The organism is Ekhidna sp. (assembly GCF_965228795.1).
Lineage (GTDB): Bacteria > Bacteroidota > Bacteroidia > Cytophagales > Cyclobacteriaceae > Ekhidna.
The window spans coordinates 3,897,844-3,955,514 of sequence record NZ_OZ245839.1 but is presented as its reverse complement, the minus strand read 5'-3'; the positions used below and the strand labels follow the sequence as shown (position 1 = coordinate 3,955,514).

51 protein-coding genes and 1 tRNA gene (2 of these 52 only partly in view) are annotated in these 57,671 nt (G+C 39.3%); 28 read left to right on the top strand and 24 right to left on the bottom strand.

The features are described 5' to 3' along the window. The 3 genes in view from ACQK2H_RS17815 to ACQK2H_RS17805 are tightly spaced (at most 35 nt apart) and all read left to right on the top strand, a layout consistent with a single transcriptional unit that may run on beyond the window. Positions 1-280 carry the 3' portion of a sterol desaturase family protein gene (locus ACQK2H_RS17815; RefSeq protein WP_425392733.1) on the top strand. 539 nt of this gene lie to the left of the window's left edge, so 280 of the gene's 819 nt are visible here — the last part of the coding sequence; its start codon lies off the left edge, out of view; the stop codon is at positions 278-280. A gap of 35 nt (positions 281-315) precedes the next feature. Then, on the top strand, positions 316-549 hold the full coding sequence (locus tag ACQK2H_RS17810) for a ribbon-helix-helix domain-containing protein (protein WP_425392732.1): 234 nt from the start codon (positions 316-318) through the stop codon (positions 547-549). Next, positions 549-953: a type II toxin-antitoxin system VapC family toxin gene (locus ACQK2H_RS17805; protein ID WP_425392731.1), complete on the top strand. Its 405-nt coding sequence runs from the start codon at positions 549-551 to the stop codon at positions 951-953. Before ACQK2H_RS17810 ends, ACQK2H_RS17805 begins: the two co-directional genes overlap by 1 nt. A gap of 7 nt (positions 954-960) precedes the next feature. Here ACQK2H_RS17805 and ACQK2H_RS17800 read toward each other — a convergent pair whose 3' ends face one another. The 9 genes from ACQK2H_RS17800 to ACQK2H_RS17760 all read right to left on the bottom strand — a co-directional run bounded on the left by ACQK2H_RS17800 (position 961) and on the right by ACQK2H_RS17760 (position 11,529). Further along, positions 961-3,615: an ABC transporter permease gene (locus ACQK2H_RS17800; protein ID WP_425392730.1), complete on the bottom strand. Its 2,655-nt coding sequence runs from the start codon at positions 3,613-3,615 to the stop codon at positions 961-963. After that, positions 3,602-3,934: a PadR family transcriptional regulator gene (locus tag ACQK2H_RS17795; protein WP_425392729.1), complete on the bottom strand. Its 333-nt coding sequence runs from the start codon at positions 3,932-3,934 to the stop codon at positions 3,602-3,604. Before ACQK2H_RS17795 ends, ACQK2H_RS17800 begins: the two co-directional genes overlap by 14 nt. 115 nt (positions 3,935-4,049) lie before the next feature. After that, positions 4,050-4,649 (bottom strand): porin family protein, encoded by a 600-nt coding sequence (locus ACQK2H_RS17790; protein ID WP_425392728.1) that lies wholly within the window; start codon positions 4,647-4,649, stop codon positions 4,050-4,052. 91 nt (positions 4,650-4,740) lie between these two features. Beyond that, on the bottom strand, positions 4,741-5,646 hold the full coding sequence (locus ACQK2H_RS17785; RefSeq protein WP_425392727.1) for a hypothetical protein: 906 nt from the start codon (positions 5,644-5,646) through the stop codon (positions 4,741-4,743). 198 nt (positions 5,647-5,844) lie between these two features. Beyond that, positions 5,845-6,348 (bottom strand): hypothetical protein, encoded by a 504-nt coding sequence (locus ACQK2H_RS17780; RefSeq protein ID WP_425392726.1) that lies wholly within the window; start codon positions 6,346-6,348, stop codon positions 5,845-5,847. A gap of 122 nt (positions 6,349-6,470) precedes the next feature. Further along, entirely contained in the window at positions 6,471-7,829 is a 1,359-nt protein-coding gene (locus tag ACQK2H_RS17775; protein WP_425392725.1) for a sigma-54-dependent transcriptional regulator, read from the bottom strand. Then, the gene (locus ACQK2H_RS17770) at positions 7,829-10,222 is read right to left on the bottom strand and encodes an ATP-binding protein (RefSeq protein WP_425392724.1); all 2,394 of its coding nucleotides are present in this window, start codon (positions 10,220-10,222) and stop codon (positions 7,829-7,831) included. Before ACQK2H_RS17770 ends, ACQK2H_RS17775 begins: the two co-directional genes overlap by 1 nt. 84 nt (positions 10,223-10,306) lie before the next feature. Then, positions 10,307-11,218 carry a DUF4382 domain-containing protein gene (locus tag ACQK2H_RS17765; RefSeq protein ID WP_425392723.1) on the bottom strand — a complete coding sequence of 304 codons (912 nt, stop codon included), beginning with the start codon at positions 11,216-11,218 and terminating at the stop codon, positions 10,307-10,309. A gap of 239 nt (positions 11,219-11,457) precedes the next feature. Next, positions 11,458-11,529, bottom strand: a tRNA-Arg gene (locus tag ACQK2H_RS17760). Positions 11,530-11,654: 125 nt separating this feature from the next. Here ACQK2H_RS17760 and ACQK2H_RS17755 point away from each other — a divergent pair. Continuing rightward, positions 11,655-12,539, top strand: coding sequence for a mechanosensitive ion channel family protein (locus ACQK2H_RS17755; RefSeq protein ID WP_425392722.1), 885 nt, complete (start codon positions 11,655-11,657; stop codon positions 12,537-12,539). Here the strand turns inward: ACQK2H_RS17755 and ACQK2H_RS17750 are convergent. Together ACQK2H_RS17750 and hflX are read right to left on the bottom strand one after the other, a co-directional pair. Beyond that, entirely contained in the window at positions 12,536-12,724 is a 189-nt protein-coding gene (locus ACQK2H_RS17750; RefSeq protein ID WP_425392721.1) for a hypothetical protein, read from the bottom strand. The two genes, ACQK2H_RS17755 and ACQK2H_RS17750, sit on opposite strands and share 4 nt — an antisense overlap. 93 nt (positions 12,725-12,817) lie before the next feature. Beyond that, complete coding sequence (hflX, locus tag ACQK2H_RS17745; protein ID WP_425392720.1) at positions 12,818-13,942, bottom strand: GTPase HflX; 1,125 nt, start codon at positions 13,940-13,942, stop codon at positions 12,818-12,820. A 65-nt stretch (positions 13,943-14,007) separates the two neighbouring features. On the opposite strand from hflX, the gene ACQK2H_RS17740 reads away from it, so the two are divergent. From ACQK2H_RS17740 to ACQK2H_RS17715, 6 genes are all read left to right on the top strand, one after another. Then, positions 14,008-15,117, top strand: a complete 1,110-nt coding sequence (locus ACQK2H_RS17740) for a glycosyltransferase family 4 protein (RefSeq protein ID WP_425392719.1) — start codon at positions 14,008-14,010, stop codon at positions 15,115-15,117. A 108-nt stretch (positions 15,118-15,225) separates the two neighbouring features. After that, complete coding sequence (locus ACQK2H_RS17735) at positions 15,226-15,909, top strand: polysaccharide biosynthesis/export family protein (RefSeq protein WP_425392718.1); 684 nt, start codon at positions 15,226-15,228, stop codon at positions 15,907-15,909. Beyond that, positions 15,909-18,287 carry a GumC family protein gene (locus tag ACQK2H_RS17730; RefSeq protein WP_425392717.1) on the top strand — a complete coding sequence of 793 codons (2,379 nt, stop codon included), beginning with the start codon at positions 15,909-15,911 and terminating at the stop codon, positions 18,285-18,287. Before ACQK2H_RS17735 ends, ACQK2H_RS17730 begins: the two co-directional genes overlap by 1 nt. Continuing rightward, positions 18,287-19,006 (top strand): tyrosine-protein phosphatase, encoded by a 720-nt coding sequence (locus ACQK2H_RS17725; RefSeq protein ID WP_425392716.1) that lies wholly within the window; start codon positions 18,287-18,289, stop codon positions 19,004-19,006. Before ACQK2H_RS17730 ends, ACQK2H_RS17725 begins: the two co-directional genes overlap by 1 nt. A 96-nt stretch (positions 19,007-19,102) precedes the next feature. Then, positions 19,103-20,506: a tetratricopeptide repeat protein gene (locus ACQK2H_RS17720; protein ID WP_425392715.1), complete on the top strand. Its 1,404-nt coding sequence runs from the start codon at positions 19,103-19,105 to the stop codon at positions 20,504-20,506. A 67-nt stretch (positions 20,507-20,573) separates the two neighbouring features. Beyond that, positions 20,574-21,329, top strand: coding sequence for a phosphosulfolactate synthase (locus ACQK2H_RS17715; protein WP_425392714.1), 756 nt, complete (start codon positions 20,574-20,576; stop codon positions 21,327-21,329). Here ACQK2H_RS17715 and ACQK2H_RS17710 read toward each other — a convergent pair whose 3' ends face one another. Continuing rightward, positions 21,330-21,944 (bottom strand): hypothetical protein, encoded by a 615-nt coding sequence (locus tag ACQK2H_RS17710; protein ID WP_425392713.1) that lies wholly within the window; start codon positions 21,942-21,944, stop codon positions 21,330-21,332. Positions 21,945-22,052: 108 nt separating this feature from the next. Between ACQK2H_RS17710 and ACQK2H_RS17705 the strand changes: the two genes are divergently transcribed. The 5 genes from ACQK2H_RS17705 (at position 22,053) to ACQK2H_RS17685 (ending at position 28,245) form a co-directional block, all read left to right on the top strand. Beyond that, a complete protein-coding gene (locus ACQK2H_RS17705; protein ID WP_425392712.1) occupies positions 22,053-22,931 on the top strand; it encodes a DUF368 domain-containing protein in 879 nt (292 codons plus the stop codon). Between the two features lie 51 nt (positions 22,932-22,982). Beyond that, a complete protein-coding gene (locus ACQK2H_RS17700; protein ID WP_425392711.1) occupies positions 22,983-23,720 on the top strand; it encodes a shikimate dehydrogenase family protein in 738 nt (245 codons plus the stop codon). 3 nt (positions 23,721-23,723) lie between these two features. Continuing rightward, positions 23,724-25,745: an excinuclease ABC subunit UvrB gene (gene uvrB, locus ACQK2H_RS17695; protein ID WP_425392710.1), complete on the top strand. Its 2,022-nt coding sequence runs from the start codon at positions 23,724-23,726 to the stop codon at positions 25,743-25,745. Positions 25,746-25,846: 101 nt separating this feature from the next. Beyond that, positions 25,847-26,815 (top strand): ketoacyl-ACP synthase III, encoded by a 969-nt coding sequence (locus ACQK2H_RS17690; protein ID WP_425392709.1) that lies wholly within the window; start codon positions 25,847-25,849, stop codon positions 26,813-26,815. Positions 26,816-26,991: 176 nt separating this feature from the next. Continuing rightward, positions 26,992-28,245: a hypothetical protein gene (locus ACQK2H_RS17685; RefSeq protein ID WP_425392708.1), complete on the top strand. Its 1,254-nt coding sequence runs from the start codon at positions 26,992-26,994 to the stop codon at positions 28,243-28,245. Positions 28,246-28,254: 9 nt separating this feature from the next. Here the strand turns inward: ACQK2H_RS17685 and ACQK2H_RS17680 are convergent, their stop codons facing one another. Continuing rightward, positions 28,255-30,369: a ComEC/Rec2 family competence protein gene (locus ACQK2H_RS17680; protein WP_425392707.1), complete on the bottom strand. Its 2,115-nt coding sequence runs from the start codon at positions 30,367-30,369 to the stop codon at positions 28,255-28,257. Positions 30,370-30,652: 283 nt separating this feature from the next. On the opposite strand from ACQK2H_RS17680, the gene ACQK2H_RS17675 reads away from it, so the two are divergent. Continuing rightward, complete coding sequence (locus ACQK2H_RS17675) at positions 30,653-31,522, top strand: TlpA family protein disulfide reductase (RefSeq protein WP_425392706.1); 870 nt, start codon at positions 30,653-30,655, stop codon at positions 31,520-31,522. A 22-nt stretch (positions 31,523-31,544) separates the two neighbouring features. Here ACQK2H_RS17675 and ACQK2H_RS17670 read toward each other — a convergent pair whose 3' ends face one another. Continuing rightward, entirely contained in the window at positions 31,545-31,979 is a 435-nt protein-coding gene (locus tag ACQK2H_RS17670; protein ID WP_425392705.1) for a GNAT family N-acetyltransferase, read from the bottom strand. After that, positions 31,951-32,913, bottom strand: a complete 963-nt coding sequence (locus ACQK2H_RS17665) for a PhoH family protein (protein WP_425392704.1) — start codon at positions 32,911-32,913, stop codon at positions 31,951-31,953. The genes ACQK2H_RS17670 and ACQK2H_RS17665 overlap by 29 nt, the downstream gene beginning before the upstream one ends. Before the next feature lie 166 nt (positions 32,914-33,079). On the opposite strand from ACQK2H_RS17665, the gene ACQK2H_RS17660 reads away from it, so the two are divergent. Both ACQK2H_RS17660 and ACQK2H_RS17655 read left to right on the top strand, forming a co-directional pair. Further along, positions 33,080-33,856 (top strand): SAM hydrolase/SAM-dependent halogenase family protein, encoded by a 777-nt coding sequence (locus ACQK2H_RS17660; RefSeq protein WP_425392703.1) that lies wholly within the window; start codon positions 33,080-33,082, stop codon positions 33,854-33,856. Between the two features lie 3 nt (positions 33,857-33,859). Then, a complete protein-coding gene (locus ACQK2H_RS17655; RefSeq protein ID WP_425392702.1) occupies positions 33,860-34,144 on the top strand; it encodes a putative quinol monooxygenase in 285 nt (94 codons plus the stop codon). Positions 34,145-34,450: 306 nt separating this feature from the next. Here ACQK2H_RS17655 and ACQK2H_RS17650 read toward each other — a convergent pair whose 3' ends face one another. After that, the gene (locus tag ACQK2H_RS17650) at positions 34,451-36,886 is read right to left on the bottom strand and encodes a PspC domain-containing protein (RefSeq protein WP_425392701.1); all 2,436 of its coding nucleotides are present in this window, start codon (positions 36,884-36,886) and stop codon (positions 34,451-34,453) included. A 48-nt stretch (positions 36,887-36,934) separates the two neighbouring features. Then, positions 36,935-37,282: a PadR family transcriptional regulator gene (locus ACQK2H_RS17645; RefSeq protein ID WP_425392700.1), complete on the bottom strand. Its 348-nt coding sequence runs from the start codon at positions 37,280-37,282 to the stop codon at positions 36,935-36,937. Positions 37,283-37,588: 306 nt separating this feature from the next. Between ACQK2H_RS17645 and ACQK2H_RS17640 the strand changes: the two genes are divergently transcribed. The 3 genes from ACQK2H_RS17640 to ACQK2H_RS17630 are packed head-to-tail and all read left to right on the top strand — an operon-like array spanning position 37,589 to position 44,335. Then, entirely contained in the window at positions 37,589-38,683 is a 1,095-nt protein-coding gene (locus ACQK2H_RS17640; RefSeq protein ID WP_425392699.1) for a PorV/PorQ family protein, read from the top strand. Continuing rightward, positions 38,670-43,634, top strand: coding sequence for a C25 family cysteine peptidase (locus ACQK2H_RS17635; RefSeq protein ID WP_425392698.1), 4,965 nt, complete (start codon positions 38,670-38,672; stop codon positions 43,632-43,634). Before ACQK2H_RS17640 ends, ACQK2H_RS17635 begins: the two co-directional genes overlap by 14 nt. 5 nt (positions 43,635-43,639) lie before the next feature. Further along, on the top strand, positions 43,640-44,335 hold the full coding sequence (locus ACQK2H_RS17630) for a phosphatase PAP2 family protein (RefSeq protein ID WP_425392697.1): 696 nt from the start codon (positions 43,640-43,642) through the stop codon (positions 44,333-44,335). Here the strand turns inward: ACQK2H_RS17630 and ACQK2H_RS17625 are convergent. Beyond that, positions 44,330-45,790 (bottom strand): helix-turn-helix domain-containing protein, encoded by a 1,461-nt coding sequence (locus ACQK2H_RS17625; protein WP_425392696.1) that lies wholly within the window; start codon positions 45,788-45,790, stop codon positions 44,330-44,332. The genes ACQK2H_RS17630 and ACQK2H_RS17625 overlap by 6 nt on opposite strands. A gap of 104 nt (positions 45,791-45,894) precedes the next feature. Here ACQK2H_RS17625 and ACQK2H_RS17620 point away from each other — a divergent pair, with 104 nt between their 5' ends. Together ACQK2H_RS17620 and ACQK2H_RS17615 are read left to right on the top strand one after the other, a co-directional pair. After that, a complete protein-coding gene (locus ACQK2H_RS17620; RefSeq protein WP_425392695.1) occupies positions 45,895-47,781 on the top strand; it encodes a malate synthase in 1,887 nt (628 codons plus the stop codon). A gap of 11 nt (positions 47,782-47,792) precedes the next feature. After that, a complete protein-coding gene (locus tag ACQK2H_RS17615; RefSeq protein ID WP_425392694.1) occupies positions 47,793-50,069 on the top strand; it encodes an isocitrate lyase/phosphoenolpyruvate mutase family protein in 2,277 nt (758 codons plus the stop codon). A 51-nt stretch (positions 50,070-50,120) separates the two neighbouring features. Here ACQK2H_RS17615 and ACQK2H_RS17610 read toward each other — a convergent pair whose 3' ends face one another. From ACQK2H_RS17610 to ACQK2H_RS17600, 3 genes are read right to left on the bottom strand one after another with little or no spacing between them, the layout of a single operon-like run. Beyond that, positions 50,121-50,417 carry an SCP2 sterol-binding domain-containing protein gene (locus ACQK2H_RS17610; RefSeq protein ID WP_425392693.1) on the bottom strand — a complete coding sequence of 99 codons (297 nt, stop codon included), beginning with the start codon at positions 50,415-50,417 and terminating at the stop codon, positions 50,121-50,123. A gap of 3 nt (positions 50,418-50,420) precedes the next feature. Next, positions 50,421-51,485, bottom strand: coding sequence for a glutaminyl-peptide cyclotransferase (locus ACQK2H_RS17605; protein WP_425392692.1), 1,065 nt, complete (start codon positions 51,483-51,485; stop codon positions 50,421-50,423). 22 nt (positions 51,486-51,507) lie between these two features. After that, positions 51,508-52,764, bottom strand: a complete 1,257-nt coding sequence (locus tag ACQK2H_RS17600; RefSeq protein WP_425392691.1) for a cation:proton antiporter — start codon at positions 52,762-52,764, stop codon at positions 51,508-51,510. A gap of 269 nt (positions 52,765-53,033) precedes the next feature. On the opposite strand from ACQK2H_RS17600, the gene ACQK2H_RS17595 reads away from it, so the two are divergent. The 5 genes from ACQK2H_RS17595 to ACQK2H_RS17575 are packed head-to-tail and all read left to right on the top strand — an operon-like array spanning position 53,034 to position 56,273. Continuing rightward, positions 53,034-53,558, top strand: a complete 525-nt coding sequence (locus tag ACQK2H_RS17595; protein ID WP_425392690.1) for a DinB family protein — start codon at positions 53,034-53,036, stop codon at positions 53,556-53,558. Next, complete coding sequence (locus tag ACQK2H_RS17590) at positions 53,558-54,184, top strand: ABC transporter ATP-binding protein (RefSeq protein WP_425392689.1); 627 nt, start codon at positions 53,558-53,560, stop codon at positions 54,182-54,184. Before ACQK2H_RS17595 ends, ACQK2H_RS17590 begins: the two co-directional genes overlap by 1 nt. After that, entirely contained in the window at positions 54,181-55,425 is a 1,245-nt protein-coding gene (locus ACQK2H_RS17585; RefSeq protein ID WP_425392688.1) for an ABC transporter permease, read from the top strand. Before ACQK2H_RS17590 ends, ACQK2H_RS17585 begins: the two co-directional genes overlap by 4 nt. A gap of 2 nt (positions 55,426-55,427) precedes the next feature. Then, on the top strand, positions 55,428-55,865 hold the full coding sequence (locus ACQK2H_RS17580; protein WP_425392687.1) for a hypothetical protein: 438 nt from the start codon (positions 55,428-55,430) through the stop codon (positions 55,863-55,865). A 3-nt stretch (positions 55,866-55,868) separates the two neighbouring features. Then, a complete protein-coding gene (locus ACQK2H_RS17575; RefSeq protein ID WP_425392686.1) occupies positions 55,869-56,273 on the top strand; it encodes a hypothetical protein in 405 nt (134 codons plus the stop codon). Here ACQK2H_RS17575 and ACQK2H_RS17570 read toward each other — a convergent pair. The 3 genes in view from ACQK2H_RS17570 to ACQK2H_RS17560 are tightly spaced (each overlapping or abutting the next) and all read right to left on the bottom strand, a layout consistent with a single transcriptional unit that may run on beyond the window. Further along, positions 56,270-56,719, bottom strand: coding sequence for a c-type cytochrome (locus tag ACQK2H_RS17570; protein ID WP_425392685.1), 450 nt, complete (start codon positions 56,717-56,719; stop codon positions 56,270-56,272). The genes ACQK2H_RS17575 and ACQK2H_RS17570 overlap by 4 nt on opposite strands. Next, positions 56,709-57,335, bottom strand: a complete 627-nt coding sequence (locus tag ACQK2H_RS17565; RefSeq protein WP_425392684.1) for an SCO family protein — start codon at positions 57,333-57,335, stop codon at positions 56,709-56,711. Before ACQK2H_RS17565 ends, ACQK2H_RS17570 begins: the two co-directional genes overlap by 11 nt. Next, positions 57,335-57,671, bottom strand: partial view of a CopD family protein gene (locus tag ACQK2H_RS17560; protein WP_425392683.1) — the 3' portion only. Its footprint extends 197 nt past the window's final position; 337 of the gene's 534 nt are visible here — the last part of the coding sequence; its start codon lies beyond the right edge, outside the window — the gene reads right to left on this strand; the stop codon is at positions 57,335-57,337. The genes ACQK2H_RS17565 and ACQK2H_RS17560 overlap by 1 nt, the downstream gene beginning before the upstream one ends.

Genomic DNA, 57,671 nt, shown 5'->3' with positions numbered 1-57,671 from the left:
TCATGCAAATATCAGCTTGCCGAAATGGTTAGATAAAGCATTGAGTTACATTATCATTACTCCAAACACGCATAAATTCCACCATCATTTTGAACGTCCATGGACGGATACCAATTTTGGTAATGTGCTTTCTATCTGGGATCGAATGTTTGGGACCTTCACCTACGACGATCCATCTAAAATCAAATACGGCCTGGATGTGACTGACCCCACCAAGGATGAAAACATCAAGTACCAGCTTGGATTGCCCTTCAATAAGTCGATCAAGACGGATTACTAGTTATGTATTATATTATAACATAATATATTTGTGGTATGAATATGTCCATTTACTTACCGAATAAGTTAAAAGAGCAATTCGAAGCGTATGTTCAAAGCAAAGGAATTTCCAGAAGTGCTGCTTTTAGAAAAGCTATTGAACTTCTTTTAAAGCAAGATAAGAAGACATCCTGGGGAAGTTGGATGGATAAATTCGAAGGAGATGGTACCATTGAACCGTTTGAAAAATCCAGAGGTGATTTAAAAGCTCCAAATCCAGACATTTTTTGATGAGCTATCTTTTGGATACATGTGTCGTCAGTGACTTTGTAAAAGGTGATAATGCTACATTAGAAAAATTAAGGTCTGTTTCTCCAATTCAAGTAAAAATATCTTCAGTAACTGCTTATGAGCTATTCTATGGGTTGTCTAAGAATGCAACTCTTAAGAAAGGTATCAAAGAGGCAGTATTAGGGTTTGTAAGTGATGTGGAGATTCTTCCGTTCAGAACCGAGGAGTCTCAGGTCGCAGCGAAAATTCGAGCGAATCTTGAGCGCGAAGGAAATCCAATAGGGCCGTATGATGTTTTAATTGCCTCCACGGCATTGGAAAATAAGTTAACGCTGGTAACATCTAATATCAGCGAATTTCAAAGAATTCCATTGTTAAAAATGGAAAACTGGAGAGAAAGCTAGCCTTCTCTCACTCATACTTTAATGTCTCCACCGGATTAATGGCTGATGCTTTCATCGCATGATAAGCAATGGTAGCTATTGAGATAATAAAAGTAACCAAGCCAGCGAGAATGAATGGCCAAAGTGCGATGTTTACCCTAAATGCAAATCCATTGAGCCACTGATTTACCAAATAGTAGGATAGGGGGATCGCAATCACGAATGCAATGCCAATCAAAAGCATAAATTCCTTGGATAAGAGCATAAGAATTTGAGAAGTATTGATGCCCAGTACTTTCCTCACACCAATCTCTTTGGTTCGCTGTTCAACACTGAAAGTGGCTAACCCGAAAAGTCCAAGACAAGCTACCAGAATGGCTAACATAGAAAAGATCAATGTAACACTACTTAACTTTTGCTCTGACTTGTATGAATCATTGAGTGTGTCATCCAAAAAGAAAAAGTCAAATGGGCGCTCTGGTAATACAGAGACCCATGCATTTTCTAAATCTGAAATGGCGGCCTGCATTTGCTTACCTTCAATTTTTACTGCTACGTATTTAATGAAAAGATTGAATGCTCCAGGATGAGTATTTAAGGTGATTACAAGCGGAGCAATCGGGTGGTGTTTGGAGGCAAAGTTGTAGTCTTCCACTACACCAATCACCTGTCCTTTCAGTTCACCTCGGTAGTTAAATCTCTTTCCTACTGCAGCCTCCGGACTTTCCCATCCCATACTTTTCACAAACGTTTCATTAACCACCAAAGCGAGGGAATCATCTGTTTGAATGGTTTGATCGTACGTTCTCCCTGCTGCTAACGGAATATTCATAGTCTCAACAAAATCATGTCGTACATTGAATCTTGGAAAAGGTTTTGATTTGTCCATGCCCTCAAATGTGTAATTACCCACCTGGAATTTTGCACCTACAATTTCTTCCACTGCGGTCATGGATTTAATATGAGGGCTCTGTAAGGCAGCAGTTTTGAAATTTTCATAATGATTTCCCATTGGTGACTGGATCACTGGTACCATTACAATATTTTCATCATCAAAACCGGCATCCTTGTTCTGTAGGAAATTGAGTTGACTTAGGACAATCAGCGTACCGATAATTAGCATGATTGAGATGGCAAACTGTGTTGTAACTAGTAGCCTTCTGAAGTTCAGTCCACTGGTTTTTAGATGATTGTTTTTAAGAACAGATACTGTCTTAAAGGAGGAGAGAACAAATGCAGGATAAAACCCTGATAAAAGCCCAATGCTCAGTCCGGCTCCTATTAAACCAAAAAGAAATATAGGCTCCAGTAAAATAGCTAGCGAAACAGTCTTCTCTGTCAACTGATTAAAGCCCGGAAGCACCAATGCAACAATGGCAACTGCTACTAAAAGTGAGAAAAATGTAAGAAGTACGGATTCGAATATGAATTGATTGATCAGCTGTGATTTCGCACTTCCAAGTGATTTTCTGACTCCCACTTCCTTAGCCCTTTTATTAGCTCTGGCTGTGCTGAGGTTGATGAAATTAATGGAAGCAATGATTAGGACGATTATTGCTACTAGCCCGAAAATATAGACGTTTTTGATATCGCTATTCGCTGTGATTTCATAATCCAGTTTGCTATGAAGATGAATATCTTCAAGCGGCTGTAATTCAAGTGTGATGTCGTCTTTGACAAAATCGGGGAAATATTTCTGAACGAAATCCGGAAACTGGGCCAGGAGGTCTTCTTTGCTCGTGTTTTCTTCCAATACGATGTACGTCCAGCAAGGATTCCAATACCAGGTGGTAGGATAACCACCTCCAAATGATGACTTCAGGCTGGAAAATGAGATGATAAAATCAAACTTAAAATGAGCGTTGGTAGGGGTGTCCTCAAGTACTCCGGTTACTTGCAGGTTTTGATTTCCCTGAAACTCCAAAACCTTGCCTATTGGGTCTTCATCCTCAAAGTATTTTTTCACCATCGAGCGCGTAATCAGTATTGAGTTGGGTTCGTTCAGAGCTGTTTCTTTGTCTCCCGCCATCAATTCAAAATCAAAGACATCAAATAGCGTAGAATCTGCAAAAAAGATGTTGGATTCATTAAAACCCTTATCAGCTGTCTTATTTGCCAATGCAAGTGAAGGAGATTGAAAGTTAAAGAACCGAACAACCTGTTCTACCTGTCTTCCATAATCAAGCTTCAACGCAGGTCCTGTAGGGAACGGGAGGCTGGCTGAATGCTCGCCCACACCTTCACTTTCAAATTTTTCTAGTACCCGGTAGGTTCGATGCGATTTCGAATGGAAGGTATCGTAGCTTAGTTCATCATAGATGTAGAAGCAAATGAGCATGCAACATGCCAGGCCTATGGCAAGTCCGCACACATTCAGAAAGGAATATACTTTTTGCTTCACAAACGTTCTGTAAGTGATTTTAAAGTAGTTTTTGAACATGGCAATTTGAGTTGAGTTTTGACTTCTTTTTTTGAAAACAAATGGACGGCAAAGGCCCAGAGTATCGAGAATGAAGAAAAAATCTGCTTTCCATTTCTTCATTTTTTTTATCCGCTCTTCATACAGTTCATGCACATCGCCACGTAAGATTTCCAAGTGGTCATCGTGACAAAACCAGCACAGAAATTGATCTGCCCACCGAGGAGGCTGATGCTTTGTATCATTGTAGTTAGTCCGCGGCATAATTGATCTGTGGCAGTGTATGATACAATGAGGATCTTAGCTCATAAGACTGATCAAGCGCTTTTCTACCAAAGGCAGTGATTTCATAAAATCGTTTTCTTCTCCCACCTCTTTCTGCTGTGGCTCCACCTTCGTGAGATTTTATAAATCCTTTCTTCTCCAATCTGTTTAGGGCAGAGTGCATTGCTCCAATGCTGGGTTTGCGATTCGTTTTTTCCTTTAATTCATTTTTAATGGAAATACTGTACGCGTTTTGATGTAGTGACCCCACCACCAGTAGTACCAGCTCTTCAAATTCTCCTAGCTGTGTATGCTTCATGTGGGAATAATACGGAGTTGGAATGAATTAGTTTCCTAATCGTATAACATATTAAAAAAATAGAAAGCCTACCCCACAACGAGGGTAGGCTTCTATAATGAGGGATAATTTGTTTTTAGAAGTCCAGTGCTACGTAAAGCTGGAATACGGAGTTCTTAGCGTTATTAGCCGCTTCTCCTGCAAACGAACCTGACTTTCCTATCTCTCTTAGGCCATAGTTATATCTTAATCCGATCTGACTTGCGTCAAAATCAATGGCAGCACCTCCCGAAAGACCGTAATCAAATGTGTTAAAATCATCTCGATCTAACTGAGCCACGCCATTAACATCACCATTAGAGTCAACGTCTTTGACATTTACGCCTACCAAAAATCCGACATATGGACCAATGTGTAGGTTAAAATCTCCTACATGACCAACAAATAATATTGGCATTTCCAGGTAGTTTAAGTTGTACTTATACTTTCCACTACCAAGTGCACCATCATAAATAATTTCAGCACCTTTATTGGAGTATGCTAGTTCGGCCTGAAAAGACTCATTCGCTGATTGATGCCATAAACCTAGATTGAGACCTATTTTCATGTTTTCGTCACTTACATCATCGACATATAGGTTAGCGAAGTTCGCACCACCTTTTATACCGCTTCGTTGTGCCATGAGTAGGCCTGATGTAATAAATAATACGCTTAATAATATTGCTTTAGTTTTCATGTCTTCCTTGATTTAAATCTTTGAAAATCATTATAAAATAAGGGCCCACTGGAGCGTGGACCCTTGGAGTCACCACAACCCATAACTGATCCTAGCTTTTCACAGCTACAACCAGGTATTTTGAAATTCCCCAGAATTTTTCTGGGTTTTTGATGTCAATATATTTTACTACTTCACCTTCTTTTACAATTTCATATGAGTCAGAAGGGTGGTCGGTGATTAAATCAACTTTTTCAGCATCAACTATCAGTCGATTGGTTGTTCTGATATCGATTTCACTAAACTTATCTTTAGCAGCATCCGGATCCAGTTCGTTTATTTTACCGAACCAGAGGAATCCACCTTCTTTATTGACAAGTCCATCTGCTACAAGTGACTTTTCGGTTCCAATTGCAAAAAAGGCTTTATTCAATTCTTCTTGCTGCATATTGATTTTTCTCATTTGCGTATCAAGCTCATTTTCCTGAGAATCCACCTGGTACTCAAGAGATTTAAGATCTGCAGTCATTTCAGAAATAACCACATCTTTTTCTTTCAATTCCTCTCGAAGGGAAGCGATTGACTGCTTACGGTCTTCAAGTTCTTTAGAAAGCTGATTAACACGACTTTTGAATGAGCTCAGATTGATATTCGCATTGTCTAGCTTGGCCACCAATCGTGATACCGTTTCATTGGTTTGCAAGATTAGACTATCAATTAAGCTCATATCCTTGACCATTTGCTTTTTGTCTGCAGCAGTAAAATCATTGGTATTGCTAACGTCAGAAAGAATATTTTCTCGCTGCTTTATTTTTTCAATTTTGCTTTCTACACCATACATGATGTCAATGATTTCATTATAAGCAGAGTCACGTCGCTGCAACTCTTCTTCCAGTTGTACAGATTGTACAACCAATTCTTTTTTCTCTTCTTGCATAGACGTAAATGCCACTACAAGTCCTGCTGTGATTACTAAACCAATCACAACGGCTAAGATGTTTTTGTTTCTATTTTTCATAATGGTATATTATAAATGTTCACTTGATTAACTATTGATTTTATCCATCTTTTAAATCGCTCTATCCCTAGGCTTAAAGAGATGCTATCTTCATTATTGTTGCCATGCCTGTTGATGTGTGCGACTATCAGAACAGCCGCACCAAAAAGGACATAGGCTATAGCGATAAATTCGATGATAAATTCCATCACCACTTTTTTAGAATGTTACTTTAATTCCTAAACCGGGATCCAATGCAATGAATGCATCTCCATCGGTAGCAACTTCAAAAAACGGCTTGAAGTCTAGGCTCATAGCGATAGGCACTTCTTGAATTTTGTATTCTATTCCGAATATGCCATCAATTCCCAGACCCAACTCTGATGTTTCACGACGGTAAAGGCCATCATTGCGAATCACGTCAGATTGGGTGGCTACATGACCACCGATACCATAGTACCAGTTCAATCCAGGCTCAGAAAATGCCGGAGCATAACGCTCTACTAATACTGTTGCAGAGAAGGCGTTTGGATAAAATCCTACTATACCTTCAATTGCTTTGCTAGGTTCTGTAAAGTGTTTGATTGTTAATCCTGATGTCCCAAGACCTCTTACACCAATTGCCGTTTTGTAAGTGGTGCCGGTTTTAAGTTGTTGACCGGTTGCTGGCAAAGTGATAATGGCACTCAGTAAAAAAATTGATAGTATTTTCAATGATTTCATAGTCGTCCTTGCTTTTTTGACTATGAAAGATCAAGTGATGTGCCTCAATTGTAACTAATTGATAATCAATTATTTAAAAAAATATACCATCAATTAATTTTCTCGATTTGAGAAAATATATCTTACTGAGAGGATTCTTTTTCTTCTTTGAGGAGTCTGTAGATGGTTGACTGCCCAATGTCCAATTTGTCTGCGACAAGCTTTATGTCATCATCATACTTTTTCAGATATGAGTGAATGATGCGCATTTGATATTCGCGCATGCTCATTTCTTCTGTCAGAATATCTGATAACACATCTTTCTGCGCGAATGTGATGTCATCCGGAGTGATTTCTTCTCCATCAGCCATTACCATGGAAAGCTCGACGATTGATTTCAGTTCTCTAATATTCCCTGGGAAAGGGTAATTCATGAGTTTCTGAAGTGCTTCCTTGCTAAATGACTTGAGCTCTTGATCATTTTCGTTCGCAAACGCGTTTGCAAAGTGTTTGGCTAATATTATTACATCTTTATCGCGTTCTCTAAGTGGTGGTAGTTCGATTGGCAATCCAAATAACCGATAATATAGATCCTCTCTAAAGTTACCGTTCTTCACCTCTTGTTGCAGATTTCTATGTGTGGCCACAATGACTCTACAATTTATTTTTATTGTAGCGGATCCGCCAACTCGTGTAATTTCTCTCTCCTGTAAAGCTCTCAAGAGTTTCGCCTGAAGTGAAATTTCCATTTCTCCAATTTCATCCAGGAATAGCGTTCCTCCCTGAGCTTGTTCAAACTTTCCAATGTGCTTACCTGTAGCTCCGGTAAACGATCCCTTTTCATGACCGAACAGTTCACTTTCTACCAAATCCTTAGGAATGGCACTCATGTTCACAGGTACGAAGGGTTTTGTCTTTTGCTTTCCGTTGTAATGAATGGATTTGGCAACTACTTCTTTTCCGGTACCGGTTTCTCCGGTGATCATTACCGTTATGTTGGTTTGAATTGCCTTCTCAATGAGTTTGAATACACGTTTTATTCTCGCACTCTGACCAATGATGTTTGATTGGAATTCATACTTCTTCTCTACTTCTTCCTGAAGCGATGCTACGCGTGCCTCTAGTTTTTTGTTTTTACCGAGCTTGTTAAGTACGTGAACCAATCGATCTCTGATATCATCCGTTTTTGTGAGATAATCGTAAGCTCCTTTTTTTAGTAAATCGATGGCCGTTTCAATATCTTGCTGTTCAGAAATAATGATAATCTCAATCGATGGGTCGACCGCTTTGATTTTATCAAAAAGTTCAGTTCCGGAGTAATCAGGTAAGCGAAAATCCAGCGTGACTAGCTGTGGTTTCTCTTTTAGTTCTTTGAGCATTGATTCACCGTCAGAAAAAGCCTTCACTGTGTGGTCCGGATTTAGGCTAAGTGTATGAACTAAAAGCTTCCTGTACCATTCGTCATCCTCAACGACGAATATTTTGAATGACTGCTCGGACATTACTTTTTGTTTTTTTGTAAATGTAATTGAAGTGCTTGAACGAGTTCCTCAGTAGTACTTTTGATTTTTTCGTATTCTTCTAATGAAAGGGGCTGGCCTTCACGTGATTTTAGTTCATACTCTTTTAGTAGTGCTACCACCTGGTCTGCCTTTAGATGTCTTGCAGGAGCTATGATTTTGTGCAGGACTTCCCCGGCATCTTCCCATTTTTCATCAGAATATGCACCCTCCAGCATTCTTAAGTTTTCTCGTGTGCTGGAAATGAAGGTTTCGATCATATCATTAACAAAAGCATCATCTCCCATTCGTTTTAGCCCAGCAAGGTTGTAGGTAGCTTCGATATTATTTGCTATACCTTCATTTTTAGGATTTTCTATCTTCTGACTTTCCTTCATTAACCTTATTAATTCATCTGTTTCAAATGGTTTTCTCAGCACCTGGGTTATTCCTGCACTTTGTGCCAATTTCATGTCCTGATCTGAAACTGTTGCGGTTAAACCAATGATGGGTGTTGATTCGTTGATCATGTTAGGTTTCCGGATTTTTTCTGCAACCTCCGGACCGTTTAAATGTGGCATTCTGAAATCCATTAGCACTAAATCGTATCGTTGTTCCACTAAGAGGTCATAAGCCTCTTTTCCGTCCACAGCAATATCATACGTTACTTCATGTTGCTTAAAAATAGCCTCCAGGAGTTTTCTGTTAAACTCTTCGTCATCGGCAATTAGCACGTGCATTTTAAGCTGTGATTGCACATTTTTTACTTCTGTGTTTTTTACCTCTTCTTTGTCGCTAGCAACCTTATAAGGTAGTGTAACTGTAAATGTACTTCCTTCTCCTTCTGTGCTTTCCAGCGTGATTTTGCCTCGATGAATGGTAACTAATTTTTTGGTGATTGATAGGCCAAGTCCTGTACCTTTTCTTCTATCCTCACGATTTACTTGTTCAAACTCATTAAATATTTGCTTTTTTCTTTCGAGCGGTATACCTACGCCTGTATCACTTATTTCAAAGCAGATCTGTACTCCCTTTTTCGTTTGCTTTTCCTTTCTAACACGTATTGCTACTCTGCCTTTATCCGTAAATTTTATAGCGTTGAAAATCAGGTTTAGGAGGATTTGACGAAGACGATATGGATCACCATAAACGATTTCCGGTAGGTTTTCAGCTGTGTATGCTAAATCCAAATTCTTTTCTTCGGCCTTGTCCTCCAGGAGCTTAATTGTGTCATTTAGAAGCTCATCAATACTGAATGGTTTTTCTTCAAGTTTGATTTTTCCACTTTGCAGTTTAGAAAAGTCCAAAACATCATTAAGAATGTGTGTTAAATGCTCTGTTGATTTATCAATGATTTGAAGGTATTCTTTTTGATCACTGTCGAGATTCGACTTAAGTAAAAGTTTTGCAAACCCGCCAATGGCATTCATAGGCGTACGAATTTCGTGGCTCATATTTGCCAGAAACTGTTCTTTTTCTTTAGCAAGTTTTAGGGCGTTTTTCCTGGAGGTGTTTAGCACTTCCTGATGTTTTTTGGTTCTTAGAATATAAATAATGAGCACAGTCAATGTTGTCAGTAGAAGTACAGGCAAGACAATACTGAACATCGTCACATACTTATTGGTGTATCGGGCGATTTCTCTGGCATTGGCAGCATGGGCCTTTATTCTATCTAATTCTCTTTTTTCTAGATAGTTGAGTTTATCACTGATTCGGGCTTGAATTTCCTGATGGTCTTGCTGAAGAGAAAATTCTTTCAATTTCTGCACATAGGCTTTTCTTTTGGATTGATTCGCAATAGAGTCCAGTTGACTGTTGATTAGATCCCGGTATTCTGAAGAGCCATAAATATCCACTGTATCTGACTCGATGACTTGCTCTTTTTTACCAAACAAGCTCTGAAGAAATCCACGCTTTTTTCGTAGGATCGTGTCTTCTAATATCCTTTCTGTTTGAACGTCATTTAATTGAAGTTTCAGCGCAGCGATTGACTGATCCATTGTTTCATAATCAAGATCAGCAACCTGAGATAATACCGTTCCTTTATTTAGAACTAAGTTTTGCAAAGAGTCAAGTGTATTGCGGATGGCTGTATCTGTATTTCGCTCAGCCAGTGTATCGATGATGCGAACAGTAGAGGCAATATTTTCTTTAAAATGCTGCATGTGCATTTCTTCATTCGTATACACATAGCGCTCCATTGCATGATCTACTTTTTGAAGCTCTAAATCAATGTTATTTAAGAGGAGGAGGTTTAGATTGGGTTCTACCTCTCGCTCCAGTGCGCCAATGATTTGGTTGAGGTTTCTGTAAGCAAAAAAACCCAGGAGGGATGCACCTATGGTGAGAACCAAAAGTGAGGTTCCTAGAATGTAGGGAAATCTACTTCGCTTCAATGACTTTGTTTTTAACAAAGTTGATAAGAGTTTGTGGTAACTAAAAAAAGGGACCGTTTAGGCCCCTTTAGTCATTAATTTAGATTATTTCAATGCGATGTTAACTATCACAGTAGCATCAGCATCTACACTTATCTTATTGAAAAGTGATCCATCAATCATAAGGTCAGATTCAACTCGACCTAGGAATTCAAGATCCTCATCATCGTCAGTGTTTTCGTAAGATGCTACAATGATTTCATAGTCGCCTTCTTCCATAAATGCCAGGGTATATGAACCATCTTCAGCAACGACTGCAGAGTTTACAGAACCTTCATATCTGGTTTTACCTTCTGCGGGCTCATTTTCTTCTGATGCGCTGAAAGTTCCTTCAGAATATGCATACACAACATACTGTTTACCTGACTCCATAGACCCATTCACAGTTCCTTCAATAGTACCGGTTGTGCTAATGTCTACCAGTCTTGCCTTAGGTCTAAGCTTGTATTCACCATTTCCGGTAACTACTAGTGCTTTTCTAAGGTCTACATCAGCAACTAGTTCTGAAGTAGTATTTGCAGCTACTTCAAAGGTTCCATTTACTTTATAACCTGAAGACGTTCCACTTGGAATTTCCAGTGTCTCTCTTGATCCGTCTTTAAATTCAATGTAAGAATCAGACTCACCTGAAATGATGAATCTCAAGTCTTCATATGTTCCGGCTTCAAGATCACCTTGTCCAAGGAAATAGGTTTCACCGTTTTGATAAGCCATCAAGTTGAAGGACTTTGGTGAGTCAAAAGTCGCTACTGTTCGGGTTTCACCATTTGCAGTAGCTCTCACCTCACTGATGGAAAGATTGACACTGTTTACATTTTCAGCATCAACACGTGCATCAGTCATGGATACGCTGGCTTTACCTTTTGAATCTATCTCAGAGCTGCCATCACTACATGCGAATAGTCCTGTTAATACTAGTATTCCTAAAATTTTCGATGTTATTCTTAGCTTTTTCATAGCGATTAAATTTTAATTCTACATTTATTTCGCTGTGCATAGATGCTAAGCCTGTGCCAATCGGGACTAGTAGGATAAAACCCTCTTTTTAGCAGATAAAACCTCTGTAATTGAAGACAAGTCATTTGGGGTATTTCTCAAAATGAGAAAGTGAATGCAATAATGGGAGGAAATTTTTTTTGAAAAGAATCCCGCCTGTGTCAAAAGTTTAGGAAACTGCTAATCCCTACCCGCCGTAGTGGCCTCTCTAGGAATCGAACCTAGATCTAGAGTTTAGGAAACTCCTATTCTATCCATTGAACTAAGAGGCCAATATTGCCATTAAGGCAGGCGGGTATCCATTGAACTACAGAGACAGATTCCAAAATTATATAATCTAATTCTTTAGCTTAACTAAAGGAATGAAAACAAAGTATCAAGTTAATCCTACCAAGTCATGTTAAATAAAGTTGAAGAAGCATTTCAGAACATTTACCAAAGTATATATGAAAATGCACCAGATATTATTATTGGTATCATTCTATTTATCCTTTTTCTCTTCATTGGTTATGCTATCAAAATGCTGGTTGTAATAAGGTTGAAAAAAAGGTCCAATGATCAACTGCTGGTAAATTTTATAGGCAGAATCGTTTTTTTCACCTTCTTTATTTTTGCCTCTGTTTTATTTCTCAATCAAATTGGGCTCGGTAAAGCTGCCGGTGGCTTATTAGCAGGCGCTGGAGTTTCCGCTATTATCATAGGGTTTGCTTTTAAAGACATTGGAGAAAATTTTCTAGCCGGATTTTTTTTAGCATTCGGTAGGCCGTTTAATATCGGTGATGTTATTGAGGTAAATGGACTAATGGGGAAAGTGAAAGCCTTAAATTTCCGAAATACGCATATTCGAACGTTTGACGGAAAAGACATCTACATTCCCAATGCTATGCTTCTGAAAAATCCACTTCAGAATTATACCGGAGATGGATTGCTTAGATATAATTTCATTGTCGGAGTAGATTACAATGAAGATTTAGCAAAGGTTAGCAAGATCATCCAGGAGGCATTAGCTAAGAATGAGAGGATTCTTCAGGGTGGTGAATTAGCTCCATTTATTCAGCTTGAAGGCTTTGGTACAAATACCATTGATTTCAATGTCTTCTACTGGGTGGATTCGAAGAATTTTTTAGGAGTGATTGCAGAAATACGTACCACAGTGATGCATGGGGTGATTGATAGTCTTAGAGAAGCTGATATTAATTTGCCAGCCAATATTGTTGAGGTAAAAGCCTATGATAAATCATCTCGATTTCCTTTGGAGATTAGTAAAGAAGAAGCCACCTAGTGGTGGCTGCCTTTTAGTCTATCGTTATCGGTCTTGGTACTCTTGATTTTGATTAAATAGAAAAGTGAATTTTTTAATTGTTTAAGATCATCATTGTCAATGATTCCAAGCAACTTTAATAATGCAATAAAAAAAATCGCAATTCCAACACTTATCAAAGTAAGCCCGATTGCAAGTTTTTCCATATTACCTCCTTGTTTTATCTGCTACAATCTCAAAATTCTTTCCAACTTGGAATTTTGATCTCTTAGCCAAAGACTATAAGTCATTTTGTCAGATTAGTAGGTTTCCTGTTGCATATAATGCGGATATATTTTCATATGAACCTTTCTGACTTCTTTAGTGAGTAGTTCTCTTAATTCCGGAATTCCCTTTCCGGATTTGGCACTGATTTGTATAGATGACCCTTTTCCATTTGTAGAAACAGGCTCTTCTAGTTTGTCAATTTTATTGAAGATCTTGATGGTAGTAATTTCTCCGGCCCCTATTTCAGCCAATGTTTCATCCACTACGCTAATGTGATCTTCATGCGAAGGATTCGAGGCGTCAATTACATGAAGCAAAATATCTGCTTCCATTACCTCAGCAAGTGTTGATTTGAATGATTCAATTAAAGAGTGAGGCAGTTTTCGTATAAATCCTACGGTATCGGAAAGAAGAAATGGGATATTATTCAACACGACCTTTCTAACTGTGGAGTCCACAGTCGCAAAAAGTTCATCTTTGGCATAAACCTTTTCTTTGCTCAGAATCTTCATTAGAGTGGATTTTCCTGCATTTGTATAACCAACCAGGGCAACCCTTACGATCCCACTCCTCGATTTTCTTTGTGTGCTCGATTGCTTCTCTATTTTTTCAAGTTTCTTTTTCAGGACATTTATCTGATCTCGAATGATCCTTCTATCGGTTTCGATCTCCTTTTCTCCGGCACCACCACGAGTACCTGTACCTCCTCTTTGTCGTTCCAGGTGTGTCCACATTCGGGTAAGTCTAGGTAGAAGGTATTGAAATCGTGCCAGTTCAACCTGAGTTTTTGCCTGGGCAGTTTTAGCTCTTTTTAGAAAAATATCAAGTATCAGCAAACTGCGATCATAAATCTTGACCTTAAGTTCTTTTTCAAGGTTGCGAAGTTGAGATGGGGATAGATCGTCATCAAAAACAACCACATCGATCTTATCCATTTTACACATGGTCTTGATCTCTTCCAGCTTGCCTTTACCTACAAATGTGCGAGGATCAGGATGCTCCAACTTTTGAGTGAATTTGCCTAAAATATCTATTTGCAGCGTTTGGGAGAGGAACTCCAGCTCATCCATCATTTCTTCCATTCGCTCATCAGACTCTGATTTAGAACCTACAGCTACGAGAACACCCCGCTCATTCTTTTTTCCAGTTTCTATCATATTTTTCGCAAAGTTTGCTAATTAAGCATAGCTTACAAAAGTTTGCTATCCAAAGAGTCTACACTGTGAAGATCGCTTTTGTTGCCAATACTTGCTGGAATATTTACAATTTTCGAAGAGGTCTCGTTCATCACTTTCTATCTAAAGGGGATGAAGTACTTGTACTGGCGCCAAAAGACGAGTATACTCAGAAGGTGGTTGATTGGGGTTTGAAGTGGATTGATACCCCTTTGCAGGGTACCGGTGCAAATCCGGTTAAGGATTTCGGATACTTAAAAAAACTCCACAGCGTTTTTAAAGAAGAAAAGCCTGATATCGCATTATCTTACACGATCAAGGCAAACATATATGCATCTTTGGTTGGGAGGTTCACGTCTGTTCCTGTCATCTGCAATGTCAGTGGTTTGGGAACCGTTTTTTTGGTGAAAGGATTGATTGGAACCATTGCTATGCGACTTTATAAGATTGCTTTTAAATCAGCGAGTCATATCTTTTTTCAAAATGAGGATGATAAAGAATTATTCTCTTCTCATGTGAAGCTAGCTGCTGATCAAATGAGCGTTTTACCGGGATCCGGTATTGATCTTACTCAGTTCAAACCATCTTCAATGCCTTCAAATAATCACGTTCAATTCTTAATGATTTCGCGGGTAATCATTGAAAAGGGTGTTCGAGAGTTTGCGGAGGCTGCATCCTTTTTTAAGGATGAAAAAGAAGTGAAATTCACGCTGGTTGGTAGGTTTGACCCTGATCATTCCAGATCCATTGAAAAGACTGAGCTTGATCAATGGATTTCAGGTGGTTACATAAAATACATTCCACATTCAGACCATATAAAAACCTTGATTTCTGAATCTGATGTAATTGTACTACCCTCTTATAGGGAAGGCACTCCAAGGACACTTCTAGAGGGTGCTGCTATGGGAAGACCTCTTTTGACTTCAGATGTTCCCGGATGCAGAGAAGTAGTGAGAGATGGTTACAATGGATTTCTATTTGAAGTGAAAAATCCTAAGAGTTTACGGGATAAAATCAAGCTGTTTCTTTCCCTAAGTTCAGATGAACGAGAGCTCCTTGCCACTAATTCTCGTAAGTTAGTCGAGGAGCGATTTGATGAAAATATTGTAATTGATGCGTACGATCGAACTATACGTCGAATCTTAGAGTCAGCCTAGAATAATTCTTCTATTTTTACGATTCATAAATACTTATCTGTGAACCGCTTAATATTACTACTCTCAATTGTTATTTTAACCAGCTGTAAAGCTTACAAGCAAGACATAATGTTTCGTTTAGACAAGGATTTTACAGCAGACGATTTGTCTGAGGTGAAAGAAGAACTGGATGGTAACTATAAGTTAATGCCTAATGATGCATTACTCCTGGATGTTTTCACCAATGATGGAGAACGCCTTATTGATCCTAACCAGGAAATGATGACTAATCCGGGGCAGCAGCAACAGCAGTTCAGAGATCGTTTTCAATACATTATTCAGGCGAATGGTAATGCTACGTTCCCAATGATTGGTGACATGAATTTGGAGGGTATGACACTCTTTGAGGCAGAAAGAGCCATTGCTTCAAAGTTTGATTCTGTCTATAAAGGAACATTTGTCAAATTGAGAATAACAAATAGACGTGTTTTTGTCCTTGGGTCACCCGGAGGAGGAGTGGTGCAGCTACCGAACGAAAATACAAGCATTATTGAAGTGCTTGCATCAGCGGGAGGTTTGGAAATGGGTGCTAAAGCGCAGAATATTAAATTGATCAGGGGAAAAGAGGTATATCGAATCAATCTCTCAACTATCAGCGGGATGAAAGAAACACAAATGAATGTTGTTCCGGGTGATGTAATTTACGTGGAGCCATGGAGAAGGCCTTGGCTGCAAACATTAAGAGATGTTTCTCCGGCCCTTAGCCTGGTTTCCAGTGTCTTAACTTTGATTGTTGTAGTTCAGAACTTGTAATGGAAAACAACCATTTACCACAAAATGTACCTGATGGAGATCGTGATTTAATAGAATCATTCGATCTGGAAAGGTTTTGGTATGTATTGAAAAGAAGCAGGCTTTGGATGCTAGCCCTGATTATCCTTACATCATCAGCAGCGTATATCTATGTGAGGTATACGAAACCGGTTTATAGTTCCGAATCAGTTATTAAGCTTGAATTTCAAAGTGAGGCAAGTACACTTGGTTTAGTGGATATTGGTAACACACAAGATCGAAATGAAATTTCCGGTGAGATTGAGCTTATAAAATCACCATTGTTTCTTTCGAGGGTTGCTAATGCTGCAAAAATGGATGTATCATACCATCTGTACGGCAGGTATTTGACCGATGAAAGGTATCGTAATTCGCCGTTCAGGGTTTCCTACAAAATAATTAATACTGATTTTTATAATCGACCTTTTGATGTGCAGTTTGGAGCGGAAGATTCATTTAGCCTAAGCTATGATTGGGGTGGTGAAAAAGTTACCAAAATCTATAATTTCGGTGAAGAAATAAAGACGCCTAATTTTAACTTCCTCATTCACCGAACCGATCACTTCAGGTCAGATGATGATAACACATACTTCTTTATCATTAGTAGTGAAGAAAGACAGGTAAAGACACTCCAAAATAACCTTTCTGTTTTACCGGAAAACTTCAACGCCAAAACAATTAGAATTTCCTATTCAGATCATAATAAGTACAAAGCAAGAGATCTGGTGGATTTGATTGACTCGTTGTATTTGGATTATACACGCGAAGTAAAAAACCTTGCCATTGAGCAAAAGATCAATTTCCTGGATAAGCAGATTGAGAGCACGGAGGAAAAACTATCAGAATATGAAGATTATTTTGAGCAGTTCACCATTGAAAATAGAACCACCAACCTGGGTGAGGATCTCAATAGAACCATTGAACAACTTTCTATTTTAGACTCACAACGCTACAGTCTAAGAAAAAACACTAATGATCTTCGTGTTATTCAGAAAAGAGTAAAGGCAAAGGGTGCTTTGTCTGTTAATCCATTGCTACTTGAGGCTCTACCAGGTCCGTTGAGCAGGGCAATTGTGGAGTACTCTGACTTGCAACAACAAAAAGAGTTGAAGCTGGCATCATACAACGAAACTTCCTATGTCATTGAGCAGCTTGATTTAAAGCTTGAAAAGTCAAAAGAAGAATTGACGAATCTTGTTGAATCCTACGATGAGGCACTTCAGGATCGATTGGTTCAGATTGACAGGCGTAGGCGGATTTTGGAGAGTAACCTGTCTCAAATGCCGTCAATGGGAACAGAGTACGGTAAAAACAGACGAGTTTACGGACTTCAGGAGAATTTCATGCTTCAATTGCAAACATCTAAAATGGAGCTTGAAATTACACGTGCAGGTACAGTTACTAAAAATGTAATCCTGTCGCCTGCTTCATTGCCAGGATCTCCAATCAAGCCTCAAAAAGCATTGATTATTGGTGCTGGTTTTATGATTGGGGTTGTATTAAGCATTGTGTTCCTTTTGATTAGATATCTTGCTCATAATAAGGTGGCAGGTGTGAGAGAGCTGGAACGATTGGTAAATGTTCCGGTATTAGGAGCTGTGCCACATTATAAAAAAGAGCAGCTCAATCAAACGTCATTAGTTGTAAAAAATGATTCGAAAAGTTCACTAAGTGAGGCGCTAAGGACGATACGAACAAATATGGACTTTATCCATAATGGTAGCGGCTCCCGGACGATAAGCGTAACGTCTACAATTTCAGGAGAAGGTAAGACTTTTGTTGCGTCCAATTTGGGAGCAATTATGGCAATGACCGGTCAAAAAGTATGTGTTGTAGATATCGATATGAGGAAACCGAAAGTTCATTTGGCCTTCGGTGCAGTCAGTACGCAGGAAGGTGTTAGCACCATACTTGCCGGCAAAGCGAATGTTAAAGAAAGCATTCAAAAAACACCTATAGATGGATTGTTTTTCATTTCGGCAGGTCCAACCCCTCCAAATCCATCAGAATTGCTACTACAGGCAGAGTTTGATAATATGCTGGATGATCTAAAAAATCAATTCGATGTTGTGATTTTAGATACACCACCGGTTGGCCTGGTAACTGACGGAAGACTGGTGATGAAATATTGTGATATCCAGCTATATATCGTTCGTGCCGATTACTCTAAGCGAAGCTTTGTAAAAGTGCTGAATGACTTAAAGGCGACTGGTCAATTTTCGAAAATGACCGCCATCCTTAATTCAATAGATTCCACGCCGGGGTATGGATACGGTTATGGATACGGTTATGGTTATTATACAGAAGAAGGTACTTCTAAGAGGAAAAGAGTCGCTTCAAGTTTAAAAAATCTGTTCTAATGCCTTTTTTTTGGAAAAAGGATTACCAACCAATTTCAGTTGATATCCACTCTCATCTCATTCCGGGTATCGATGATGGAGCACAATCCTTGGAGCAAAGCCTTGATTTAACTAAAAAACTATCATCCTTAGGTGTTAAGAAAATTATAACCACACCTCATATCCACCCAAGATATCCCAACACGTCAAGAGATATCATGCTTGGCCTTAAGAGTCTGCAGGACTATTTGGCTAGAAATAATGTGGAGATGGAGGTTGAAGCGGCAGCAGAGTATTATGTAGATGAGACATTTCAAAAGGCTGTACAGAATGATGAGCCTGTTTTATCATTTGGTGATAGGTATGTTTTAATTGAGTCACCATTTCAGGTAAAACCGTTCTTTTTTGAGTCAACCATTTTCGATTTGCAATCGAAAGGTTATAAGCCTGTTTTAGCACATCCAGAGCGTTATCAATTTTTAGAGGGCAGTTTAGAATGGCTAAAGGAACTAAAAGCAATGAATGTTCTGTTTCAGCTCACTATTGGATCAATAGGAGGTTACTATGGGTCTATGCCGTCGAAAATTGGAACACAGCTTTTAAAAAAAGGGATGATCGATTTTCTTGGTTCTGACCTTCATCATGTAAAGCATATTGAGTTCTTTAAAAAGGGTCTAAAAGACAGAGAAATACAAAAGATGATTAAGAAAGGGGTGATGAAAAATCACGAACTTTTATAGGGATGTGGAAAACTTTTTAACCCTTTTTTGAAGGTTTTTAATTTCAAATTCCCCTAAATTCCTACTAATAATACCACCGAATTTTAACGTTTACTAATGGCAGAGGAACATAAGCGTAAGGAAGAGAGAGAGTTGATAAGAAAGTTTGAAGCTTTCCTTAAAAACAGGGAAAATCATTTCTTTGATGAAGAAGCTCTTGTGCAAATTATTTGTTACTACAGCGTAAATGATAAGCTGAAGCATGCTTTGAGAGCAGCAGATATCGCCTTGGAACAATTTCCTTATTCCATTGACCTAACAATAGAGAAGTCTGATGTGCTGGTTAAGCTGGAAAAGTCTGACGAGGCTGTTGATCTGCTTGATGAAACATTGAATATTCAACCGAACGATCCTGAGCTCTTACTCCAGAAGGGAGCGATTCACTGCCTATTGTCAGAATTTGATGAGGCGATTAATGCCTATGAAAGCGCTTTGCTCAATGTTGAGGAGAAAGATGAAGTTTACTTCAGCATTGGTATGGCTTATCAAGGACTAGGCAAATACAAGGAAGCAGCAGAGCAGTATAAGCTGGCCATTGAGATTAACATGCACAATGAAAATGCACTCTATGAATTAGCATATTGCCTGGATGTATCCGGAGAGTTGGAAAGTAGTCTTTCATACTATCAAAAATTCATAGATCAGGATCCTTATTCTGAATATGCGTGGTACAATTTAGGTATCGTGTATAATAAGCTGGGCAAATTTGAAGATGCAGTAGATGCATACGAGTATGCCACTGCTATCGATGAGGATTTTAGCAGTGCCTGGTTTAATATGGGTAATGCGCTCATGAACTTAGAGAAGTATGATCGCGCACTTGCGGCCTATTTAAAGACTTATGATCAGGAGGGAGCTTCACCTGAAACCTATTGCCATATTGGGGCAGCTTATGAAAAGTTGCAGCAACTAGAGCTTGCAATAAAATACTATCAAAAGGCTACCAAACTGGATCAGATGTATCATGAAGCTTGGTATGGAGTAGGTGTGTGTCTGGCGCTTCAGGATAAATGGTATGAGGCTATTCACTTTTTGAATAAAGCATTGAAGCTTGATTCAGAAAATGCACACTATTGGAAGGCTGTGGCTGATGCCGAATATAAAACCGGAAACCTTGTTTCATCCATAGAAGCTTATAGAGAAGCGAGTGAAATGGATTCTGAGAATCCCAATATATGGCTAGATTGGTCGATGGTGTACTATGAGCAAGGTGATTATGAGGAGGCCATCTCTGTTTTAGAACAAGGACTTGATGAATGTCCCGATAACTCAGAGATGTATTATCGGGGTGTCGTTTATTTGATTGGATCGGGCAGCTATAAAAATGCCATTAATAGATTGGAAACTGCTCTAATGCTTGATTTCGACAGGCATGAAGTACTTTTTGACTTTTTCCCTAACCTGCCAACTCAAAAAGCACTCTACAGAATAATCGATCAATTCAGGAAGGATAATAAATAATCTTGATGGTCTAAAGAATATTTGTGATTTTTGGGGCTTGTTTTGAAACGAGCATCAAATTCTATTCATGAATTATAACCTTAATAACCTACCAAAGAGAACCAATAAGCCAAGAACTGAGGGATTTACAATGGTCATGGACAAAGGCTTAAGCCTTAGAGAAGCGGAAGACCTTATTGAAACAAGCGGAGAATACATTGATATTGTCAAGTTTGGATGGGCCACTTCCTTTGTATATCCTAAACTCAAAGAAAAAATTGCCCTTTATAAAGAAGCGGGGATTCCGTCTTATTTCGGAGGAACTTTGTTTGAAGCTTTCATTGTAAGGGATCAGTTTGAGGACTACCAAAGAGTTCTAGATGAATTTGGTCTTGAATTCGCTGAAGTTTCTGATGGGTCTATCGAAATGGATCACGATGAGAAGTGCGAATACATCAGCACCTTAGCTAAGCAGGTAACAGTTTTAAGTGAAGTAGGATCCAAGGATGCTGCTAAAATCATTCCTCCTTACAAGTGGATACAGCAGATGGAAACTGAACTTGAGGCAGGCGCATGGAAAGTGATAGGTGAGGCCAGAGAGAGTGGAAATGTTGGTCTTTTCCGAGATTCAGGGGAGGTGAGACAAGGGTTAGTAGAGGAGATTTTGACTCAAATTCCTGAAGAAAAAATACTGTGGGAAGCCCCGCAGAAAGCGCAGCAGGTTTGGTTTATCAAACTGTGTGGCACCAATGTGAATCTTGGAAATATCGCCCCTAATGAAGTCATTCCACTTGAAACTATCAGACTTGGATTAAGAGGCGATACGTTTAGCCACTTTCTGTAATTATTTTAGAAGAAAACCTATGGTAAACCCTGTGCTAAATGCTATGGGGAAATCACTACCTCCGTTTGAATGACTGTAGCTATATCTTCCTTCCCTTCCGGAAACATAGCCATAGCCAATACCAAAATGGTAATCTAATGTCATGATGTTTGCCAGAATATATTGCCTGCCGTAGGTAATAAGGAATGCAAAAGAAGTAAAGCTCTCTCTTTCAGTTTCAAAACTGTTTCCAAAGAAGTCTCCTACGTCTTCTGTGTACTGTGAGAAGACTATTTCAGGCCGGATGTACTTACCACTTAAAAGGTGTGCTCCCTTTAAATCATCCGTTACAAAATCCGGATTTAATTTAAATTTTGGTCCGCCTTTGATGAAGATGCCGGACTGATGAATGTCATTCGCAGCACCTACGCCCCAGCCAATGATTCCGAGTTTAGCTTCCCATGAAAGCCAGTCCTTAATGTAGCTTTCATAGCCAAAAGTTGAGTTTCCTGTTAGCGGAGAAAAGAACTCAAACTTGATTGCCTTCTTTTTATTCTTGGTATAGTCAGTGTCTATTTCCTGTGAAAAAAGAATAGTTGATGTGAACAGAGCTAGAGTTATGGTGATAAATTTCATAGTGTGTGATTTTTATAATTAGAGATAATTTGAAGGAGATACCCCTAATTTGATTTTTATTTTATCCGGCTTGATATGAAATTTTTCCTATTAGACTAAGTTCGCATTATGATTAATTTCAAGCTTTTCTTTAAAGGAGTGGCAATGGGCTGTGCGGATCTTATTCCTGGAGTTTCCGGAGGAACAATTGCATTGATTACCGGTATTTATGAAGAATTGATTGACTCTATCAAATCATTTGATGGACAAGCAGTTAAGCTATTGTTGAAACGGAAGTTTAACGAACTGTGGTCACGGGTTAATGGTGTTTTTTTGCTCCATGTCTTTGCCGGAATTTTTCTGAGTATTTTTTCACTTTCAAGTGGAATAAGCTTTTTGCTATTGCACCATCCAATTCAGCTTTGGTCATTCTTTTTTGGATTAATATTGGTGTCATCGTTTTATGTGATGCCTCGAACAAAAGAGGTATCTGCTTACGTTTCCTTTTTAATTGGAGCCGTAGCTGCCTTCCTGATCACCTCTCTTACACCGGCCTCAAGCCCTGATCAATTGTGGTTTATTTTCTTGTCAGGTTCTATTGCTATTTGTGCCATGATTCTTCCCGGTATTTCAGGATCATTTATTCTAATACTACTAGCCAAATACGAATACATTCTGAATGCAGTAAAAAGTTTTGACTTAATTACAATTCTGGTTTTTGGGATGGGCTGTGTCATTGGTTTGATTTCCTTTTCAAAACTTATTCATTGGCTTTTGAAGAAATATCGAATCATCACAATGGCTTCTTTGGCAGGATTCATGTTTGGATCTTTGAATAAGATATGGCCATGGAAATTGATTGAAAATGATTTAACAGAAAATGTGTCTCCGTATTTATACACTGAAATTACCGGTATACCTAGTCAGGTCAATTGGTCAATCATTCTATTTATTATAGGAGGCTTGGTAGTGTATTTGCTGGAACGGACAGGAAGAAAGTCTGTTTAAATCAAGCGTAAGTCTGCTGACTTTGTTTTTTCACGATAACTTTAATGATCTATGAAAAGATTTGGTCTCATAGGATATCCGGTTGGGCATAGCTACTCTCAAAATTTTTTTAAAGAGAAATTTGAGAAACTAAAGCTCGATGATCATGCATATGATCTGTTTGAGATGGAATTTTTAAATGAATTCCCTGCTCTTTGGATGAGACATCAAGACCTGGTTGGAACAAATGTAACCGTACCCCATAAAGAAAATGTACTTAAGTATCTGGATCGACAAGATGCCAGTGCAATTAAGGTAGGAGCTGCCAATGTTATTCATCGTAAAAAAGGCAAACTAATAGGATATAACACGGATTACATGGCTTTCAGGGAGTCATTGAGCTCCTGGATCGGAAAGTTTTCCGGAGAGGCTCTGATTTTAGGTACCGGAGGTTCTTCTAAGGCAGTACAGGCCGGGCTTACTGATTTAGATATTCCATTTAATATGGTTAGCCGCAACGCCAATGGTGCCGATTACACTTATGAACAATTGAAATCCAATCCGGAAATCATTGAGCGTTTTGAATTGATCGTCAATACTACACCCTTAGGGATGTATCCGAATATTGCGTCTTCGCCAGACTTGCCTTACCATAAATTAAAGAAAGGTAGCTTTATGTTTGATTTGATCTATAACCCAGAGGAAACAGAATTCTTAAAGCAGGGTAAGATGAATGGGGCAAAAACTAAAAATGGTTTTGAGATGTTGGAGCTTCAGGCCGAAAAATCATGGGATATCTGGAATAGCTAATTAATGGATTTTAAACTCGTCTCTGAATATAGCCCGACAGGGGATCAGCCGGAAGCCATCAGACAGTTAGTGGAAGGCGTGAATGAAGGTGAAGCTGCACAGACGTTACTTGGTGTGACCGGATCTGGTAAAACATTCACAGTAGCAAATCTTATTGAACAGGTTCAGAAACCTACGCTGGTACTTAGTCATAATAAGACCCTTGCCGCTCAGCTTTATGGAGAGTTTAAAAGATTTTTTCCTGAGAATGCGGTTGAGTACTTCATTTCATATTACGACTACTATCAGCCGGAAGCCTACATTCCTACCAGCAATGTTTACATTGAAAAGGACCTCTCGATCAATGATGAGATTGAAAAACTTCGCCTAAGCGCAACTTCTGCACTGCTTTCAGGCAGGAGAGATGTAATTGTGGTTGCCTCGGTATCCTGTATTTATGGTATTGGAAATCCTGAAGAGTTTGGTAAAAATGTGATCAGGCTACAGGAGGGGGACATGATTGCCAGGAATAAATTTCTATTTGATTTAGTAGACATCCTTTACAGCCGGACTGAAGCGGAATTCAAACGAGGCACTTTTCGAGTTAAAGGAGATACGGTGGATGTATTTGTTGCATATGCAGATTTCGCATATCGATTTATCTTCTGGGGAGATGAGATTGAAGCCATTCAACGCATTGATCCTGAAACCGGCGAAAAACAGTCTGATGAACGAATTGTCACAATTTTTCCAGCTAATCTTTTTGTTACCGGTAAAGATCAGCTTCAGGTTGCCATAAAGGAAATTCAGGACGACATGGTAGAGCAGGTTCAGTTTTTTGAAGATGAACGCAGGTTTCTTGAGGCAAAGCGATTAAAAGAGCGGACAGAGTTCGACGTGGAAATGATTCGCGAGATTGGATACTGCTCGGGTGTTGAAAACTACTCCAGATACTTTGATCGAAGAAAGCCCGGAAGTCGACCGTTCTGTTTGCTCGATTATTTTCCTGATGACTACCTCATGATTATTGACGAAAGTCACGTGACTGTACCTCAAGTTCGTGGCATGTGGGGTGGAGATAGGGCACGAAAAGTGAATCTTGTTGACTATGGGTTCAGACTGCCTTCAGCAATGGATAATCGCCCGCTTACTTTCAATGAGTTTGAAGATATGCTGAATCAGGTGGTCTTTGTTAGTGCCACCCCGGCGGAATATGAACTGCGTAAATCTGAGGGTGTCATTATAGAGCAGCTAATACGTCCAACCGGACTTTTAGATCCTGTGATAGATGTGAGGCCTAGTCAAAACCAGATTGATGACTTGATGGAGGAAATTCAGCAGCGAATTGAGCTTGAGGATCGAGTATTGGTAACTACCCTGACAAAAAGAATGGCGGAAGAGCTTACGAAATATTTGCTTAATGCCGGCGTAAAAACGCGATATATACATTCTGAGGTAGATACACTTGATCGTGTGGAAATCTTAAGGGAGCTGCGTCTTGGTGTTTTTGATGTATTGGTTGGAGTGAACCTATTAAGAGAAGGTCTGGACTTACCTGAGGTATCATTGGTGGCCATATTGGATGCTGACAAGGAAGGGTATTTACGAAATGAACGATCATTGGTACAAACAATAGGTAGAGCAGCCCGGAATGATCGTGGTAAGGTGATCATGTATGCAGATAAGGTTACCGGGTCAATGAAGCTGGCTATTGATGAAACCAACAGGCGTAGAAGTATTCAAATGGAATACAATGAAAAGCATGGCATAACTCCACTATCACTCAAAAAAAATAAGGAAGAAATACTGCGTCAGACAGGAGTGGCAGATAAAAAGAAGGGTGCCAGGAAATACTATATTGAAGAGGAGCATACGCTGGCTGCCGATCCGGTTGTATCGTATATGTCTAAAGATCAGCTTAAGAAACTGGCCGATGAAACACGTAAGAAAATGGAGCGTGCAGCCAGGGACTTAGACTTCATGGAAGCCGCCCGCTTAAGGGATGAACTCCAGGAAGTTGAAAAGTTGATAAAAGAAAACAACTAGCTTCTTTGGAAAAGAGAACATCCTGCTTCAACTTGCTTTTGAAATAGATAACATTCCTAAAAGATTAATCTTTTTCAAATCAAAATCCCCCAATATTTGCTATGTCACAAATTACAGCGTTTGGCACTTATGTGCCTGAAAAAGTCGTAGATAACCATTATTTCGAAGAGTTCATTGATACGAATGATGAATGGATCATTTCACGAACAGGAATTAAAACCAGAAGATTTTCCAAAGACGGTGAGTACACCAGCGATCTGGCTGTAAAAGCAGTTCGCGATTTGATGGAAAGCAGTGGTAAAGAGGTCTCAGATGTTGATTTCATTGTGGTTTGCACCACTTCACCGGATCAGCCTATGCCAAATGCTGCTTCCAGGGTTCAGCACAAGCTAGGGATAGAAAATACCGGTTGCAATGATATTTATGCAGCATGTGCTGGTTTTGTGTATGGGCTGCAAATGGCGCATGGGTTCGTTAATTCCGGGGTTTATAAGAAAGTATTGGTAATTGGCGCTGAAACGCTCACCAAAATCATGGATTTGCAAGATCGCACATCTTGTATTCTGTTTGGTGATGCAGCAGGTGCCGCCCTGATCGAGCCGGGGGAGGATGAACACTTCATAGCATTTAACTCCGGCACCAGTGGAGATCTGGGACATGATCTTTATTTGAGTCATAAAAAGAACAGCATCAATGGTGTAGGAATCAACCCTCATGGAAAGATTGTTCAAAATGGAAGATCGGTATTTAAATGGGCAGTGGGCAATATTCCAATAAAAATAAAAGAGCTTGTGGCCAAGGCAGGGATGACTTTAGATGATATAGACTATATCGTGCCCCACAGCGCCAACCTGCGCATTATAGAAGCGATTGTAAAGAATTTAGACTATCCCATTGAAAGAGTTCCTGAAAGCGTTACTGAGTTTGGAAATACCTCTTCTGCCTCTATTCCGCTTGCAATTAAGAAATCGATGGCAAATGGCGGGATTAAAAAGGGAGATACCATTTTAATGATCGGATTTGGCGGAGGGCTGACATTTGCCGGTGCTATTTTAAAATGGCAGATATAAAATAACTCTTTTCTTGGAATTATTTTGGTGAAAAGCCATATGTATATACATTTGTGATACTACTAGGCGGTAGTAAGTTTTTTCCCGATGCTAGTCGGGATTGGTGGTGAACAGAGCGGGCAGGAGTGTCCGCTCTTTTTTTGTGCAATCTCTAATTTTATAATTGTTTAGTTCTAATGAAATATCTCATAAGAATCGTTATTCCTATTTTATTTCTTAATCCAACAGAATCCTTCGGGCAGGTAGAGTTTGAAAAAGGATACTTTCTTGATGCAGAGGGGAAAAGAGTAGAATGCTTAATTAAAAATTTGGGTTGGTTCGAAAACCCAACAAGCTTTGATTATAAATTAAATGAATCAAGTGAAATCTTGACTAGGACCATATCCAACACTAAGGTATTTGCAATTGGTACAGAGGTTAAGTACAAGAAATATATTGTTGAAGTTGATCTTTCAAGTGATAATGTAGATGAATTAACTGCAGATAAGAATCCATCATTTACGGAAAAGGAGGTTTTTTTAAGACAACTGATTGAAGGAGAATTGAATTTATTCAACTACATAGAAGGTAATGTTCAGAGATTTTTTATAAGTAATGAAGAGATTGAACCCACTCAACTTATTTACAAAAGATATCGAGTTGACGCCTTTAACGTTGGAGTAAATAATAAATATAAAGGTCAACTTAAATATTTATTTACTTGTGGTGATAAGATATCAACTCAAAATATCAGTTATGCTAAATCAAGCCTTTTGAATTATGTTAAAAAAGTATATGAATGTAAGGGGTTGAAATATCAACAGTATAGAGAGTCCAATTCTGGCCTTTTTAATGCTAAAGTTAAATTAGGATATAGAATAACAAGTCATACAATAGAAACAGAAAGAGGTTCTGGTGGTTTTGGTAGTAATATCATTAGTGAGGATTTGGATGCCTCCAATGGGCCTGTATTTGGGTTAGAGTTCGAGTATACACTACCGTTTATGAAAAATAAATTAAGTATCCCTTTAAATGTTATATATCAGTCGGCTAGCTATGAAAAGTCTGATACTGAACTTTATCCGAATGACCACACTTTCAGGATGGAGTATTCTTCAATTGAAATATATCCTTCGATTAGATATAATTATTTTTTGAATAAATCATCAAGTTTAGGCTTTTCAGCTGGCTTTGTCATGGATTTGATCCTAAACGATTTGAATCAGCTAGAAATCACTGATGGCACAAAGCCCGTTGTGCTAGATGACCCTTTCTTTGAGACAAATTCAGCAAGTAATTTTATTCTTGCTGCTAATTTCAAAAGTGGAAATTATTATGCTGAAATAAGCTATGGACTTAATAGAAACCTTTCAAACTTCAGTTCTAACTGGAATAGCAAATATTCATATTTGAATTTTATTGTAGGATATACAATCTTCACTTCAAAATAATAGGTAATTCTATTGAAGATTAAGCCTCAAAGCTCCGTCTTCCTTTAGGCTATGTAATGCAACGTCAAATTCTGCTGCCTGGACTTTCATTTTTCTGGAATAGTAGCGTGGATTCTTATTCCCTATGACGACCAATTCAAAATCAAAATGATCTTTTAGCCACTTCAGGCTCTTGACGGATTGATTATTGATGATGATTAAATCAGTATCTATTCTCTTTTTGAAATCAAGGTGGAAGGTTGTAGAATCAAATACAAGTATGCGTTTACTAGCTATAGCTCCACTGTTGATTGTATTCTTTTTTATAAATATTGAATCACTGGTATTTACCAGACTCTCCCGGATAGGTTTGAGATGAGAGGCCAGTCTGTGTGGGTCTATTTGAAAAGAAAGTAACTCCAAGTCCTCACTCTCTTCTAAATCAATGTATAGTTGAGAAGCATGACCATTGATGAAGTCTATCGCTACTTTATCTGCTATTTCGTAAAATATCAACTCTTTTCTTGTGGATTGATTATGATGAGAAATAACTACGGAACCAAGAAAAATTAGTCCTAAACACGCCGAAACAATGAGTGTTTTAAATGATCGATAGTGAAGACCTGCTATTAGAGCAATCACAATCAAGTAGGTAAGAATGAGCCCTGCTCTATCTAAATAAATCCATTCGATTAGACTATTCGGTAAATAATGAACATAGCTAATAATCTCATTGAGTATCCAGATGAATTTTTCAAGTAAAACACCTAGCCAATTACCTAAGAATGGAACCAATGGATCTAATATTATCATTAGAATTCCACCTAAAAGCATCAGAAATGATGAAGGGATAACAATCAGATTGGAAGCCAGAAAATAGGTTGGAAACTGGTGGAAATAGTAAGCAGAGAGTGGGAAGGTGGCTAATTGTGCCGCTATGGATACACAGGTGATCGCCCAGGCCTTGTCTAACAACCAAAAGTTAACATCCAGTAGTCGATACAGTTTTGGCTGGAGGTATACAATGCCAATGACGGCAGCAAAGGATAATTGGAATCCGACTGAGTAAATTAAATATGGATCTATCAAGAGTAAGAAAAATGCAGCAAAGCCAAGCGTATTATAAATATTGCCTTCTCGAGTTGCTATTTGTCCAATGGATATAAATGAGAACATAGTTGCAGCTCTAAGCACAGAAGGACTAAGGCCTGTCATGCATGCATAAATCCAAATGATAATAATACTCACGCCCGCGAATGCAAACTTCCCCCATTTGCCTATTTTCTTTAGCCTGCTAAATAAGAGCTGTATGAGTAGGTATATGATGCCAACATGTAAGCCTGAAACTGCCAATACGTGCATAGCGCCTGCTGAAGAATATGCTTTCTTGATATCATTTTCCAGGTGGTCTTTGATACCAATGAGTAATGCTTTGGCAATTCCTCGCTCCCTATTCGATACGATATTTTCATCAATGATGTTGGAGGCTTGTTGCCGCAGGGTATAAGCAAATTGTAAGAAGACATTCGGTGGCTTGTTGGTTATGAATTTAGTATCATGGCTATTCACAAATGCGTGTGAGTAAATGCCCTGTCTTTCTAAATACTTTTTGTAGTTGAATTCATTGGGATTATCAGGTCCGGGTACAGGATAATACCTTCCAAAGATTACCAATCGATCACCATAGTCAAACAGCTTATTTATCGAATCCTTTCTTACGTATAGGTGAATTGTGCCTGATGCCGGTTGCAGGCTATCGTATTCATCAATTATTGATGCTAGTTCGAAATCATATCGAATATGATTGGTTCGTTCGTTTGGAGGGCTGACAACAGTCCCTGTGAATCCCTCCAGATTAGTTGAAACATTTAAGTAATGTGTGTCAGGGTAGTCATGATATTTGATTTTGGTAAGGCTACCGCCTATCATGAAGATGAGGAGTAGGCTTATGATACCATTGGCATGACGAAGTTTGAAATAGCTGTATTTGCTAGATAAGAATACAGAAACAGATAGCAATAGAAAACCACCTATAAGAACTGCCGGATAGTTACGCCAAATCGCCGGGACTTGATCAAAGGTGAGGATACCAAAGATGAGTGCAAATGTGAATCTGATGAAAGGGTAAGAGTTCCAGAAATACATGCCGTTACATTTCAAAAATGAAATGTAATTCGGAAAAAAGCAATTGGTTATACTATAATTTACGCCAACTAGCGCAAGCGTCCGCTTGTGCCTAACTATTAATGCAGCTATCTGAGCAGAAAGTACAAATTTCGAGATCAGTTAAAACTTTATTTTGTCAGTTTTGCCACAGTACATTAGATTGATTTGCTTATCAGACCTGAATACTGTAAAACTTTGATCCAAAGTATTAAGCTATTGAAGATTTATTGATATGATCATTAAAAAAGTATAGAAAGTGAATATGAGAATCAACACAATAATTAGCTGTGTTTTTACTTTACTTTCTTTTATGTCCTTTGCGCAGGAGAAAGTTCAGCTTAATGAAGGTTTGCCAGAACCATTTCAATCTGTTAAATCATACTTAAAGCCAGATGATGCTAGCTATAAGTTTCTAAATACCGGAAATGATTCATTGCAAGTCGCCTTTGGGACGATTTTATATAATGGTAAAAATGGCTATTGGTCTGGTATACTGATCCATGATAAACCAATAATGTGGAGCCTAGTATCTTTAAGTCCCATATCTAATCAAGTTTATGGTGACACATTAGACTTGGAGTTCAATGATAAATCGCATGTAATTAAAGTTTATGTTACACATAATGCAGTAAGCAACACCGTAAGTTATCAGTGGTTAGGCAATACTGACATTAGTGATGTTGCTTTCGTTCAAAGCCAATCCAATTCGATTATAATTGGTGAAAAAATGCCATTCTTTAAAGTTTCTGGTTTAGACGGAAGTATTATTGAATTGGATGATTTTCAAAATAGTTATCTAGTAATAAATTGGTGGGCAACACAATGCAGACCATGTGTCGTCGAGATGCCAGGCCTTAATAAATTGACTGAAAAATATCGTGATGAGCCGGAGGTTGTTTTTCTTGCCATCTCTCCTGATGACAAACATGTATTAAAATCGTTTTTAGGAAAAAGAGAATTTAGATATAGTCAATCCATTGGATCTAAAGAAACCATTGAGCTCTTTGGAAATAGTTATCCAAAGCATCTCATTATTAATCCGGATGGGAAAGTAGTTTATTTTAGTAGTGGAGGAAGTGAATCGACTTCTGATTTATTAGACTCGGCCCTTGAAGAGCTCTTAATAGAGTAATTGTATCAAAACACGAAGTAGTCTACAACTCCCTCCACATCAAATAATGCATGATCCCACACTCATCAAACTGGTCGCCTTTGGTTTGGAAGCCAAATTTTAAATAGAGTGGCACAGCCTGTAGCTGTGCATGCAGGTAGAGATAGGTACCCTTTTCAGCTTTTTCTGAAATGTCGTCCAATACAGCTTTTACAATAGCAGTTCCCAATCCTTTTCCTCGCCAGCTTTTCTTTGCGGTGAATCGCTCCAGCTTGATGCCTTTTTCAGTGTATCTCCAGCGTGCAGAGCCGATTGGTTCATCGTTTTCATCCAGTGCTACAAAGTGATGAGATTCGTCTTCATACTCATCAAACTCTTCCTCGGTAGCTACTTCTTGCTCTACTACAAAAACTTCCTCCCGAATTTGGAATGATTTCTTTCTAAGTGCTTCACTTGTTGCCGGAATCACCCTGTACATCATATTTATTATAGGCTTTTATGATTGCTTTAACTAGTTTATGTCTGACCACATCCCGGTCATCAAGGGTTACAAACCCAATGCCATTCACATCTTTCAGCACTTTCATCGTTTCGATGAGTCCCGAACTTTGCTTCTTTGGAAGATCTATTTGTGATACGTCACCGGTTATGATCACTTTAGACTGAGGCCCCATTCGTGTCAAAAACATCTTGATCTGCATCGGAGTGGTGTTCTGTGCTTCGTCTAACAGCACATAAGCGTCATTTAATGTTCGACCTCTCATGTAGGCAAGAGGAGCAATTTCTACCACGCCATTTTCCTGATAGTATCGAAGCTTCTCAGCCGGAATCATATCTCTGAGTGCATCATAAATGGGTCTCAGGTATGGATCAATTTTTTCCTTCAAGTCGCCGGGAAGAAATCCCAGGTTTTCGCCTGCTTCTACGGCCGGACGTGTGATAATGATTTTTTTTACTTCTTTGTTCTTCAGTGCTCTGACAGCCAGTGCAACAGAAATGTATGTCTTACCGGTACCTGCCGGGCCAATTGCGAAAACCAGGTCATTTTTCTCAACTGCTGCTACTAATTTTTTCTGATTGACGGTTTTGGGAACAATACGAAATCCACGAGTGCCATGAACCAAAGTGGCTGAATTTTTATCTGCCTCAATGGTATTTTCTTCATTGTCTACAAAGTCTTTTACATTTTCGGTAGTCACCTTGCCATACTCATGGTAATGAGCTAGAAGGGAATTTAAAATCTCATTGATTTTTAGAATCTGTGGGGCAGATCCTTTGATCCTGATTTCATTCCCGCGACTTACTATTTTGCTATCCGGGAAGGCCGTAGCAATGGTTTTGATGTTTTGATTTTCAACCCCCAGAAAGTCAACAAGGGATACGTTTTCAAGTGTAATTATTTTTTCCAGCAATCGATCTTTTTGTTAATGCTTCAAATGTTTGTTTTCTAATAAACTACAATGCTCAAATGAGCTGCTTTTTTTATGTTTTTTTGTTGTAAAGCTCAGGCCCTTAAGAACCCACTGTGTAAGTAAAATATATAGCTTTGTGACAACAAATGTAAGCTGAATTCCCTCAATGGCGTTAATCACCTTCATGTCTGATTTTGGGACGGTAGATCACTATGTGGCTGCTGTAAAGGCTGCCATTGTTTCTGAGTCACCGAGTCAGCCCATTACTGACATCACACATGACATTCGCCCATTTGATATCTCGCATGCCGCCAATGTTATTCGTAATGTATATAAGGATTTTCCGGAAAAAACGGTTCATATAGTGGCTGTAGATGCAGTCAAAGAGAAATCGCGAGCATTGGCGCTCGAGCTTGATGGACACCTCTTTGTAGGGTTTGATTCCGGAATTTTTAGTTTGATTTCGTCAAAAAGGCCCAGTGAAATCGTGCTATTAGAAAATGGTCAGTCCACTTTTCCGGCGAAAGATGTTTTAGCAAAAACTGCATTGAAGCTGGCAAGCGGAAAAAGCCTTAAGGATGTGGGTGAGAAGGTAGAGGAATTGACTGAATTGTATGCCCGACAGTTGAAAGTAACTAAACGGGAAATAGCCGGGCATGTAATTACGGTGGATCACTTTGGAAATCTGATTACCAATATCAAAAAGGAGGAGTTTGAAAAGATCATTGAAATAAACGGAGCTGGGGTAAGGTATGCCATACGATTTGGTCGAGAACAATTTCAGGGTATTCATAGCTATTTCACAGATGTGGAGTCTGGCGATTGCTACGTGTTGTTCAACTCTTCCGGACAGCTCCAGATAGGCATCAATAAGGGAAATGCTGCCGAACTACTAGGATTGTCAGTAGACTCACCCATACTTATAGAATTTGCAAACGGATAATTTATGCTTATACGAATCGTACGAATGGATTTTGATCCGGAAAAAGTGACTGATTTTCTGGAGCTATTTGAAACTGTTAGAGAGAAAATCTCAACCTTTCCAGGCTGCAATCACCTCGAATTATGCAAGGATGCCAAACTTGATCATGTGTATTATACATTTAGCAAATGGGAAAGTGAAAAAGATCTTGAGAAGTATAGACACTCTAAATTGTTCGAAGATACCTGGGCCAAGACGAAGATACTGTTTGGAGGTAAACCGTTGGCATATTCACTGGATCCTCAGTAAACCCAAATTCAATGCCGTTTAGTTAAGAAAAATTTTAGTAATTTGATTAAAACCCCTGACCCCTAAAGGGGAAATGACTTAAACCAGTAAGTCATCCCTTTAGGGATTGAGGGTAAGGAAGTCTCAACTAAACGGCATTGAACCCAAATTATGCAATAAGCATAGTTTATTCATTAGAAAATTTGGCAACACTTTGATGAAATGATATGGAATAATTCGCAGCAAAGAAAAATCCCCTGCTCGACCAAAAGCAGGGGATACCAAAACCTAAATGACAGAGCAGTAGCTCTCGACCAGTTAGTATTTTTAATCCTTTTTAATAGAGCTGAATCCGTTGCTGTCTGATGTGACTGTAGCGCTTCCTCGATATCTCACCTTGCTAGCTCCGGAGGCATCAGCTTCAAGTTCATTTTTCACATAAACCTTTGCGGTAGATGCTCCAGAGGCATTGATGTCGGCATCTTCAACGATATAATTGAATGCGTCTAACTCGGAGGCTCCATTAAGCTCAACCTTTAAGTCATCACCGCTACCAACTAAAGTGAGTTCAGAAGCACCTGCAATGTCAACCTCTAAATATCTAACCTGAATATCGGCCCATATTTCAGAAGCTCCTTCAACATCTAACGCCATATCAGATGCGTCAAAATTTCTTATTTCTCCTTCGCATGCTCCTGATGCTTTCAGGTATTCTAATTGTGGCATTTCTACAAAAACCTTGATTTTATCTTTTCTCCTTCTGCTTTTCCACCAATCAGTATTCTTTCCATATCTGATCTCAAGCTCATCGCCACTTTGGCTCAGGTAAACGTTATCCAGTTCGTCATCATCACCCTCAAGTCTAACCAGGTAGTCATCGCCCTGAATGATCTCAAAGTCGAATAGGGAAACGAATGTGATTTCATCAAAATCAGAGAATTGATACTCCTGACTATCAGAGCCAAATGTTCTTTGTTTATAGGAGCTTTTATTATCTCTATCACAAGTAATGCAAGACAGTCCATCTTCATCAAAAACCCATTCATTATCTCCTAAATCACGTGAGTCATAATCATGAATCCACAGTGTGTTTCTCAGAATTTCTCTCAGCTTATAGTCCATTTTGAACACCTTGCCATAAGGCACATAAAAGGTAGCGGAGACATCCTGAAATCTAAATGGAGCATCTCCAAAGGTTATTTCTGAATCGAAATAGAACGTATTTCCTTCTTGTGTTACAATGTAGTCCACTGCCTCACCGTTTTCTCTTGCATTGGTTCGGGAGTAACCTCTCGCATCAAATTCTAATTCCAACAAATAGCTGGCAGTATCATCATATCCTCTGATCTTTAGATCAACACTGTTATAGTTGTCCCAATCCAGGTCGTTGAGCTTTAGCTCAGTCACACCTTCATTCATCGGATAAGATCTCTCTTCTTTGAATGTGCTTTCTACACTGTAATCTCTAATCATAGAGGGAACAGAGATTGCCAGACCGATCAAGCCAAGTAACCACAATCCAAACATGCTCCACGCTACTAAGGCATTGGTCACTTTTTTCTTAACAATGATCATCAAGCCTACAAGCAATATTGCTAATGATGGTACCATTGAAGTGATATATGCTGATGCTATTGCCACTGTGCTCATCGAGCTGAAGAACTCTTGTACTGGGAGGTCTCCAAAATGCACCCACGATTCCATTGCTCCGCCTACTCCAAATAGTACTGCCAGGCTGATCGTGAATGTGATCATTAAAACAAAGCCCAGGAAAACAAGGAATACGCCTACCGCAATTCGCAATGCTTCAACTGCAAACTTTAATAAAGGCCCTAAAATTTCACCAAGCGCTTTAAATATGATGGCTATTAAGCGGAATGGAAAAAGCAGGATTTTCACGAATACGTTTTCCTCGCCTTCTTTAACATTCAGGCTTTTCTTCACATTTTCTTCTATGTTAGAAATAGTTACAGGTTCGCCCTGCATCTGCATTTTTTCCGTTATTGAACGAGCTTCCGGTGTAATAATCCATAAGATTATATACACCAATAGGCCGGCACCACCCAGGAATATGGAGATCACAAAAATTACGCGAATAACAACAGGATCAGTCCCAAAGTAGGAGGCAATGCCTCCTGAAACGCCACCTAGTACTCGATCATCAGTGCTTCTGAATAGTTTTTTAACCGCCTTGTCGTCCTCAAGGGAATCATTGCCGGGTACTGCTATCCAAAGGATAATGTAAACAAGAAAGATAAACCCACTTAGTCCCCAGAAAAAGATGTTAAACAGGAACGCAAGCATTAGTAGTCTGACCCAAATCGGGTCAATGCCAAAATAATTGGCAATACCGGCAGCTACCCCACCAATAACCTTTCGCTTGTTATCTCTGTAAAGTCGTTTCGCTTTTTCATAGGCACTTTTAGGCTCCTCTTGTGAGGCATCTTCTTCTTTTTCTTCCTTTTCCTTCTCTTTTTCAGTTTCAGGCTCTGCTTCAATAGATGCTTCAAAATCCTTTGTTGTTCCCATCGTTGCAATGAGATCATTCACATCCTCTTTCGTGATGATTTGTTTGCCTTCATCAAGTTTTGATAAGAAGATCTCAGCAATTCGTCCTTCAATATCATCAATGATCTCCTTGCTGTCTTCGAAAGAGGAAAAGTACGTATTGACTGAATCGAGGTAATTTTTCAGTTTATCATATCCATCTTCTTCGATATGGAATATGATGCCGCCAATGTTGATACTTATATTCTTTTTCATTTGTGTAGTCTTTTTTTGAGTCGCATGGTATAAGCCGGAAAGCTTACGTTATGATTTCTTTTTTGTGTTTTTGTTGGCAATGATTTTTTTGGTTGAGCTCACCAGCTCTGTCCAGGTTTGATCCAGGCTTTTTAGAAATTCATTGCCATCATCAGTAAGTGTGTAATACTTTCTGGGAGGTCCGGATTTGGATTCTACCCATTTATAGTCGACCAAACCGGCTTTGCGTAATCTGGTGAGTAAGGGATATAAGGTACCTTCAACAACCATAATCTTAGCAGATGTAAGTTCCTCCAGCATATCTGAAGCATAGACTTCTCCTCTGGAAATAATATGCAAGATGCAGAATTCCAGAATCCCCTTCCTCATTTGAACTTGTGTGTTTTCAATATTCATTCGTCTTTTTATTTATCGAAAGTTCTCATCAACTTAGAATTAAGCGGGAATCACTTTCGTATCGGTCCAACTTTTTAACAGTTTTGGATAGGTTTCGGTCTTGTATACGGAAAGGTACTATGCATGGCCAAGTACTTTGCAGAAAATTATCCAATTCAAACAATATTCTTTATATAGTAATATAAAATATTGAAAAAATAACATAAAAGGGGAATATTACACTTTGTCGTATATAAGGTATTATTCAACGAATGATCGTTATATCTATCCAATAGCTATCACTAAATTGCCGTTGAATTGATTCATATGAGGCTATTACTTGTTGGATTTCTGTGTTTGGCGCTATCAACTTTTCTGAATGCGCAAGATTCCTCTAATGAAAGGGATAATACGCCTAAGTACAGCAATGAATTTATGAATATTGGAGTGGGGGCCAGGAGTTTCGGCATGGGTTTCACTGCGGTCTCTTTTGTTGATGATGTCACTTCAGGTTATTGGAATCCTGCCGGACTCAATAGCATGTCGTCAGATCATCAATTATCCTTAATGCACTCTTCCTATTTCGGTGGATTAGCAAACTATGATTATGCGGCATTCGCTACATCTGTAGATAGTCAAAGCAAAATAGCAATTTCGATTATCCGCTTTGCAGTGGATGATATTCCTGATACTCGATTCTTAGTAGATGCCAACGGATCCATTAACTATGACAACATTCAGTTTTTTTCATCCGCAGATTATGGTTTTCTAGCCTCTTACGCACGAGAGCTCCCTTTTCTTGGTGGTTTGGATTTTGGAGGAAATGTAAAAGTGATCCACAGAACGGTTGGTAGTTTTTCAAAAGCATGGGGATTTGGTTTTGATGCAGGCGTGCAAAAGGAAATTAATGAATGGAAGCTTGGAATGGTTGTTCGCGATGTGTTTGGGACATTCAATGCCTGGTCGCATAATTCATCAGAAGTAGAAGAGATTTATGCTTTAACTGGTAATGATGTTCCGGTCAACTCAGTGGAGATCACGCTTCCACGTATGATTATTGGTGGCTCTCGCAACTTTGAATTGACCGAGAGTCTTGGACTGATGGCCTCTATGGATGTGGATATCACATTTGATGGTAAACGAAACACGCTTGTTAATTCAGAATTAGTATCTCTGGATCCGAAAGTTGGTATTGAAGCGGATTACAAAAAAATGGCTTTTCTAAGGTTGGGAGTGAACCAGTTTCAGCAAATAAAAGATTTTGATGGTTCTACTTCGTGGACTTTTCAGCCCAACATGGGTGTTGGCATTCATTTTAATGAGCTAACCATAGATTATGCTTTGACAGACATTGGCAATCTGGCACCAGGACTTTTTTCGCATGTTTTTTCTATAAAAGTGAATTTCAATGTGGAGAATTAGTATCATACTCTTACTCTTTTCCTTTTGCAGCACCTCTGTCGCGCAGATTGGAAACGAATGGATCGATTTTTCTCAGTCCTACTATAAAGTAAAAGTAGGAGAGGACGGCTTTTATAGAATTACACGGGCAGAATTAGCGTCTATCGGATTTCCGGTAGAAACCGTTCCAAAAAACCGAATTCAATTATTTAGAAGAGGTCAGGAAGTAGCATTAAATGTAAATACTGGTTTCACCTTTGAATGGCTGGAATTTTATGGTCAACGAAATGACGGCCAGTCAGATGCTCCGATATATGATGCCGGTGATCAGCCACATACATATTATAATCTGTTCACTGATACTGCAAGCTATTTCCTCACATATAAGTTAGGTGATGATGATGGGAGTCGCATGGATTTTTCGGCAGATAAGAATACGACAGGACTGACACCTGAATCATTTCACATTGAAGATTCACTTCAATTATATACAAATAGTTATGCTTCTGGAGTAAGGTTTGGGAGTGGTTCAGCCTTTAGTTTAAGCAAATATGATGATGGGGAGGGGTGGACAGGTTCGTTTCAATCAAAGAACGTTTCCAGAGATTTCAACTTCACCCTTGAGAATTATGATGCCACGGGAAATAATCCAATCATTGAGATGGTGCTCGTAGGTGGTAATAGTCTAAGTCACAATGTATCCATTGAGGTGGGGCCGGATGTTAGTTCATTAGGAGCACTTTCAAGTGTAGCGTTTTCAGGGTGGGGGAAACAGTTTTTTTCAGGATCATTAAATAGTGGAAACATTGGTGCAAATGGAGAATTTGTGGTACGAGTCACGCCTGTCGGTTTCCCGGAGGCTGCAGACCGCATCGCAGTGTCTTATATTCGATTGCGTTATCCTCAATCCATTCAAATGGAGGATGATGAGAACAAGGTTTTTACAATCAGTAACCCTACATCGTCAAAAGCATGGTTGCAAATAGCTACTACCAATGCCGAAGGAACTCGGATTTTCGATGTAACAGACAGCTACAACCCAGTAAGATTAGCAACAACAAATTTCTCAGATCGGGTAGAGGTTGTAGTGCCAAATGTAAATGACGGACAAATAGTTTTGGCTGTTAGTAATGTGCTTTCAGTTGCTTCGATTGAGCCGGTCAACTTTCCTGAGTTCGATCTTTCAAATAAGAATTACCTTATCGTAACTCATCCCCTGTTAAGAACTTCAGGTGACCCTGTCACTGATTACAAAAATTACAGGGAATCGGTCGATGGAGGAGGACATAATGTGCAAGTTGCAAATATTGATGACCTCTATAATTTATATAGCTACGGTGATCCTACGCCATTAGCGATCAGAAATTTTATAGTAGATGCTAATAATCAAAATGACGTTCAAAATGTATTTCTAATAGGGAAAGGCTTCACCCCGAATTTTAATTATTACCGCGGAGATCAGACATCTATCAATGTTCCAACCTATGGTTATCCGGGAAGCGATTTAGCCTACACGTTAGGTATTGATTCTGATCCTAATTTGCCCGGAATTGGTGTTGGGAGGCTAAATGCACTTAATACTGGGGATGTCACCGCCTATTTAAATAAAATCATTGAAATGGAAGCTCTTCCTTATGACGATCTTTTCAGGAAAGATTTTTTACAATTGAGTGGAGGAATTAATGCCATTGAAATTGCAACCTTTATAAACATTGTTCAAGGGTTCACTGACATCCTTGAAGCTGATTTTGTTGGCGGGAGAGCGTTTAATACAGGGAAAGAAACAAGCGAAGCTGTTGAGTATGTTGATGTTACAGATCGAGTAAATAAAGGTGTAGGTTACATTACTTTCTTTGGTCATTCCAGTGGTACCGTTACAGATATAGAAATCGGAAGAGTGGGTGATCCTTCATTTGGGTTTGCCAACAAAGGGAAGTACCCCATTTTTTTAGTAAACGGCTGTCAAGCAGGAGAGATATTTGGGAACAATTTTACATTTGGCGAGGATTGGATGATGACGCCTGAGCTGGGAGCAGTTGGGTTTATGGCGCATTCCAATGTTGCGCTATCTTCTACCTTGAAACTTTGGAGTGACTTATTCTATGATGTAGCCTTCGGCACTGAACAATTTATTGATGAGTCATTGGGCAATGTGATTGTAGAGGTATCGAGGAGGTATTTAGCGCAGAGCGGAACCAACAATATTGGTCTAACCCAAATACAGCAGATGACGCTCCAGGGCGATCCGGCCTATCGTGTTTTCGGAGCGGACAGTCCAGACTACCAGATTGATGAAAACGCTATCACGGCTGAAGCATTCGAGGCAAACGAAATATTGGCTTCTCAGGATTCTTTTAAAATAGAAATGGTCGTAAAAAACTTTGGGAGAACCGTGCTTGATTCCCTGATCGTTCAGGTTAACCGCACACTACCGGATGGAGGACAAGAGGTTTATGTACAGAGGTATGAAAGACCACTAAGGCAAGACACTTTAGAAATTACTATTTACAATGATCCTACCAAGAATATAGATGGATCCAATCTTATAACAGTAATATTGGATCCGGAAAATGAGGTTGAAGAAATAGATGAGAGTAACAATTCGGCAACACTTGATTTGACAATCTTCAGCGGCAACACATTGAATCTATTTCCAGTAGACAATGCAGTTCTTGCTTCAAATGAGGTCACCTTTAAGTGGCAATCAAGTGATTTACTAGAGGAAAATCGAGGCTATCAATTAGAGATCGATACACAAGCGGACTTTAGTGGACCGAATAATAGAAAATTCACGGTCGAAGGAGCGGTGTTGATCGATCATACATTTGATTTTTCTGCTTTAGCACTTCCCGATACATCTACCGTTTATTGGAGAACCAGGTATGCAACGACCGCTCCGGATGAAACCAATGAATGGGTATCCTCATCTTTTACATTGGTTGATAATGTAGAAGAAGGCTGGGGTCAATACGAATTTGAGCAGATTGACACTCAAATAATTAGCGGTATTAGCTACAATGAAGTAGCTAATCGTTGGGAGTTTGATGAAAATATTACTGCATTAGATGTTTTCACTTATGGAGCCGATAATTCAACATTTACTTACGATGACCTTCAGGCGATCATTGGTGGCGTTGATTTTTTCGTCACATCAAATACCATCGATCCATTTTGTCAAACAAACACATTCAATGCCATTGCTTTTGACAAGGAAAGTGCCGACCCATATAGGCCAATAACAACAACCCAAATTGATGTTTTTAATCGAGAAGTATGTGGCAGGATCCCGCAGCGTATCTATCAGTTCAGAGAGCAGGATATGATTGGCTCTGAAAGAAGATTTCAGGTGCTAGTAGATAACATGAGGGATGGCGACATGATTGTCTTATTTAATATTGGAAATGTCGACTATTCAAACTGGGATGCTGAAGTTGAAAACACACTCAATACGCTGGGAGTAGGGACTGCAACGATCAATTCATTAACAGATGGTCAGCCAGTAATAATTCTTGGGAGAAAAGGAGATCCACAAGGTTCAGCAATTGTGATTTCTGATGATGGTTCGGGTAATCCCAAAACGGAACAAAGTCTTGATTATCAAGCTGAGGTAGTTGGCCGGTTTGTCAGTGGTAATATAAGAACAACGAAAATCGGCCCTGCGAAAAACTGGGAGGCCTTTTCTTACAATATTACGGAGGAAGCCAATGATGATATTCAGGTAGATGTTTTTGGTATTGATAAAAATGGAAATGCTACCACTCTCGCATCAAGAGCAAGAGCCGAAACCATTGATATAGCGTCAGTAGATCCTGTTCTATATCCTGAAATTGAGTTGCTTTTTTCATTTTTTGATGAAACAGATCAAACACCTCCCCAGCTTAATTTTTGGGAGTTAAACTACGATTATCCGCCAGAAGGAATATTGCAGGTGTCTGAAAAGAACGCATTGTCCATTCAGGAAGGAGAGGAGATCAGTAGGTCATTTTATTTTTATAATTTGGGGACATCAGATTTTACTGATTCATTGAGTGTAATGGCGTCACTCATCAATCAAGGTACTGGTGAAGTGTTTAATTCCAGCTTTTTAATTGCGCCACCACTTTCAGGTGATACCACTTCTTTTTCTGTTAATTTTTCATCCTTTGATAAAGAAGGTATGAACTCACTCATAGTAGAGGTGATACCCATAGAAAATGAAGCTTATCAAGCTAACAACCGCTTGACAATTGTGGATGCCGTTGAAGTAAATGCGGATGAAACCAATCCGATATTGGATGTGACTTTTGATGGATACCACATTTTAGATGGCGATATTGTTTCTCCTAACCCACGGATTGTGATAAAAATGCGTGACGATAACCCGTTCATTTCTAAAACAGATACTACTGGAATTAACATATCATTGAAGCTTCCGGGAGAAGAATCTCAATTTCAACGAATAAACTTCACAGATCCCAGACTCACCTATACTGTTGCGAGTGAAAGCGAGGATTTTCAAATAGAATTTAATCCGGGTCCGTTAGGCGATGGAATTCACAGCATTCGAATACAAGCAGAAGATGAAGCAGGCAATCAAGCTGGAACTGAACCCTATGAAGTTGGTTTTGAGGTGGTTAATGAATCTACTATAACACATTTCTATCCATACCCAAATCCTTTTTCAACTAGTTGTAGGTTTGTTTTTACACTTACAGGTTCTCAAATACCTGATGAAATAAAGATTCAGATTTTGACGGTATCAGGTCGGGTAGTGAGAGAAATCACGCAGGATGAAATCGGGCCGATACGTGTTGGAAACAACATCACTAGTTATGCATGGGATGGAAGAGATGAGAATGGTGATCAGCTAGCTAATGGAGTATACTTCTACAAAGTACTCATCAATGCCAATGGCAATGCACTTGAGCGTAGATCAACAAGCGCCGATAAGGCCTTCAAGCATGGCTTTGGTAAACTATATATCTTGCGTTGATCATTATGATTAATCGCCTGAGAAATACTCGCTGGTTCTTCATCTCTTATCTAATCCTTTTTGGATTAGGGATGGTGTTCTATTTCTATCAGGAACACGGTGATTTTGTGTTATTTCTTAATGAGTTACATAATCCTGTCTGGAATTTCTTTTTTAAATACTGGACGTATACGGGGAATGGGTTTTTCTATGCTGTGTTATCAATAGCCCTCATATTTATCAACAGGCGCCTTGGAATTATAATGTCAGTTTCTGGTATCACAATTGGGGCAGTGTCCTACTTTTTTAAGTTTGTTTTGTTTGATACTGCACCCCGACCTAAAATCTATTTTCTGGATCACAAGATTTTGGACTTTGTTGATGGGGTGAATGTTTTAAGCGAGCATTCATTTCCTTCCGGACATGCCATGGCGGCATTTGGGATAACCACTTTACTGGCGCTGATGTTTCAGCATAAGAATTACTCCACTATCCTGCTAATTGGCGCTACACTAACTGCTATATCGAGAGTATACCTTGCTCAGCACTTTCTAATTGATATCATGGCTGGTTCTTTGTTAGGTATTATTATAGCAGCTGCATTTTATATGGGGTTTGAAAAATACTTAAACAGGGAAGAAGCAGGCCCATGGAATACGCCGGATGAAGATCTGGCGGAAATGGATTTGAGTGATGATGATGAGAGGTTCAATCATTCATAATTTTTTAAGTTCCATTTCCATCGCTTTTTCCATTTCTCTCTTCTCAAGATACACAGGAGGTGCTACTCTGTGTTCACAATCAGAAATGGCACATGTTTCACAGGTTGTATGAACCACTTTTTTCTTTAAGTCTGAGTCTTTGATAAAGTTAAAAGCTCCTTTAAGTTTTTCATTCATGGATAATCCAATGGATACACTACTTCCATTTTTATTATCAAACCGACTTTGTTGAGCAATGGAAATTACGAAATAAGCTTTATCTGTTTGCCAGTATTCAGAGATTTGAGCATCAACTAAAAATGACTTGTCGTTACCTTGTAAATTTTTAATGCTACTGATCGAAACCCAACGGTGACATAAATGCTCGCTTAATTGATTTTGGTAAGGATTATGTAAGCCTGATAAGTGCAATTCTTTAGTGATTTGGTAATCAATCATGCCTCCTCGTGCATCCAGACGTATGAAAAATAGATTGTCAACTCCAAAATACTTAGGGAGTACATTGGTAAGGCGCTGAAGAAGGGTTTCAGGGGTTACATGATATTTGGTCAATAAATTGCCTATGAGTTCAGGCGACCATTTAGTAGCCAATGCAAACGATTGTATGTCTTTAACAAATTCATGCGAAGGGAGAAGCAACGCAGAAGCAAAATAGGACGCTTTGAAATTATTTAAGAGTTTCTCAAAGGATGCTTCTTTATTCAAATTTGTCTCGAATGATCGTTCATTCAAAACCATCTTCTGGTATCCCAATTCTTTGGCGATCATGAATCGAATCTGTTCTTCTGACAAATTGCTGTTCAGATACAGCGTTTTAGATTCTTTGGAATAATAAGAACGAACCTGTTTAAGAAAGGGATCTTTGGCGAGCCTTTCATCATTGATAGTTATATGAAATAGTGATTTTAATGCTTCTTTCAGTGTATAAGAATTGGAAGGTGTACTAAGATTATTCTCTTCAATAAACTCCCTGGCACTTTCTTCAATATCTTCAAAGTAATTATCATGCATATCCTGATAGCTCCGGAGTGCTACCCGATAAAAGTGTTCTTTTTCGATCTGATAACTGCGAACCATTTTCAGAATCGTACTGATAAATGCACTAATCCTGTCAGGCGCATTGCTAAATACATCAATGATTTTTTCAATATTGAAACCGAACTCTTCAGAGGGGAAGTATTTAAAAAAACCGGAGTTCAATAACTCAATAACAGGTAGTAATTTCTTATCTGCTTTCGTACTGATTAAGTCATCATAGTCTATTTCGAAAGCAGAAGCCAAAGCATTTATCTTATCCGGCTTAGGATATTTTTTTCCTTTTTCTATGTCATTTAAATATGAAACGGATAGTCCGGTTTGCGCTGAAAGCGCTTGATAAGAAATCCCCTTTTTCAGTCGTAGATGCTTGATTTTGAAGCCCAAGATGAGCTTTACAATGTCATTGTCTGATATCATACCTGCCTATTAACATCAAAGGTAAACACTAAAAGAGTAAAAAGTATTAATAGCGTAATTTCCGCTATTAGATAAAATTTATATATTTACCGAAAATTTAACTTATGTCACTCACTCATATCACACCAGAATACTTAGCCGAATATCAGGATGTATTCACCGACGAAGTTTTAAACGCTCTTGAAGCTCTAAGTCCACTCAATGAGCAACAGAAATCATTGATGTCCGATCGAAATGCCCGAAGGAAAAACCGAATAGCAGATGGAAGGGTGATCGACTTCTTGTCACCATCTACCATTATTGGAAATTCCGGTCTTACTGCTTCTGATGCGAGAAAGGGAAAGTTTAATGGAAGCCAGATTCCAAATGATCTTCAATGTCAATGGATTCAGGGCACAGGTCCTGCAGCAAAACCAAATGCACCTGTGGAGAGCAGCATTCGAAATGTTGCTTATGCCTTGTTGTCTGGAGCGGATGGCTGGATGTTCGATGGAGAAGATGCACTAGGCCAAATCAACTCCATGTCGCTGGACAACCAGCGAAATTTAAAATTGACGATTCACCGCGACCCTGTTTTTATCCAAGCGGCTGAGAAGGTAGCGGTAGAAATGAATAAATGGTCAAAAGATTTCCTTGGAAGAGAAATCGTTAAAAATGTCAATGAGCAACTTGACTTCACCACTATTATTTTCCGATCCAGGGGTTTACACCTGGATGACCGACATATTACGATGGAAAATGGTGACTCGTTTTCTGCTTCCATCACTGATCTGACGCTTTATGTTGTTAACAATTACAAAGAGCTTCAAGCTCAGGGACGCAGCATAGTTGTCTATTTACCTAAAATTCAAACTGCCCATGAGGCGGCTTTTTGGAATGAGATTATTTCTACCCTCGAAAAGCATCTTGGTTTGGTTATTGGCACAATCAAAGCATACGTGTTGGTTGAGCAGCTTGAAGCCACTTTCCAGCTTATGGAAATACGAGCTGCCTTAAGCCCACACTTCGTAGGTTTCAATACCGGGCGCTGGGACTACATCAATAGTGTAGCAGACGCAATGGCTGGAATACCTGATTTTATCAACCCTAACATTGAAGCCATTTCGATGACCTACTCTTACATGGCTGCCTACGAGGATCGTGTTAGGAAGGCTGTGAATACCCCTGATCAAAATGGAAATTTTGCACTCTGGCAAGGTGGTATGGAGCCGAATATCCCGGTTGGTGGAGAAAAAGGAGTGGCTTCAAGCATGGAAAAAGCGCTGGCTGGGGCCAAAAGAGAACAAGTGGCCGGTGCTTCCGGCAAGTGGGTAGCCCACTGGAAAATGGTTCACATCATCCGTCCGGTTTGGGAGGAAAAAGGAGAAGTGAATCAATTAGGTCGATCATTTGAGCCTTTAACGTATACCGAGGGAGATCAAAAAAAGCTTATCGAACTGGAAGAAGCTCCCCGAACCATTCGAGGCGCACGAAATCTGATCAGTGTGGCATTACAGTATGGAAATGCCTTTTTACAAGGATTCCAGGCTGCAGCATTAAAACCTGCTGATTTCTTCGATGATGATAATATTCTCTACTTGATGGAAGATATGGCCACCGGAGAAATTCGCGTCAGTGTATTGTGGGAGTGGCTACAAAAGTCTGCAAAACTCACTGAGTCAGACCAGTCTTGCCAGATTTCAGCAGGAGATGTGTTCACAAAAAAAGTATTTGATCAACTGCTCAAGGAAGAATACGACAAGCTGTTACGCGCTGATGATAAAGATGTGCATGAGCATTCAAAACATACAACACTGCCCATTTCCAAATTGATTGTTGAGCGATTTGTAACGGATTCATTGAAAGCTCCGTGGTTTATAGACTTACTCAATCTGAATCTCAATAATAACGATCTAAGCATCGCACAAGATCGTGTGGATACATACTACAATGAATTTAAACTATCCGGAGAACGCATAACCGCCAACCCGGATACCCTGATTACTATTTAATCTTAATAATTATGAAAAATGAATCATCAGTAATGAATGCGGCAGTTGAGGAAGCGGAAAATTTCTTCAATTCGTCCAGGTTTAAGGGCGTGAAAAGACTGTATACAGCACGACAAATTGCTGAACAGCAAGGTACGCTTTACAACGACTACTCAATCGCAAAACATGCTGCGCACAATTTTTACAAACGTCTTAGAGAACTGTATAACGAAAAAAAATCCATCACCACCTTTGGCCCCTATTCACCTGGTCAGGCTGTGATGATGAAGCGATCCGGGATCGAGGGTATCTACCTTGGTGGCTGGGCTACCTCAGCGAAGGGATCTACAGATGAAGATCCAGGTGCTGACGTTGCAAGTTATCCACTAAGCCAGGTTCCTAATGAAGCTGCCTCCATTGTGAGAGCCTTACTTGCAGCTGATAAGAATCAGACGTACGCCCGTCATCGGATGAATGAGGCTGAAAGATCAGAAATAACTCCCATTGATTATTCCCCTTACATAATTGCTGATGCGGATACGGGTCATGGAGGCGATGCACAGATAAGAAACCTGGTTCGCAGATTTGTTGAGGCAGGAGTTCCAGGATATCACATTGAAGACCAGAAGCCCGGCACCAAGAAGTGTGGTCACCTGGGAGGAAAAGTCCTTGTTTCCTGCGATGAGCAAATTAAGCGACTCAATGCAGCTCGCTTTCAATTGGATTTGATGAGAGTAGAGGGAATCATTGTTGCACGTACTGACGCAGAAGCAGCCACCTTATTGGAGACAATTAGTGATGAACGTGATCATCCGTTTGTATTGGGTGCTACCAATCCGGATGTTCCATCCTATAAGTCTGTGATTTTAGGACTTCACCAGGTGCTTAGGGAAAAAGGAGTTCCTGTATTTGGACATGAGCTGTATGCTGCAAGAGTTGTAAAAGAAGAAACGATCCTATGGTTGAAACAAGTAGGGGTTTTAGACCTTATCGAAGAAAATCTTTCTTCATTGCAGTCTGATCATGCGTTCCAGTTCGAACCAAAATTTGATGAAATACATGCAAAGACAGTAGAGAAATGGGAAGAGGAAGCCGCTGTTATGACTATTTCTGAGGCTGCCATAGAGGCGATTGAAATTGCTACTAAAGACGGTTTGGAAATCCATCTTCAGGAAGGCTGGAAAGATGAATTGAAAGGTATGTCTTTTGAGGAAGTTAAAGCTTTCTGCACAGGACATAATGTCACTTTTAGATGGGACTGTGAGGTAATGAGATCTCCTGAAGGTTACTACCAGATCAGAGGAGGCATACCCTTTGCTATTGCTAAATCTCTGGCTATCGCTCCTTTTGCAGATATACTTTGGATGGAAACAAAAACCGCAGACTTAGCTGACGCTAAATTATTTGCAGAGGCAATCCACAAGGTTTATCCTGATCAAATGCTTGCTTATAACCTTTCGCCTTCTTTTAACTGGGATTCAACCGGAATGACAGAGGAAGAAATGAAGGCATTTCCTGAGGAGTTGGCTAAAATGGGCTTTGTTTTCAACTTTATCACCTACGGAGGGCATCAGATTGATGGTCTGGCAGCAGATGAATTCTCTAACTCTCTGCTTTCAGAAGGTATGCTTGCGCTGGCAAAGGTTCAACGAAAGTTCAGACTTCTGGATTCCCCTTATAAGACACCACAAACGCATGTAGGTGGACCAAGAATGGATGGTGCTTTGGCTGCTTCATCCGGAAGAACAGCTACTACCAAAGCAATGGGGAAAGGCTCTACTCAATTCCAGCATTTGGTAAATATCGAACTTCCAACTAAGGTATTAGCAGGATGGGTGAAACAATGGGCTGAACTAAATGAAGTGCAAGGTGAATTCAAAGTGAAGTTGCGACCACAAAATCCTGGTTCCAATGTGCTTGAATTGATGGTATTGAAGGATGAAAGTGTGATCAGTAATGTGGTCTTCAGTTCTTTGATGGACCGAAATGATCAAAATATTCTATCAATACGTGATCAGAATACCTTTGAAGCAAAATATCGTCGTAAGCGCTTAATGACTCTGCAGCATCTGTTTTTACTTAATCGCTTTAAATCCAATGTGGTGCACTACTTAACGCCGACAGAAGATAATGTGAAGCAATGTGAGGGCATGGCTAAGAGGGATATCTACAAAAACGTGCATGAGGAAGTTGGTCAGTTGATTGTGGCTGAAGTAGATAAAACTACAGTGAATAAGTTTTTGGATGATCCTGTGGCAATTGAAAAACTCCTTGAGGTCAAGGAGGAAAAGATTGCAGATCTAGCATAAATCAAAAAAGCTCGGGCTTTCCCGAGCTTTCTTTTTTTAAGTTTCATTTCTTTAAAACAGCGCAGTAAGTTTCATTGCTGCACCTTTATCTCCTTCTATTTTTAGCTTTCCAGACATAAATGCCATCATGACATTTAAATCTCCGGTAAGTATTTTATTGAAATTTTCGGCAGTCATTTTAATCGCAAATGGAGCATCTCGTTCCTCATTCACAACTACGGTAGGCGATACAGTATCATCCAGATGCACCACTCCTTCCTCGAATTTAAAGTTTGCTTTACCCTGGAACTGACCACTGTGTTTATCGGCCAGCTTTTTTATTTTATCACTGATTTCTTCTAAAGTCATTTGTTATATCGGTTTTGGTTGAAAAGTTACTTCGAATAGCTTAGGCCACCATTTTCCGGTCACATAAATTTTCCCCGTTTCCTGATCATAAGCGATTCCATTAAGCACATCGGCCTTGCTTGCTTCTTCATCGGATAATATTCCTGTGAAATCAATTTTTTGCAAAACTTCACCGGTTTCAGGATCAATAATAACGATATAATCCTCCTGGTAAACATTCGCATAGATCCGTCCATCAATTACTTCCAGCTCATTGAGTGAATCTACTTTTCCTTCATTGTCATATACTTCCAGCTCCCTCTGAACAGTGAAACTTTTGGGTTCAATAAAAAAAAGCTTTTCTGTCTCATCGGTAAATACCAATTCATCTCCAAGGGTAGTTAAACCCCAACCCTGCATTTGATAGTTGAACGTTCTTACTTGCTCCATATCCATATTGTAGACAAAGCCAACACCGGACGTCCAGGTCAGTTGGTAAAACTCGTCATTTATTAATGCTAAACCTTCTCCAAAGTAGTTAGCGGCAAGGTTGATGACCTTCAATGTTTCTCCTGTTGTTATTTCTTTCTTTTTAAAGGTAGACTCACCTTTTTGGCCGGTACTTTCATACAGGTATCCATCCTTAATCAATAATCCCTGCGTGTAGTCTTCCGTATCATGTGGATAGGTATTTACTATTTTGTAACTTAATTCCTCAGGAGCATTTTCGGGTAGGATAATCACCGATCGATAATGTGTCTCAGATGCATTTCTATTATATGCTTTTATCAAAATTCTCCGTGATCCTACTTTTCGATCTGTGATGTTGATTTGAAAGCTCGGATCGTAATACGTAATTGAATGGTCTCCAAACGTAACTTCAACAGAATCAATAGGGAAATCTTCGTTTGAAGTTATTGATACATCAATTTGATTACCCCTTACAAATGTTTGATTTTGTGAAGGTGCAGTTACACTTGTGTTTTTTCTAATACGAGGTGAAGATGGTTTTTCTGATTCTTCTTTCCCTTCCTTGCAACTAGTCAATAATAATGAGGTTGCAAGGATCACATAGCTAAGTTTGATCATGCCATAAAATTAGCAAAGATGTTTATGATTGTGACCCTTGACTTCTGTCAGTTGATCGCATAAGTGTTGGAACTGTGAGTCCTTGATAGAGTACAGAGCATACAACCACGATATAAGTCATAGTTACAATCACATCTTTACCATTGAAATCTGTTAGAGAGAGGGAAAGGGCTATTGGCAAACCTCCCCTAAGCGCACCCCATGTAAGCACGGAAATGGTATTAGGAGCAAAGTGATTTTTAACAGACATCAATTTAATTGGAATAAACACACTTGTCCATCTACCGAAGAGCACAATACAAATTGCAAAGAACCCAGCTGCAATGAAGTCTAACCTTAGGTCCAGAACCAGCATTTCCAGTCCAATAAGTACGAATAGCATCGCACTGAATGTTTCTTCAAGTAGTTTCCAGAATTTGAAAACGTAATCTCCGACAGCACTAGCAACATGTGTGCTTTTCCCTTCATTGCCTAACACCAGCCCCATCACAACGGCTGCCTGCTTAGCAGAAACATGAATGAAATCGGCTAGTTGAGAACCTGCCATTACTAAAGCTAGGGTAATCAATACCTCAACTTCTACAGCATCGTTATCTACATACTTTAAAAGCCTGTAACCAATGTATCCTAGTAGGAGACCAATGAAAATTCCTCCTCCAACATCTGCCACTACTATGTAGGCAGTCTCAAAGAAAGTTAATGTGTGATCTTCGCCGGCATGGGCGATATCCAGTAATGTCAATGCTAGTACTACCGCAATTCCATCATTAAATAGCGATTCTCCGGCAATTTTAATCTCAAGCTCTTTCGACAGATTAAATCTTTTAATGGTTTTGGTGACCGCTATTGGGTCAGTTGGTGAGATTAATGCACCGAATACCAGGCAATACAAATATTCCAGGTGAATATTCATTGCATCCAGCATGTAATAAACGCCGGTACCAATTACTAAAGTAGATATCAATACACCTACTATGGCTAACACCAAAACTGAGCTTCTTTGACTGCTTAATTTCCTGAAATCAATATTCAAAGCTCCGGAGAAGAGCATGAAACTAAGTACAATTTGATAGAGCACCTCTTCAAACTCGTACTCTTTCACATGCTCTGCGAGGTGTAGATCGGGAAATGCATTTCCTAGTATCAATACCAGAAAAGACAATACAAGAGCCATTATCATCAATCCTATAGATGACGGTAGCTTTAGGTAGAAGGTGTTTATAAAAATAAACGCTCCCGATAGGAAGATAAACAAGGCGATGATGTCAAGAATACTCACGTCCGTGTCATTTAAAGGTGATTCAACGCAATATTAATTTTAAAAACTAACAGTACGAACTAAAATACAAGCGTTTGAGAGTAGTTTTTAGTATTGACACGAGCCGTGAATTCATCACGATTGTTGATCAATACTTTTATAATTTGGTACCTCTTTAAGTACCTGCCCTATAATTAGGGTCTTTTTTGGTGGGTTATACCTTTATAAAAGGCTGATTTACAGGAACGAAGATAACTTTTTTTATATTTCTTAGCAAAAAATGTATTGTGGTGAAAAAAAAGATCAATAAGAAGCTCCAGAGACTCAATGCAGATACTGAAAAAATATTTCAGCAAATCGAACAGCTTTCACCTGAAAAGTTGGAGGATGCCAGTAATGGTTGGAGCATTATTCAGGTTTTATCCCACCTTAATGATGCAGAAACAGCTTCCTTGAAGTACATGAAAAAGAAAGTGCAGGCCGGAGATAAAATGAAGAATTCAGGGGTTGGTAATTCGCTTCGAATGTGGATGACCAATCAGGCACTTAAAAGTTCTCTTAAATGGAAAGCACCCTCTTACATTTCTAATCCTCTATCATATCCCTTAGAGGAAATGAAGTCAAAGTGGATGGAAACCAGAGCGGCTATCCAAGGGTTTGTAGAGGAGTATCCGGATAAATGGATGAATAAATTGGTGTATAAGCACCCAATGGGTGGCAGGCAAAACTTGAACAATGCGGTGGATTCTTTCATTTACCATCAAATTCACCACATGCATCAAATCAATCGAATAAAAAAACAACTTGGAGTTTAATGTTAAAAATTAGAGGGCTAAAACACACCTATGATGGGGAGGCGTTGATCAGTTATCCCGATTGGGAGGTGGAGGAAGGAAATCATGGGATTATTTTAGGTAATTCAGGATGTGGAAAAACAACGTTACTGCATTTGATTGGAGGCTTAATGCCACCGAAAGAGGGCGAATTGGAAGTAGCAGGAGAAAAACTGTCTGAAAAATCAAATACCCGACTGGATCGATTTAGAGGTGAAAATATTGGTATTGTTTTTCAAAAGCCACATCTGGTAAAGTCGTTGACAGTGAAGGAAAACCTCATATTGTCTCAATATCTGGGAAGGAAAAGGACGGATGGAAAGCGAGCTGAAGCTGTTCTGGAAAGGTTGAGTATAAAAGAGCTTGCAAATAGAAAAATTCATCAGATCAGTCAGGGACAAGCTCAGCGGGTTTCGATCGCCAGGGCGGTCATCAATAACCCCAAGCTTTTGTTGGCAGATGAGCCTACAGCCAGTCTGGATGATGAAAATTGTCAAAAAGTAGTTGGCTTACTAAAAGCTCAGGCAGAAGAAACAGGTGCAACACTCATAGTAGCTACGCATGATCATAGAGTAAAGAATGAATTTAAAAACCAGCTGACTTTATGAATCTTTTTTCACTAAGTATAAAAAACGTATTTGCAAAGCCGTTAAGCTCACTTTTGAGCGTGTTATTGTTTGGTTTTGGTGTAGCAATTATTGTGTCCATTTTATTGACTAGTTCTTTTTTGAAAAATGAGATCAATAAGAATGCCCAAGGAATAGACCTGGTGGTAGGAGCAAAAGGAAGTCCGCTTCAAATCATCCTGGCGAGTATTTTTCACATTGACTTTCCTACCGGAAATATTTCTCTTCAGGATGCCAATAATCTCACAAGAAACAGACTGGTTTCTTCAGCTATTCCAATGTCTTTGGGCGATAGCTATCAGGGGTACAGAATCGTTGGAACCACACATGCTTATGCAGCATTGTATAATGCATCACTTGCAAGCGGCGAATGGTTTGCGGAGGAGATGACAGCCACAGTTGGTGCTGCTGTAGCAAAAAACCTTGGAATAAAAATTGGAGATCAGCTGGAAAGTGCGCATGGCTTGTCTGAGGGAGCCGGAGGTCATGAAGAGCACCCTTTTAAGGTTGTGGGAATTATGGAGCCGTCAGGATCCGCCCTTGATCAATTAATACTTGTTTCTGTGCATAGCGTATGGGAAGTGCATGGAGGTCATGAAGAACATGAACACGAGGAAGGAGGAGATCATCATGAGATTGTTTCTCTGGATAGACTTGGGTTGGAGGTGACCAAAGAGCAACTCGAAAACGAAGATATTACTTCACTTCTTATTAAGTATCGCTCACCTATGGCCGCAGTGCAGCTTCCCCGAATTGTAAATGGCACGAGCAACCTACAGGCCGCTTCACCTCCTTACGAGACGGCACGTTTGTTCAATATCATTGGTGTTGGAGTGGATGTTGTAAATGTATTGGGGCTAGTCATCATCATTTTGAGTGCAACAAGTGTTTTCATTGCGTTGATCAATTCTTTGAAGGAGCGGAAATATGAATTAGCTATCATGCGATCTATGGGAGCTAGTCAAATGAAAATATTTATGCTCATTTTGACTGAAGGAATTGTGCTGACATTGATAGGAAGTGCCTTTGGTTTTGGGTTGGCTCATCTTGGTTTTGCCATTCTTGCTGATTCAATGGAACAAATTCAGACGAGTGGAATGTTTTTTGTGAATGATGAATACAAAGTAATGCTGGGAAGTCTCTCTGTAGGTATTTTTGCCTCAATCATTCCGGCATTTCTTGCGTATAAGTCTGATATTTCTGAAACGCTTTCAAAAGCATAATTATGAAGCAAATATTTTTTTTAATAGCAGTGCTAATTTCCATTTGTGCAAACGCACAATTTGATAATTCCAGTGAAAACTGGGAGACGCTGGCCGATGTGAAGTACGAAAAATCACAAGATGAATATGGCGAAATATATGTTCCTAAGTTTGGGGATGAAGTTCAGAAAATGAATGGCAAGAAGGTTTCCTTGAAAGGATTCATTATTCCATTTGAGGGCATGTTTGAACCAAAACATATCATCATTTCTTCCTTGCCGATAGCTGCATGTTTCTTTTGCGGTGGGAGTGGACCCGAAACGGTCGCTGAAGCATATTTGAAAGAGGAAGTGAAGTATACAGCAAAGCCTGTGACGGTGACCGGAAGGCTGGAGTTGAACGATACGGACTATGATCAGCTCATGTATATTTTGAAAGACGCTGAAGTAAAAATTGACTAATAAATGAAATACCTATTCCTACTTATCCCTTTTGTTTTACTATTCTCATGTGCTTCCTCAGGTGATAAAGAAGAGCTTTCCTCACTTAAAGATGAGGTGATGGCCATCCATGATGAGGTAATGCCAAAGATGGGTGAACTAAGAAGAGCTAGAAAAGACTTGCTACTTCAGGCAGATTCGCTGATGGAGTCAAATCCTGATAGAGCTGCTATGCTGACAACTGTGGCAGATGAAATTGCAGACGCTAATGAAAGTATGATGCAATGGATGCGTGCCTATGAACCTGAATTTGAAGGTACAGATGAGGAGATCAAGCAGTACCTGGAAGATCAGAAGAAAGCTATTCAGGAAGTGAAGGAGCAAATGAATGGGTCTCTTGCTAAAGGACAGGAGATTCTGGAAAACTAATCCTCACATTCCTCCAACCACTTATCTACATCTTTCACACCAACCAATCCTGCCTCATTGCCCCAGGCATTGCCAATATAGGTTAGCACTTCAGCTACCTCGAGGTTTGTAATAGGGTTACCAGGCATCATCTGATTGTAGGTTACACCATTCACCACAATCTCTTTGCTCTGGCCATTTTTGATAATGCAGGCAGCTCTAGGTAGATTTTCCAATAAGTAGTCAGCCCCTGCCAGGGGTGGGTACAATGATGCCAGGCCTTTTCCATCTTGTTGGTGGCAATTAGCACAGTAGGTGGCATATACTTTTGCCCCCTGCACTTGATACTGCTTCAGGCGGATTTCGTCTCTGGAATTCATCGATTCTTTTTCTTCCTTTTTTTCTTCTCCGCTTCCGCAAGCAAAAAGCAGAAGGGTAAAAATGCCGATCAATACTTTATTTTTCATATGAATATTCATTCAATAGTTTTTCAATATCATTAATTAATACATCTACCTGCTCTGGCACGGTCCCATCATATACACCACGTATTCGACGTTGTTTGTCCACCAGTAAAAATGCACCGGAATGAATGTAGCCACCGGGAGCATCTGAATCTTCATCCACGATTGACATATAACTTCCTTCAGCTAAATCATAAATTGAATCCTGATTGCCGGTCACAAACTTCCACTTATCTGATTTTACACCTAATCGTTCAGCATAGTCTTTTAAAAGTGCCACTGAATCATACGTAGGATCTATTGTGTGGGAAAGAATCGCGACCTGATCATTATTTTCATATGATTCATAAACTCTGAGCATCTGTGCTTTCATGGTTGGGCAGATGGTTGGGCAAGAGGTGAAAAAGAAATCTGCCACATAGATTTTGTTATCAAATGTATCGTTTGTAACAATACTACTATCCTGATCCACCAGTTTGAAATCCGCTATGGTATGATAAATGGTATCGTTTTCTTCAAACACTTTATTGCCAAGAATTGGGAGTCGTTCACTTCCTGACTGCTGTGTGCAGGCTGCCAAAATGAAAAAAGATACGACGGTTAGAATGAGGTTTTTCATCATTTATTTCTAAATCGTTTATAAATTTTGATCGCTACCATTAACACAATTGCGAAGCTAATAAGTCCCATGGTACCATAGATCCAACTGATTTCAATTTTTAGGACAATTAAGAACACGACTGCAAATAAAATGAGGGTAGCTACTTCATTAAATACGCGTAGTTGTGTAGAGGTATACTTAGCTATACCTTTTTGAAGCTGTTTGAAAATCATATGACAGCCAAGATGGTAAAGAATAAGCAGTACAACGAAACCGAGTTTAACATGCATAAAGGGCATTTTCAGCCATGATGGCTGTGAAATAAGCAATGAAGTTCCAAGAATTACTGTTATT

What these genes read in the sequence shown, in the direction of transcription:
- ACQK2H_RS17765 (WP_425392723.1), bottom strand. Translation starts at nt 11,218, where the DNA reads ATGAAAAAGCTAAGAATAACATCGAAAATTTTAGGAATACTAGTATTA.
- ACQK2H_RS17585 (WP_425392688.1), top strand. Translation starts at nt 54,181, where the DNA reads ATGAATCTTTTTTCACTAAGTATAAAAAACGTATTTGCAAAGCCGTTA.
- ACQK2H_RS17700 (WP_425392711.1), top strand. Translation starts at nt 22,983, where the DNA reads ATGAAAAGATTTGGTCTCATAGGATATCCGGTTGGGCATAGCTACTCT.
- ACQK2H_RS17680 (WP_425392707.1), bottom strand. Translation starts at nt 30,369, where the DNA reads ATGTATTTCTGGAACTCTTACCCTTTCATCAGATTCACATTTGCACTC.
- ACQK2H_RS17775 (WP_425392725.1), bottom strand. Translation starts at nt 7,829, where the DNA reads ATGTCCGAGCAGTCATTCAAAATATTCGTCGTTGAGGATGACGAATGG.
- ACQK2H_RS17785 (WP_425392727.1), bottom strand. Translation starts at nt 5,646, where the DNA reads ATGAAAAATAGAAACAAAAACATCTTAGCCGTTGTGATTGGTTTAGTA.
- ACQK2H_RS17640 (WP_425392699.1), top strand. Translation starts at nt 37,589, where the DNA reads ATGAGGCTATTACTTGTTGGATTTCTGTGTTTGGCGCTATCAACTTTT.
- ACQK2H_RS17810 (WP_425392732.1), top strand. Translation starts at nt 316, where the DNA reads ATGAATATGTCCATTTACTTACCGAATAAGTTAAAAGAGCAATTCGAA.
- ACQK2H_RS17610 (WP_425392693.1), bottom strand. Translation starts at nt 50,417, where the DNA reads ATGACTTTAGAAGAAATCAGTGATAAAATAAAAAAGCTGGCCGATAAA.
- ACQK2H_RS17565 (WP_425392684.1), bottom strand. Translation starts at nt 57,335, where the DNA reads ATGAAAAACCTCATTCTAACCGTCGTATCTTTTTTCATTTTGGCAGCC.
- uvrB (WP_425392710.1), top strand. Translation starts at nt 23,724, where the DNA reads ATGGATTTTAAACTCGTCTCTGAATATAGCCCGACAGGGGATCAGCCG.
- ACQK2H_RS17655 (WP_425392702.1), top strand. Translation starts at nt 33,860, where the DNA reads ATGCTTATACGAATCGTACGAATGGATTTTGATCCGGAAAAAGTGACT.
- ACQK2H_RS17670 (WP_425392705.1), bottom strand. Translation starts at nt 31,979, where the DNA reads ATGTACAGGGTGATTCCGGCAACAAGTGAAGCACTTAGAAAGAAATCA.
- ACQK2H_RS17725 (WP_425392716.1), top strand. Translation starts at nt 18,287, where the DNA reads ATGCCTTTTTTTTGGAAAAAGGATTACCAACCAATTTCAGTTGATATC.
- ACQK2H_RS17685 (WP_425392708.1), top strand. Translation starts at nt 26,992, where the DNA reads ATGAAATATCTCATAAGAATCGTTATTCCTATTTTATTTCTTAATCCA.
- ACQK2H_RS17635 (WP_425392698.1), top strand. Translation starts at nt 38,670, where the DNA reads ATGTGGAGAATTAGTATCATACTCTTACTCTTTTCCTTTTGCAGCACC.
- ACQK2H_RS17720 (WP_425392715.1), top strand. Translation starts at nt 19,103, where the DNA reads ATGGCAGAGGAACATAAGCGTAAGGAAGAGAGAGAGTTGATAAGAAAG.
- ACQK2H_RS17675 (WP_425392706.1), top strand. Translation starts at nt 30,653, where the DNA reads ATGAGAATCAACACAATAATTAGCTGTGTTTTTACTTTACTTTCTTTT.
- ACQK2H_RS17730 (WP_425392717.1), top strand. Translation starts at nt 15,909, where the DNA reads ATGGAAAACAACCATTTACCACAAAATGTACCTGATGGAGATCGTGAT.
- ACQK2H_RS17575 (WP_425392686.1), top strand. Translation starts at nt 55,869, where the DNA reads ATGAAATACCTATTCCTACTTATCCCTTTTGTTTTACTATTCTCATGT.
- ACQK2H_RS17750 (WP_425392721.1), bottom strand. Translation starts at nt 12,724, where the DNA reads ATGGAAAAACTTGCAATCGGGCTTACTTTGATAAGTGTTGGAATTGCG.
- ACQK2H_RS17755 (WP_425392722.1), top strand. Translation starts at nt 11,655, where the DNA reads ATGTTAAATAAAGTTGAAGAAGCATTTCAGAACATTTACCAAAGTATA.
- ACQK2H_RS17705 (WP_425392712.1), top strand. Translation starts at nt 22,053, where the DNA reads ATGATTAATTTCAAGCTTTTCTTTAAAGGAGTGGCAATGGGCTGTGCG.
- ACQK2H_RS17605 (WP_425392692.1), bottom strand. Translation starts at nt 51,485, where the DNA reads ATGATCAAACTTAGCTATGTGATCCTTGCAACCTCATTATTATTGACT.
- ACQK2H_RS17800 (WP_425392730.1), bottom strand. Translation starts at nt 3,615, where the DNA reads ATGCCGCGGACTAACTACAATGATACAAAGCATCAGCCTCCTCGGTGG.
- ACQK2H_RS17805 (WP_425392731.1), top strand. Translation starts at nt 549, where the DNA reads ATGAGCTATCTTTTGGATACATGTGTCGTCAGTGACTTTGTAAAAGGT.
- ACQK2H_RS17620 (WP_425392695.1), top strand. Translation starts at nt 45,895, where the DNA reads ATGTCACTCACTCATATCACACCAGAATACTTAGCCGAATATCAGGAT.
- ACQK2H_RS17570 (WP_425392685.1), bottom strand. Translation starts at nt 56,719, where the DNA reads ATGAAAAATAAAGTATTGATCGGCATTTTTACCCTTCTGCTTTTTGCT.
- ACQK2H_RS17690 (WP_425392709.1), top strand. Translation starts at nt 25,847, where the DNA reads ATGTCACAAATTACAGCGTTTGGCACTTATGTGCCTGAAAAAGTCGTA.
- ACQK2H_RS17780 (WP_425392726.1), bottom strand. Translation starts at nt 6,348, where the DNA reads ATGAAATCATTGAAAATACTATCAATTTTTTTACTGAGTGCCATTATC.
- ACQK2H_RS17735 (WP_425392718.1), top strand. Translation starts at nt 15,226, where the DNA reads ATGTTTCGTTTAGACAAGGATTTTACAGCAGACGATTTGTCTGAGGTG.
- ACQK2H_RS17660 (WP_425392703.1), top strand. Translation starts at nt 33,080, where the DNA reads ATGGCGTTAATCACCTTCATGTCTGATTTTGGGACGGTAGATCACTAT.
- hflX (WP_425392720.1), bottom strand. Translation starts at nt 13,942, where the DNA reads ATGATAGAAACTGGAAAAAAGAATGAGCGGGGTGTTCTCGTAGCTGTA.
- ACQK2H_RS17630 (WP_425392697.1), top strand. Translation starts at nt 43,640, where the DNA reads ATGATTAATCGCCTGAGAAATACTCGCTGGTTCTTCATCTCTTATCTA.
- ACQK2H_RS17710 (WP_425392713.1), bottom strand. Translation starts at nt 21,944, where the DNA reads ATGAAATTTATCACCATAACTCTAGCTCTGTTCACATCAACTATTCTT.
- ACQK2H_RS17795 (WP_425392729.1), bottom strand. Translation starts at nt 3,934, where the DNA reads ATGAAGCATACACAGCTAGGAGAATTTGAAGAGCTGGTACTACTGGTG.
- ACQK2H_RS17615 (WP_425392694.1), top strand. Translation starts at nt 47,793, where the DNA reads ATGAAAAATGAATCATCAGTAATGAATGCGGCAGTTGAGGAAGCGGAA.
- ACQK2H_RS17645 (WP_425392700.1), bottom strand. Translation starts at nt 37,282, where the DNA reads ATGAATATTGAAAACACACAAGTTCAAATGAGGAAGGGGATTCTGGAA.
- ACQK2H_RS17590 (WP_425392689.1), top strand. Translation starts at nt 53,558, where the DNA reads ATGTTAAAAATTAGAGGGCTAAAACACACCTATGATGGGGAGGCGTTG.
- ACQK2H_RS17790 (WP_425392728.1), bottom strand. Translation starts at nt 4,649, where the DNA reads ATGAAAACTAAAGCAATATTATTAAGCGTATTATTTATTACATCAGGC.
- ACQK2H_RS17650 (WP_425392701.1), bottom strand. Translation starts at nt 36,886, where the DNA reads ATGAAAAAGAATATAAGTATCAACATTGGCGGCATCATATTCCATATC.
- ACQK2H_RS17625 (WP_425392696.1), bottom strand. Translation starts at nt 45,790, where the DNA reads ATGATATCAGACAATGACATTGTAAAGCTCATCTTGGGCTTCAAAATC.
- ACQK2H_RS17580 (WP_425392687.1), top strand. Translation starts at nt 55,428, where the DNA reads ATGAAGCAAATATTTTTTTTAATAGCAGTGCTAATTTCCATTTGTGCA.
- ACQK2H_RS17715 (WP_425392714.1), top strand. Translation starts at nt 20,574, where the DNA reads ATGAATTATAACCTTAATAACCTACCAAAGAGAACCAATAAGCCAAGA.